Below are 57,671 nucleotides of genomic sequence, written 5' to 3' on the forward strand. Positions count from 1 at the left end.
TAATACGTATTCCTTTTTTGCGCTCTATGCGAATATAGACGCCTTTGCATTTAATGAGAAATCTGTTCCGGTTGCGGAACGAACAGAGATCGATCGGTGGGTTTTGTCAGAATTGAATTCATTAATACAGGAAGTAGATGACGCGTATGCAGATTACGAGCCAACAAAAGCTACTAGAGCAATTTCTAATTTTGTTCAAGAAAACCTGAGTAACTGGTATGTGCGGTTGTGCAGAAGACGTTTCTGGAAAGGCGAATACGAGCAGGATAAGATAGCGGCCTACCAAACACTATATACCTGTTTGGTCACCGTGGCAAAATTATCTGCGCCGGTGGCACCTTTTTTTATGGATCAATTGTATCGTGATTTGATAGCTGCCACTAAAGCGGAATCTTTTGAGAGCGTACATTTGGCAGATTTTCCTGTTGCAGATACTAGCTTGATAGATAAAGGTTTGGAGGCTAAGATGTACAAAGCTCAGATTGTTTCCTCTTTGGTGCTTTCCATAAGGCAAAAGGAGAAAATAAAGGTAAGACAACCTTTACAGAAAATAATGATACCGGTGCTGGATGAACAGGACAGAATGGATATTCTAGCAGTTTCCGACCTTATTAAGTCGGAGGTAAACGTTAAGGAAATTCAATTGTTGGACGATGCATCCGGTGTGCTGGTGAAGCGGATCAAACCAAATTTTAAGACCTTAGGGCCTAAATACGGAAAGGACATGAAGTTGGTAGCGGCTGCGGTAAACCAGTTTACACAGGAGGATATCCAAAAAATTGAACGGGAGGGCGAAATATCCATCCAAATAGAAAATAAAAATAGTATTTTACAGTTACAGGATGTAGAAATCACTTCTCAGGATATAGAGGGTTGGTTGGTTGCAAGTTCAGGAAAAATTACGGTAGCATTGGATGTTACGATTAATGAAGAACTAAGGAAAGAGGGAATAGCAAGGGAATTGGTAAACCGCATACAGAACCTAAGAAAAGAGTCAGGTTTTGAGGTTACTGATAAAATTGTTATTAAGTTACAGAAAGATGGCTTTGTAGAACAAGCTGTTGAAAGTAATTTAGCATATATAAAGACAGAAACACTTACTGCGGATCTTCAGTTAAAAGACGATGTAGAAAATGGTACGGAAGTTGTTTTTGACGAAGTGAACACTAAATTGTTTATTATAAAACATTAAAAAAATGGGACAAGATTTAAATATAAGATTTCCCGATAAGGATTTGGCCGAATTCAAAAAGCTTATCGAAGAAAAAATAGTAAAAGCAAACGGTCATCTAGAGTTACTTAAAAGTTCCTATATGAACGACGGTAATAATGGCACTGATGATACCTCGCCTACATTTAAGGCATTTGAAGAAGGATCGCAAACAATGAGTAAGGAGGCAAATACGCAATTGGCGATCCGTCAAGAAAAATTCATTAGAGATCTTAAAAATGCGTTGTTGCGTATAGAGAACAAAACCTATGGTGTTTGCAGGGTAACTGGAAAGCTCATCAATAAAGAGCGGTTAAAACTGGTGCCACATGCAACCTTAAGTATAGAAGCAAAAAATATGCAGTCATAACCAAAACGCCTTTCGGGGCGTTTTTTATTTTTAGGTGGTGAGAAGATTGTTATTTGTTATGATATGTTTTGTTGGGGTATCCTGCTTGGCCCAGAAACAATTAGAAAGAAAGATTAATGCATCTGCTATTTCATTGTTGCAGATAGATGCCGCTAATATTTTTGAGGTACGGTTACAAACGGGCAATACGGATGAAATAGTGGTTACGGCACAATTAGAGGGTGAATACACGAAAGACCTTGCGCTAGGGGTTTATGAAAACGGCGGCACTTTGGCTGTAAATGCTGGTTTCAGGGAGACATTTATAACACCAAACGATAAGCTTAGCGCACATAAAGTAGTCTCCATAGCCTTACATGTGTTTTTGCCAAGTTGGAAGAAGGTTCAAGTATATGGTACTAATGCCAGAGTAATAGCACAGGGCGAATATACCGATTTGAACATTGTATTGGCAGATGGGAACTGCGAGTTGATGGAAGTTTCTCAAAATATATCGGTCAGAACACAGAGTGGCAATATCATGGTTAAGGCAAAAGAAGGACGCATAGTTGCTTCTAGCAAATACGGGCGCGTCGGAAAATTTATTCTTCCTACTGGTTCGAATCATTATGATTTATCTACGGTGACAGGTGATATTGAGCTAAGGAAACCCGAATAATATTTCTATTTTTGTTCCTTATTAAAATTGTATGAGTTTAAAAAAGTCGGCCTTGTTTATTATATTGATTCTTATAATAGATCAATGGAGTAAAATTTATATCAAGACTAATTTTGTGTTGGGTGAGTCCGTAGAGGTCTTTAATTGGTTCAAAATTCTCTTTATAGAAAACGAGGGTGCTGCTTGGGGCGCAAAACTCAGCGACCTTTTACCTATTTCTGATAAAATCGGGAAGTTGGTACTCACCGTTTTTAGGTTGTTTGCCATTTGTGGTATTGGTTATTGGTTGTATGATGTAATTCGTAAAAATACATCTAAGACATTAATAGTGGCCGTCTCGTTAATTTTCGCTGGAGCTTTAGGTAATATTATAGACTCCGTTTTTTATGGTATGATTTTTAACGAAAGTTATAATGAGATTGCGACTTTGTTTTCAGACGAACCCTATGGTGGCGTTTTTTACGGAAAAGTTGTGGATATGCTGTATTTTCCAATGATAGATACTACGTGGCCTGAATGGTTACCCTATTTGGGCGGTAGAAATTTTAGGTTTTTTGAACCTGTCTTCAATATTGCAGATACAGCTATAAGTACTGGTGTTGGTATTCTGCTGGTGTTCAACAAGAGTGCTTTTAAGGAAAAGGTAGAAAAAGATGATGTGATTTCGGAAGAACAAGCTATTCAAGAAGCATCAAAAGAATAAACATGGTCAGGGGTAACGCAATAGCTTAATTTTATATCTGCTTTGTGCACATCTGTTATTTTGTTTTCGGCCTCAAAAAAAGAGATACCAACTTTTATAACGTCTTTGCGGCACTCGGATAAAAACTTGTCATAGAAGCCCTTTCCATATCCAACCCGGTTACCATAACGATCAAATGCCAAAAGGGGAACAAAAACTACATCTAGTTTTTGTGGGGAAACAGGGATACCGTCCAAAGGTTCTGGAACACCCCATGTGCTAAGCTTAAATTTGGTGCTATCCGTTAAAAGAAAGTGATTTAAATGATCGGAGTCAATGACTTTTGGTACTATTACATGTTTGTCCTTGCCTTGCAAAATAGAGAGGATAGAAGAAGTGTCTATTTCTTTTTTGTTTGTTATCGGTAAGAATAAATGATAATAATCGAAATGCCAGATAGGCAATTCTAAAAGTCGGTTAGCGATTGAAATACTGTCTGAACTAAGTTTTGCTGTTGTAAGGGAGTTGCGTTTTGTGAGGTATGTCGAACGTAGTATTTTCTTCAACATAGTTGGAGAACTGATTCTGATAGTTTCAAAGAGTGACGTTACTCTTTTCCTGCCACTGCAAAAAATACTTTAAAGAAAAGCATTAAAATGAGATAAGTACCTAATGTGATAATATAACTTTCCATAGTCGAGGGTTTATGAACATGCTAAAAGTAAGTAAAATAATTCTTAATAATCCTTAAAGTGTTCTTTTTTATCGATTAAATGCACAATTTTGACAAAAGATTAACAAATGAGCTATACGAAGCTTTATGTTTAAGTACATAACATATTGATAATCAGCATGCTGAATTTTTTTTTGAATTCGTTATTAATTTCGAGGTTTTATTTCAATATGGTTGGTTTATGAATTTAATAATAGTAAGTATCGTTTTTTACGATGTAGATGATTAGGTGGTGTTAAAAATTAGGAGTTTGCAATGTGGGAATTAGTGGAATTACAGATAGTTGTTATTTGAGCTTAGGCTTGTCGCGTATGACCTTATCGAAAATTTGGATTTGTTGCGTTAAAATCTATAAAATCAGCCCAAATTTTACAAAAAGAAGGTAATTTCAACTATATTCTCAATTCAACATAGACCAGTTTGTATCATGTCTCAAATTCCAATTGAAGTTCAATTACGTTCGTTGCCAACTGGGCCTGGAGTATATCAATTTTATGACACAAACGATGTTATTCTGTACGTAGGTAAGGCAAAGAATTTAAAAAAACGGGTTTCGTCTTATTTTACAAAAAATCACGAGTATGGGAAGACTCGGGTAATGGTAAAAAAAATTGATATCATCAAACATATTGTTGTACCTACAGAGTCAGATGCACTTCTGTTAGAGAACAATTTGATAAAGGAATATCGCCCACGTTACAATGTTTTGCTTAAAGATGATAAGTCGTATCCTTGGCTTTGTTTGAAAAACGAACGCTTTCCAAGACTTTTCCCTACACGAAGAGTGATTAAGGACGGTTCTGAATATTACGGACCATACACCAGCATGAAAACAGTTAGAACTTTATTGGACCTGGTAAAAAGTGTCTATCCCCTACGCACATGTAATTATGACCTTTCAAGCGAAAAAATACAAAATGGAAAATATAAGGTTTGTTTGGAGTATCATTTGGGAAACTGTAAAGGACCTTGTGAAGATTTACAATCTAAGGAAGAGTATGATCGCCAGATAGCGGATATTAGGGAGATCATAAAAGGAAACTTTAAATCTTCTTTACATTATTTTAAGGGACAAATGAAACAATTGGCCGACGAGATGCGGTATGAAGAAGCACAACAAATAAAGGATAAGATAGATGTTTTGGAAAACTACCAAGTTAAATCAACCGTAGTGAACCCTAAAATTAGTAATGTAGATGTGTTTTCGATCATATCGGATGAAGCTTTTGCTTATGTGAATTTTCTTCAGTTGTCACATGGTTCCATAGTAAGGTCCCATACGATGGAAATCAAAAAGAAATTAGCTGAAAAAGATAGCGAACTGTTACAATTAGCGATTGTAGAAATTCGGAGCCGCTTTAATTCTCAATCCAAGGAATTATACGTTCCGTTTAGGGTGGCCGTGCCAGAAGGTCTCTTGGTTTCCATTCCTAAATTAGGAGATAAAAAAAGGATATTGGAAATGTCTGAACGTAATGCGAAGTTTTTCAGACAAGAGCGTTTTAATCAAATTAGGATTATTGACCCCGATAGGCATACCAAGAGGATAATGGGCCAAATGCAAAAAGATTTAAGACTTACTTCCGAACCAAGGCATATAGAGTGTTTTGACAACAGTAACATCCAGGGAACACATCCTGTGGCCGCATGTGTGGTTTTTAGGGATGGTAAACCTTCTAAAAAAGAGTACAGGCACTACAATATTAAAACCGTTGAGGGTCCTGATGATTTTGCCTCTATGGAAGAGGTGGTTTTTAGAAGGTACAAACGCTTGTTAGAGGAAGAAACCCCGCTACCACAACTAATTGTAATAGATGGCGGTAAAGGCCAATTGTCTTCTGCATTAAAAAGTCTGGATATGTTAGGGCTAAGGGGTAAAATAGCTATTATTGGTATCGCTAAAAGGTTGGAGGAAATCTATTTTCCGGAGGACCCTATTCCTTTGTATCTGGATAAGAAATCTGAAAGTTTAAAGATTATACAGCAATTGAGAAATGAGGCGCACCGTTTTGGAATCACCTTTCATAGAAACAAAAGAAGTAAGACGGCCATAAGTTCGGAATTAGAAGCTATAAACGGGGTAGGAGAAAAAACGGCAAAGGAGCTTTTAAAACGTTTTAAATCGGTAAAAAGAATAAAGGAAGCTACCTTAGAAAATCTTGAGAAGGTAGTTGGGCACTCAAAAGCGATGAAAATACATGAGTCGTTTAACAAAACAAAAGAATAGTATGAGGCACTTAGTTGTGAAGGGTTTACTTGTTTTGGCGTTATGCTTTGTTCGGTCGGCGCGGTCACAGGACACGAGCCTTTCAACCAACAAAAAAATTGGACTTGTATTGAGTGGTGGCGGCGCAAAGGGCTTGGCGCATATCGGTGCATTAAAGGTTATAGAAGAAGCAGGAGTTAAAATAGACTATATAGGAGGTACTAGTATGGGGGCAATTATTGGCGCATTATACGCCTCTGGTTATACCGCAGACCAATTAGATTCCATATTCCGGGTTACCAATTTCAGTAAACTTATACAAGATAACCTTCCAAGAAGTGCAAAAACGTTTTATGAAAAAGAAGATTCGGAAAGGTATGCATTAACGCTTCCTTTCGATGGCTTTAAAGTATCTGTGCCTCCTGCTTACTCTGGAGGGCAAAATATCTATAACGAGATGGTACGTATGTTGTACCATGTACGGAATGTTAATGATTTTTCTAAATTACCCATCCCCTTTGTTTGCATTGCTACCGATATCGAAACTGGAAAAGAAGTGGTTTTCAACTCGGGATATTTACCCGAAGTTATTATGGCAAGCGGCACATTTCCATCACTTTTTGAGCCTGTAACCATAGACGGTAAAGTATTGATAGATGGTGGTGTGGTCAATAATTATCCCATAGAAAAAGTACGGGCAATGGGTGCAGATATTATCATAGGTGTTGATGTACAACACGGACTTGCCGATAGGGAATCCTTACTCTCCGCAACAGAAATTCTTTTGCAAATAAATAATTACCAGACCGTTGCAGATATGGTAGAAAAAGCAGCCGATACGGATATTTATATCAAACCAAAAATTGAGAAATATACGGTCATCGAATTTAACAAAGCCGATGAAATAGTAAAGACTGGTGAACTGGCAGCTATTGCCAAGTATAACGAGCTACAACAAATATCATCTGTGGTTCAAAGAAAAACACCGATTGTAGTGCCGTTCAGGGAAACGGATTCCTTGACCATTAATAGACTTCTGATCAGTGGCGATTCGATTCATACTAGGGGTTATGTTAAAGGGAAGCTCAGGTTTAAACTGGGAACGCCCATTACGTTTAACAAACTTAAACAAGGAATGAGTAACCTAAGTGCCACAGGTAACTTTAAAACAAACCATTATAAATTAATGTCCAATGGTATTGGAGAAGATTTGAATTTACGGTTAGATGAATCTAAAAACACTGCTTTTTTTAGAGTAGGAGCCCACTATGATGATTTATACAAGAGTGCCGCTATTTTAAATTTTACAAAGAAAAATTTGTTGATAAGGGATGACAGGGCTTCAATAGATTTTATTTTGGGAGATAATCCACGATATAATTTTGAGTATTATATAGATAAGGGTAGCTATTGGAGTTTTGGGATAAACTCTAGATATAACGATTTTGAACAAGAGATAGCATTTGGAATAATTGAAGATAATTTTGAAGTACCATCCGGAATAAGCCTTAACAACATAAACTTAGACTTGACGGATATTACAAATCAGGTTTATATACAGACCGTTTTAAGGGAAGAGTTTGCTTTTACCATAGGTGCGGAGCATAAGTTTTTGAAGTTTAGCACAAGAACATTAGGTGATTTAACACAGCCGAACGCCATAGAAACTCCATCCATAGTGCCAACAAATGATTCGAAAGGTAGAACCTTTTTTGAGAAAAGTAATTTTTACAGCGTTTATGGAGGATTAAAGTTGGATACCTACGATGACAAATATTTTCCTACCAGTGGATTATTTTTCGACGGAGATTTTCATTATTACCTACTATCTTCCGATTTTAACGAAAATTTTAAAGATTTTTCTGTTTCAAAGGCAAGAATGGGCGCTGCCTTTGCGGTGACTAAAAACCTTTCGCTAAACTTGGAAACCGAGGGAGGATTTAAACTGGGAACGTCCAATGTTACTTCTTTTGACTTTGTACTTGGCGGGTTTGGAACCAATTTAATAAATAATCTAGTTCCTTTTTATGGCTATGATTTTTTAAGTTTACCCGGTAACAGTTATGTGAAGGCCTATGGCAGATTAGATTACGAACTTGCTCCAAAACACCACTTTTTAGGTGCAGCAAATTTTGCAAACGTCGCTGATGATATCTTTAGAACGGGAGAATGGTTTACAGCGCCAAATTTTTCTGGGTATGCTCTGGGTTATGGTTGGGAATCGTTTTTAGGCCCCGTACAATTCATGTACTCTTGGTCACCAGAAATAGATCGCTCCAATGTATTTTTTAGTGTTGGGTATTGGTTTTAAATATTCACATCCCAATGAAACAAATCACTTAGTTGTTTATAGCGTACTTTTAGCGATGTCGTTTCAGATTATCATCAGTTTTTTCTTAAGGAATTCACAATTAATTTAAAGAAGTATAAATTAGTGTTAAGGTAAGCGTAAAAGTAAGTTAAAGCCTATTACCATTAGTTATATATGATGTAATTTTACTTCAGTAAGGGGTGGTTCCCTTACAACTTTAAGTATTGGTTTTTCATAATTTAAAGTTTGGTTGGTTATTTAGGAAAAGCCCGGTTTATTAACCGGGCTTTTTTTGTGCTGTTGCTTCATCAAAACCCAGAAATTTTAATCATATTATTTTTATTTGCTATTAAAAATTATAAAATATGGTCCTAGTTACGGTTTAAAATTTTAACGACGGCTAAGGAGAAAATAAGGAGACCAAATCTCGGGATATCATTAGACAGCGGTGAATACAATACTTTGGAATAAAATTTGTTTACATTAATGTTAAAGGTATATGAGATAGCACACATATTTCTAACTTTAATTTAAAATGCTGGTCATGAATAGAGTTTTGATACTTGTTTTTATAATAATTTGTACTACTGTCTCGGCACAGGAGACAACGCAGGCTTTTGAACCGGGAGAATGGCTTAAATTTCGATTGCACTATGGTTTTTTAAATGCTAGTTATGCAACTCTCCATGTAAAAAATGCCAAAATTATGGATAAGGATGTCTATCACGTAGTTGGTCATGGAGAAACAACGGGCTTTGCTAGTTTATTTTTTAAGGTTGATGACAATTATGAAAGTTATTTTGATAAACTAAGCGGTAAGCCTTATAGATTTATAAGGAAAATTAATGAAGGAGGATACACAAAGGATATCGAAATAAATTTTGATCATCAACAAGACAATGCTGTGCTAAATGACAAGAAAAACAAGAAAAAGCTTAATTTTGAAATTGAAGACGAGGTGCAAGATTTAATTTCAGCATTTTATTTTTTACGAAATAATTATGATGCCAAAGACTTAGTGAAAGGTGAAAGTATAGGGATGAAACTGCTATACGACGATGATGGCGTTTTTGATTTTAAATTGAAATACTTAGGAAAAGAGGTGTTAAAAACTAAATTTGGCAAGGTAGAGTGCCACAAGTTTAGACCTTTGGTGCAATCGGGTAGAGTCTTTAAGGAAGAGGAAAGCCTATCGTTATGGGTTTCCAACGACGATAATAAGATTCCAATACGCATTAAGGCAGATTTGGCCGTAGGAGCTATAAAAGCAGATTTGGACGGCTATAATGGTCTAAGGCATCAGTTTAAAATAATAATGGACTAAATTACAATGGAGGAAAAAGAGCGGATTGGAGCCCAAATAGAAAAGCTTGCCGATAAATACAAGGATTCCGGTCAAGATTTAAGCTCTTATTTAGATGGTCTTTTATATCAACGATATCTCACGTATTGGGATTACATCCATTTAGACACCTTATTAAGTCTACAAGTACCCAGAACTCATTTTCCGGATGAGGAAATATTTATCATGTATCACCAGATTACCGAACTGTACTTTAAACTCATTCTTCACGAACAGAAGCAACTGGTAGATGACAAAACTCAAAAACTCGATTTTTTTATCGAAAAGGTCAGGCGTATAAACAGTTACTTAACAGCGTTGATTTCTTCCTTTGGTATTATGATCAAAGGAATGGAACGTAAACAATTTCTTCAATATCGAATGGCTTTGTTGCCTGCAAGTGGCTTTCAGTCCGTACAATATAGAATGATAGAAATTTATGCTACGGCAATGCAAAATTTGGTTCATCATACCAAACGAGATTCTTTTTCATCAGAAAATACGTTAGAAGAACTTTATGAAAATATATATTGGAAAAAAGGCGCAACAGACATTGTTACGGGAGAGAAAACCTTAACCTTAAAGCAGTTTGAATACAGGTACACGCCTAGATTAATACGTATTGCAAGACAAACAAAAGATGCTAATGTTTATGCCAAATACTTGGCGCTACCAAAAGCGCTAAAGGAAAGCCCAGAGCTTATCTCGGCCCTAAAAGCAATGGACATGAATGCTAATGTAAATTGGCCTTTGATGCATATGGGCTCTGCACATCGGTATCTTGCTAAAGAAGGAGCTACTATTGAAGCTACGGGAGGAACCAATTGGAAGGAATATTTACCTCCAAGTTTTCAGAAAGTAATATTTTTTCCATCATTGTATACAAATAAGGAGTTAAATGAGTGGGGTAAACAGTGGGTAGACCATATCTTTAACCCTGAAAAAAGTAAATAGAGGGAATGCAGAAATATTGGGGCGCATTATTGGCACTTGTAGTGCTTTTTTCGTGTAAAACGGAACAAAAGCAAAATACTGAGGAGATAGCACAGATACCGATTATAGAAAAACCTGTTCTAAAATCGTATGGGTTTAATTTAGAGGATTATAAAGTTATCCGCGATACCATTCGGAGAGGGGACAGTTTTGGTGAGTTAATGATAGACCATGCGGTTGATTATCCTAAAATAATAAAAATAGCAGAGGAGTTCAAGGACACTTTTGATGTAAAGCGTGTTAAAGTTGGAAAACCCTATGTTATTTTAAAAACAAAGGATACTGCAGAGACAACGCAATTCTTTATATATGAAAATGATCGAATCAATTATACGGTAGTAGATTTAAGAGATTCGGTAAATGCTTACAAGAGTAGAAAAAAAATTAAATACGTACAACGGGAAATTGCAGGTGTAATTAAGAACAACCTTTCCGAATCATTGGATACGCTGGGGGTAGATTACGCAGTAACGATATCCTTGTCAGAAATTTACGCATGGACTATCGATTTTTTTAGTCTTGAAAAAGGAGATAAGTTTAAAATACTTTATAAAGAACGATATATAAACGACAGTATCTATGCAGGATTTGAGCCTATAGAAGCCGCCTATTTCGAACACAAGGGCAAACCAATCTATGCTTTTGCTTATGAGACCGATTCCTTAAAACAGATTACGGATTACTTTGATCAAGATGCGAATAATCTACGGAGTACCTTTTTAAAGGCACCCATTAAATTTGGTTACAGGGTGTCATCAAGATATAATTTAAAAAGGCGAATTGCCTATTATGGTTATAAGGTGCGGCCCCATAAAGGGACCGACTATGCTGCGGCTATCGGAACGCCTATTATTGCTACCGCAGATGGGACCGTTACGGAATCTACCAGAAGGGGAGGTAACGGTAGGTATGTGAAAATAAAGCATAATGGAACGTATAGCACCCAATATTTGCACATGAAAAAGCAGAAAGTCAAAAAAGGGGAATACGTACGCCAGGGCGATGTTATCGGTTGGGTAGGTATGACAGGAAATACCGGAGGCCCACATGTGTGTTATCGTTTTTGGAAAAACGGGAGGCAGGTGGATCCCTTGCGTGAAAAATTACCGGCTGCGGAACCAATCGCAGATTCCCTCCGAGCCACATATTTGGCTCATGTTACGCCCTTGAAGGAACAACTGGATTGCATTGAATACACTGTTTTCGAGAATGAAGAAGAAGATTTAATAACCCTTAACGAATAATATGTCCCTACCTAAAATTGACCCTACAATGACAAAAGCTTGGGGGAAATTAAAAGCACATTATACGAGCACACATTCGGACGAAGTCAAACATCAATTTCGTAAAGACGCTGGGAGAGCGGCAAAATTTACAGTAAAGTGGAACGATTTTATATTCGATTATTCCAAAAACCGTATTTCAGAAGAAACCCTATCCTTGTTGTTGGATTTGGCGAATGAAGTGAAGTTAAAGGATGCTATTTCTGCCAGTTTTAATGGCAATATTATAAATAAAACCGAAGGTAGGGCAGTTTTACATACTGCGTTAAGAGCGCAAAAGGATGAGATAATAAAAGTTGACGGTGAGAACGTTGTTTCTGAAGTGTATGAAGTAAAGCAACGGATAAAAAATTTTACAGATGCAATAATAGATGGCCAAAGAAAAGGCTTCACAGGTAAGGCATTCACAGATGTTGTCAATATTGGAATAGGAGGTTCCGACCTTGGCCCTGCCATGGTAACTGAAGCTTTGGCCTTTTATAAGAATCATCTAAAAGTTCATTTTGTAAGCAATGTAGATGGTGATCATGTAGCCGAGGTGTTGAAAGAACTAAATCCGGAAACAACACTGTTCGTTGTAGTATCCAAAACATTTACGACACAAGAAACGCTAAGTAATGCCACCACCATTAAAAAATGGTTTTTATCCTCGAATTTTGGAACCAAACAGGAAGATATTGCAACGCATTTCGCTGCGGTATCTACGAATACCAAGAAGATAAGTGAATTTGGAATATCTTCAGATAATGTATTTCCTATGTGGGATTGGGTCGGAGGTCGTTTTTCCTTGTGGAGCGCTGTAGGTCTTTCTATTGCATTAGCGGTGGGTTACGATAATTTCAATCATCTTTTAAAAGGAGCCAATCAAACGGACAGGCATTTTAGGGAAGCCGATTTTTCTGAAAACATACCGGTAATCATGGCACTGTTAAGTATTTGGTATAATAATTTTTATGGTGCAGAGACAGAGGCTATCATACCTTATACGCAGTATTTAGGTAGATTTTCGGCCTACTTGCAGCAAGGGATTATGGAGAGTAACGGAAAAAGTGTTGATAGGAACGGAAAAAGAACAAGCTACGAAACTGGAACTATAATTTGGGGAGAGCCAGGTACTAATGCCCAACATGCCTTTTTTCAATTAATACATCAGGGGACAAAATTAATTCCCGTGGATTTTATCGGTTTTAAAGATTCGCTGCACGGAAATACTAATCATCATAATAAGCTCATGGCTAATTTCTTCGCCCAGACCGAAGCATTGATGAACGGAAAGTCGAAAGAAGAGGTGGTATCAGAACTAAAGGCCAAAGTCAATACAACGGAAGAAATTGAAGCACTTGCGCCTTACAAGGTTTTTGAGGGAAATAAACCTACCAGCACCTTTTTGATAGCGAAGCTTACGCCTACTTCTCTAGGTTCATTAATTGCCCTTTACGAGCATAAAATTTTTATTCAAGGCGTCATTTGGAACATATTTAGTTATGACCAATGGGGTGTAGAGCTTGGAAAACAATTGGCAGGAACTATTTTAAAGGATATAGAGGGTTCTGATATTGCTAAACATGACGGGTCTACATTGCAGCTTCTTCAATATTTTAAGAGTTAACACAGCTTGTTTGTAGTTTTTTTGGTTTTCTTGATAACTTCTTCATTTTCAGGATGTATTTTTTATTTTTTAACTTAATTTTAGGGATGCTGATTTAACGTTCTCTTAACGTTGGGATTTTAAAAATAGAGGACTTTTGCAGCAAGTTAAAAACTAACAAAACACTTAAAAAATGAAAAAGATTTATTTTGCATTTGTTGCTCTTTTAATGGCTGCAAGTGCTTTCTCGCAAGGGGTAACTACCTCGAGTATGCAAGGAACAATTGCCGATGAATCGGGAGAATCCCTTTTTGGTGCCAACATTGTTGCCACGCATACGCCTTCAGGATCTGTTTACGGAGCCATTTCTAATGAAGATGGCAGGTTTTATTTACCCAATATTAGAGTAGGGGGTCCTTATTCGGTTAAGGTAACGTATGTAGGTTTTCAGGACAGAACTTTTGAAGGAATTGTTTTAGGGTTGGGACAAAGTTATAACCTTAAAGTAGTCTTGAGTGAAGGAATGGAACTGGAAGAGGTTGTTGTTACATCAACTAGGGGTAACGTTATAGATCCAGATAGGACTGGTGCATCTGTTAACCTTTCAAGGGATAAAATAGATGCGTTGCCAACAGTAAACAGAAGTATCGAAGATTTCACGAGACTTACACCGCAAAGTAACGGAAGTTCATTTGCAGGTACATCAAGCAGATTTAACAACTACACCATTGATGGGAATATCTACAATAACAACTTTGGTCTGGGTTCTGGACAGTTCGCAGGTGGAAACCCAATTTCTTTGGATGCTATTGAAGAAGTTCAGGTGAATTTAGCACCAATGGATGTTAGATTGGCCGGTTTTACTGGTGCATCGGTTAATGCCATTACCAAATCTGGAACGAATGAGTTTAAAGGTTCTGTTTATTATTTGTTTAGAAACGAACAAATGGTTGGAGATAGGCTTCGTAATTTGGAGTTGAATCGTGGGGACTCGCAAAATGATATTAAAGGAATTACTATAGGCGGACCTGTAATTAAAGATAAACTTTTCTTCTTTGTAAGTTATGAAGAGGAGCTAACTGCAGTTCCTGGTTTTCAACGTGAAGCGGCTAGGCCAGGTCTTACTCCAGATGGTTTAACTATTTCAAGAGTACCTGCTTCGGACTTGGATTTTATTCAGGAAAGCATGCGTAATTTGTATGGGTATGAAACAGGACCTTACGAGAATTATCCGTTTGCCTCCGAACAAACGCGTTTTAATGCCCGTTTGGATTATAATTTAAACCAGAACAACAAGTTCTCTCTACGTTACAATAGATACAATCAGTCTCAAGACATTAGAATTAATGGAAACTCAAATAGGTTTTTGCCTACGCGTTATAGAAATACCAGCAGACAAGGTATAGAGGCTGTAACTTTTGCCAATGCGAATTATACCAATGATCGTTTGGTAGAGTCAATTGTTGGGGAATGGAACTCCAAAGTATCGGATAACATGTCTAACCAATTAAATATTGGCTATACGGCTATACAAGATCCAAAGAGAGGTATTCCTGGAGGTCAAGCCTTCCCGTTCATCGAAGTATTGGAGCCAGATGCTTCTGGAAATTTATTGTACTATACTGCGCTAGGTAACGAACTGTTTACCGTAGGGAATTTGTTAGAAAACAATGTATTTAATATTACTAACAACTTCTCGATCTACTCTGGTAAACATACCTATACAATTGGTGCCAATTTAGAATTGATGACTTTTAAGAACGCGTTTAACCCTGTATTTAATGGTTTTTATCGTTTTACGAGTCGTGATAGTTTTGTGGAAACAGTTATCAATCAGACGCCAGGAGCATATCCTGATGCCTTTGCCAAAAGTTTTGCTTTGGATGGATCAACAACACCGCCTGTAGATGAAACTAATTTTGGTCAGTTCGGTATTTATTTCCAAGATGAGTACCAAGTAAATGATAATTTTAAATTAACAGCGGGACTAAGAATTGATTTACCATTCTATACTACCGATATTCCAAGAAACACCTTGTTGGACGATTTGAACAAAACTTTTGTTGACGGTAACGGTGATAGCTTTACACCGGATGTGAGTCAGTTCCCTAAGGTTAGACCCTTATGGTCTCCAAGAATTGGTTTCAACTGGGACGTAAACGGTGAAGGTAAGACCCAAGTGAGGGGTGGTACCGGTATATTTTCTGGTCGTATTCCTTTTGTATGGATGAGTAACCAAGTAAACGGTTCAGGTGTTGTTCGTGGTGGTCTTGGTTTCGAAGGTGCTGAAGTTGAGGCTGAATTCGGCCCAAACTATGTATTTAATCCTGATATTGCCTTTGGTGCTCCGGCAGACCCAGGTCAAACGCTATCTAATGAGCTGAACTTATCAGATCGTGATTTTAAATTACCACAAACGTGGAGAACCAATATTGGCGTAGACCATGAATTACCTTGGGGTATTACAGGTACTGTAGATTTTATTTACTCAAGAGAAACAACTGCCGTTAACGTGTATAATCCTGTTCTTAGAGAAGCAGATGGTGTTCTTGCGGGACCTGATGCCAGACCTTATTGGGATGGTGGTTATTCTAACGATCCGGACTTTAGGAATGTGTTCTTGTTAACGAATTCAGACAGAACCCCGTATTCGTACTCGTTGGCAACTACGCTATCAAAGCAATTTAATAATGGGTTCTTTGGTTCTATTTCTTACGTGACTTCAAGAGCTTTTGACTTAGGAGCTACCGGTGGATCTCAGGCAGGATCTTTATGGTCCGCTGTCGTACAGGAAGATAGGAACGACCCAGAACTTGGTTTTTCTGGTCAGAATCAACCAAACCGTTTTATTGCCAACCTTAATTACCAGAAAAACGGTACCACAATCGGTGTGTTTTGGCAAGGCGGGGAGAATGGAAGATATAGCTATACCTATTCTGGTAATTTTGGAGACAATGCAGACCGTTTATTTTACGTGCCCAACGATGCCGCTGAACTTAATTTCGAAGAGTTCACCTTGGACGGTAATTTGATTACAGAGCAGGCTCAGATTAATTTTCTTAACAATTATATTGAGCAGGACGAATATTTAAGTGAAATTAGAGGAGAAGTCTCTGAACGTAATGGTGCAGTCTTACCATGGGTAAATACCTACGATCTTAGAATAACTCAGGATATTGAATTGACTAAAGACGAGAAGAATACAATTCAATTATCAATGGACTTCTTGAATGTGGGTAATATGTTAAATTCGGACTGGGGCGTACCACAATTCGCATTTCAGGAAAATATATTGAATTACAGGGGAAGAAATGCTGCGAATGAGCCAATATATAGGCTGAACACGAGAAGCGGAACATCTGATTTGCCCAGGGAATCTTTCATACAGGGCACTAGTTTAAATAATACATGGAGGTTACAAGTAGGTATTCGATATATGTTTAACTAGGTAGTTATATAATTATTTTAAAACGGCTCTGTAATTTTACAGGGCCTTTTTTTATGCCTAAAATTCCCTATTTTTAAAAGCTAAAATAAAAACCATGTACGAAACCATTCAAATGCTACATTCCTACTTAGCCTATGTAGCCCTCGCTGTGCTGTTTTTGGCCGTTGCCAATGCCATTACCGGCTTAGTCTCAAAGCGTATGTTCACCATGACCAAAGACCTAAGAATAAGTCTTTTTGCTTTAATTATGTGCCATATTCAATTATTGATAGGGCTTATACTCTATTTTGTTTCTCCAAGCGGACTCAGTGCCATACAAGAATTTGGTATGGGAGGATTAACAGCTGCAGCTAGACTATTGGCCGTAGAACATCCTTTTATTAATATCGTTGCCATCGTATTGATAACGGTTGGCTGGTCCCGTCATAAAAAGTTTGTAGAGGGAGAAAAAAAGTTTAAGAGTATAGCTATTTTTTATGGTCTTGGGCTACTACTTATTTTAAGTAGGATTCCATGGGGCCAGTGGTTTAGTTGATCAGTTTTAGTTCCAATCCCGCCTTGGTTTAAATTCTGTCTGGCAAAGACATATATAATTATATTAAGCTAAGAATTATCATTTAAAGGTGATGCATCCTACGCATAATTCATAAACTAAAATCAATGAAAAAAATACTAGTACAGCTACTTATACTTTTTACCCTAACTATTTCAGCACAAAAAAAATCATTGTTTAATGGTGAAAATTTGGAAGGATGGACCATCTATGGAACGGAAAAATGGTATGTTGAAGACGGACTCCTAGTGTGTGAAAGTGGCCCTGATAAGGGTTATGGATACCTTGGAACCAATGATTACTATAAGAATTTTGTTTTGGAACTAGAATTTAAACAAGAAGCAGATGGCAATAGTGGGGTATTTATACGCTCTACTGTAGACGGAACTACCGTGAGTGGTTGGCAAGTAGAAATAGCCCCACCAGGAAAGCATACCGGTGGTGTATATGAATCTTATGGCAGAAATTGGCTCATACAACCTGATCCTGAAAAAGATACCGCCTTAAAAATGGGCGAATGGAACAAAATGAAAATTAAGGTAAATGGGGATAGGCTCACCTCTTGGCTTAATGGCACAGAGATGGTTTCGTTGGATGATACCATAATAGGCGCTGGTGATGGTGCCGTTTTGTTACAGATTCATGATGGTGGTGGTATAAAGGTAAAATGGAGAGAGATTACGATAAAGACCTTGGATTAAGAAATCACGTTTTAGCGTAAGGCCTTAGAATTCTCCTCGCGAAACACCCAGACTAAATTACTAGTTACCGGTGCTAGCTTCTCGCACTAAATATATGTATACCGGAAAATGGTCACTATAGCCTCCAATATAGCTCCCACCAGCATAGGTGCGTAGTGGATAGCCCTTGTATTTTCCTTTTGGATCAATAACGTAGTTCGGCGTAAATATCCCAGCTTTCCAAAAGGTATACGTTGCTGTTTCGCTTTTAACAAGATTAGCGGTCATATACATCTGGTCAAAAAGGTTCCATTTATCTCTATAGGCCAAGGAGCCTTCTCCTTTTCTAAACAGTTTTTCCATAGGACCAAAAAGGCTCATAGAATCAAGTCGTTTCTTTTTTCCTTTTACGTCTAAAATTCTTTTGAAGCTGGGGTCTACAGGATCGTCGTTAAAATCGCCCATACTAATTATTTTTGCCAATGAATTGTTACGTTGTATAGAATCAATTATCCGTTTGTTCAATTTTGCTGCGGCTAGTCTAAAGGGTCTACTTCTTGCCTCACCACCACTTCTAGAGGGCCAATGATTTACAATAAAATAAATTTTTTCATTATCCAAGGCTCCTTCTATAACGAGCTGATCTCTTGTGTAGTCGCGAAATCCGTTATCCTTTGAGAGTAAGAGCCTTCTACTATCAAAAGAAATGGGTACAAATACCGATGTTCTGTATAAAAGGGCAACGTCGATGCCACGTTCATCCGGAGAATCAAAATGTACGATTCCGTAATCATATTTTCTAAGGTTGGGGTGGTTGACCAAATCCTCTAGAACCTGTTTGTTTTCTACTTCGCAAACGCCGATAACATCTGGCGGGGTGTTACTTACGTTCGAACCTATCTTGGAAATAACCTTGGAGAGTTGTACTAACTTGTGCTCGTAGCGTTCTTGCGTCCAATTATCCTTACCCTCCGGAGTTCTATCATCATCATATACTAAAGTGTCATTTTTAGTATCGAAAAGATTCTCCAAATTGTAAAAGGCAACAGTCCTTAGCTGGTATTCATTTTTATCTTGGCTATGAGCCCCAAAAACCAGTAGAAGTAAAAAAAATAACAGTTTTATCCTCATTTACAATTAATTACATCCTAAAATATACTGTATTAATCGGAAACTTCTTACCTGATTGCCCTTTTTTAGATATATTGTAGTACCATTAACCTAATACACTAACCATCAGGTATGTATAGAGATTTTCTATTTATACTACTTTTTTTATGCGTACACGTATTGTCTGCACAAACGGAAACGGTTGTCTCTGGCACTCTATTTAGCGCTATGGACCAATCTGTTGTTGTTGGGGCAACGGTATCTTTGGAAGGGGAACAGCTTTTTGGAGAAAGCAATACATCGGGAGAGTTTAAACTTAACGTTTCTTTAAACGGAGATTACATTTTAAGAATTGAATTTCAAGACTTGGTAACCAAAAGAATTCCGGTTTCCCTTGACGGCACTCCTTTGGCCTTGGGCAATATTTTACTGGATAAAGATTTGACGCTTGACAAACAGGACAATCTCATTACGTTGACTGACGCCGAGTTGTTGGATGATGAAACCAACGGAAGTTCTTTGGGCTTATTACAGGCTACACGGGATATTTTCTTGAACAGGGCTGCTTTTGATTTTGGACAGGCCTTTTTCAGGGTAAGGGGTTATGATTCCCAAAACGGAGAAGTACTATTAAACGGTATTCCCATGAACAAGTTATTTGATGGTAGGCCGCAATGGAACAATTGGGGCGGTCTCAATGATGTCATCAGAAATCAAGAATTTACGAACGGTCTAGGGGCAACAAACTACACGTTCGGCGGTATTTTGGGCAATACCAATATAGATTTGAGGCCTTCTGGTCTACGGTCCGGATTTCGTTTATCTACGTCCGCATCTAATAGAACCTATACGGGTCGCCTTATGGCAACTTATAATTCGGGAGTGCAGAAAAACGGACTCGCCTATACGGTGTCCGGCTCTAGAAGGTGGGCAAAAGAAGGGTTTATAGATGGTACACTTTACGATGCTTATTCCTTTTACGGTGCTTTGGAATATCAATTCGATTCCCAAAATAGTATAGCTGTAACTGCTTTTTCTGCTACAAACAGAAGAGGAAGGTCTTCTGCCATTACAGAAGAAGTTTATGAACTAGTAGGGAATCGTTATAATCCTTATTGGGGAATCCAAAACGGAAAAATTAGAAATTCTAGAGAACGCCGTATATCCGAACCTATGGTGCTTTTGAACTATTTTCACGATTCCAAAAAGTGGAATCTTAACGCCGGATTGGCTTTCCAAACAGGAAGCCATGCAAGGAGTAGGGTAGGGTACTACAACGCCCCTAATCCAGACCCGAGTTTCTATAGGTATCTACCAAGCTTTTATGTGAATAGTCCAATAGGAGCTAATTTCATAAGTGCAGAAAGGGCCCGCACGAGTTTTGTCAATGATCCGCAATGGAATTGGCAAAATCTTTATACAGCGAACAGGAGCCCATCGAACAATGGAAAAGCAGCTTATGTATTTTATGATGATGTTATAGATGATACGCAGCTTACGGCACGGATAAATGGTAACTACACGATAAACGAAAGGTTACGATTGGATTTTGGGTTGACAAATAAAAACCTGAATTCAAAGAATTACGCCCGAATAGCCGATTTATTGGGCGCTGAATATCATGAAGACATAGATCCGTTTTCAGATACAAGAAATAATATTGATGGAGACGCAAACCGTTTACAAGACCAAAAATTTAATTATAACTATGAATTTTTGGCCAACCACACAGATGGTTTTATCCAATTGAATATGGATTATACTAAATGGAAAGGTTTTGTAGCAGGGCAGTATTCCAACGTTTCCTATCAGCGTAAAGGGTTTTTTCAAAATGAACGTTTTCTAGAAAACTCATTGGGAGAAAGTGAAAAAATCACTTTCTCCAACCTTGGTGTCAAGGGCGGACTATCGTACAAAATTACGGGTCGGCATTGGGTTACGGGGAATGCTGCAAAATTACAAAGAGCTCCCGTCTTACAGAATATTTTTGTGAACCCTAGAGAGTCAAATACCGTGGTGCCAAACCTGCAAAAGGAATCTGTTAGCGCTATAGACTTAAATTATTATATTCGAATGCCAAAATTAACAGGGAGGTTGAGTGGTTTTTATACTCGTTTCCAGAATACAACGGATGTCAATTTTTTCTTTGTGAATAGTGGCTTGGGCTCAGATTTTGTACAAGAGGTACTTTCAGACTTAGATCGTTTGCATAAGGGGCTGGAGCTGGGTTTGGAATATGAGTTGTCGGCATTTGTAAAAGTATCCGCAGTGGCGGCAATCGGCGAGTATACCTTTGCAAGTGATCCATTGGTAAACATCAATTTTGATACGGCTGCGGCAGACGAAGAGTTAATTGATGTAAGTGGTTCTAAAGATTTGGGTATTGCGAATATAAAAGGACTACGACTTGCTCAGGGTCCGCAAACAGCAATAGCCTTAGGTATGGAATATCGTGACCCAAAATATTGGTGGGTGGGCATGACCGCCAACTATTTGGCAAATAATTACGCGAATATTTCTACGATAACGAGAACAAATAGTTTTTATCTAGACCCTGAAACCGGACAAGAATTCCCTGAGGCGACCTTAGAGAATGTAGATAGGCTGTTGGCTCAAAAGCCTTTAGATAATTTTTATCTGTTAAATCTGGTCGGCGGCAAATCATGGTTAAAAAACGGCAAGTATATCGGTGTCTTCGCGAGTGTGAACAACCTATTCGATACCCGATTTAGAACGGGTGGTTATGAGCAAAGCAGGAATGGTAATTTTGGACAGTTACAACGAGATAACCTTAGTGGATCGCCCACTTTTGCACCAAAATATTGGTATGGCTTTGGCCGTACTTATTTTCTGAATTTAGCCATAAGCTTTTAGGATATGCGGCAAATAAAAGAACATATAATTGGAATTAAGGGCTATTTGGGCATGTTGCTACTCTTTTTGCAAGTATTAAATAGTTGTGTTGACAACAGGGATTTTGAGCCCTTGGACACTGCATGTAACGATGGTTTAGTAGCGAATATTAGTTATTTAGATGTACAGAATTTTTATGACGGGGAAACGATACAAATACAAGAAGATTGGATAATTGAGGGATATGTTGTTTCTTCCGATGTTGCAGGTAATTTTTTTGGAGTACTCCATTTTCAGGATTCACCGTCCAATCCTACGCAGGGATTTCAAATTGAAATAGATTTGCGGGATTCTCATTTGTTTTTTGCAATCGGAGATAAAATACGGATTAAGCTCAAAGGACTCTATTTGGGCAAATCCAAAGAAGTATATAAACTAGGCGGTGTATTTCTTTCTTTTGGGAATACATCCGTAGGAAGATTACCCTCCAATGCCGTGTTCGAACATGTGTTCGTTTCTTGTGAAGATAAACAGATGATTTTACCCACTCTGGTCAATCTATCTGAGTTGTCTGAAAATCTTGCCGGTACACTTGTACAGATTGATGATATTGAATTCTCCAAAGATGATTTAGGAGAATCCTTTGCGGAAGAAAGGGAGGAGACTTCACGCCTGTTGATCGATTGTGACGATAATGAAGTAGAAATAAGAAACAGTGGGTTTTCTGATTTTCAGTCGGAAATATTGCCCTCAGGTAGCGGTGCTATCACAGGCTTATTGATCAAGGAAAACAACGATTTCTATTTTCAGATTCGTGATTTGGATGATATCGATTTTATCAACGAGAGATGCCAAGATGTAATTGATGAATTTACATCCCAAGAAGTTTTCTTTTCTGAGCTGGCAGACCCGGATAATAATGCCAAGGCCAGATTCATAGAAATTTATAACGCATCCGATGCTACTTTGTCCTTAAACGGATGGCAAATAGCCAGATATACCAACGCATCTGTTGAAATAAGTTCTAGTTTGGATTTGTCAGCTTTTAGTATAGATGGTAAAGCTACTTTGGTAATTGCCGCAGATGCCGAAGAATTTTTAAATAGTTATGGTTTTTCTCCCGATGTTGTTGCGGGCAGCAATTCTCCGGCCGATTCCAACGGAGATGATAATTTAGAACTTATAGATCCCTTTGGAACAGTAATCGATGTCTTTGGCATAATAGGGGAAGACGGCTCTGGAACTAACCATGAATTCGAAGATGGCAGGGCATTTAGAAAACTTGAGGTGAATAGCGGGAATAATTCCTATACGTTTGCAGAATGGCAAATATATAACGATACGGGTAGTGCCGGAACTACTAATGAGCCGAAAATAGCTCCTCAGGATTTTACGCCTAACTTTAGGGATTAGTTACTAGGGATTCTGCTGGAAGGCCCAAATTTTCTGTAAAGACACTTCGGTTAATGGTTTTACTATATAATCTTGTATGAGATTATAACTTTTTGATTTTTCAATGAGTTCGGGACTTACAAAAGAGCTTGCAATAAAAAGACGAACATGTTCTCTTTGTTTAATAGGTAGTGCAGCGAACTCGTTAAGAAATTCCCAACCATTTTTATTGGGCATATTTAAATCTAACAGAATAATTTGTGGAAGATTAATATTCTCTATCATTAAGCCAATAAGTCCATCTATGGCACGCTGACCGTCTGAATACCAAAGCACATTATCTGCAAAATTAGATTCGATCATAAGTCTCTTTGCATTGAAGGCAAAAAATTCGTCATCATCAATTATGCAACAGGTATGGTATGAATCCATATTTACTGGCTAATTTAAGCTTATACTCTTATTAATAACTTAAGATAGCAAAATTAGAGAAAACGGTTACGAAGTTAAAGTGGAATACTGATTTTGTTGAATTTTAGTTCAAATATTCAGTTTTTTACCCTTTAAAAGTTAAACAGTATGTAGTTGGTTCTTTTTTTATTAGCTGTAAAAGACTGCAAATTTAAACAAGCTGTGACTTCAGAATTGTTTCAAAATCGTTAGGAGTTATAGGTTTTAGAATATAATTGCTTATCTGTTCATACTTTACAACTTTATCAATATCCTTGGGGTCAACAGAAGAGCTAACCACATAGATTAATGTATTGTTTAAAGAATTATTTGGTAGTTGCATAAATTCATCCAAAAATTCCCAACCATTCATTATAGGCATATTTAAGTCTAAAAAGATCACTTGAGGAAGTTCTCGCGTTACTTCATACATTTCTTTTAATCCAGCCAATGCATCTTCACCATTGTTAAAAACTGTGATGTTATCACAAAAGTCCGTTTCTTTCATCATACGTTTAGTCCCATATATAAAAATAGGGTCGTCATCTATAATGCAGCAACTTCTTATTTTACTCATATGTATCTATTTATCCTTGTTCTAAAGTTATTGTAAATGTGGTACCAACATTTACAGTGCTATCCACAGAAATTGTACCATTCATGGCCTCTATTTGATTTTTTGTTATGAATAGTCCTATACCTTTTGCTTCTTTATGTTTATGGAAGGTTTTATACATCCCAAAAAGCTTGTGTCCGTGCCGTTTCAAATCTATTCCTAGCCCATTATCACGGAATTTGATTATAATTTTATCTCCTTTTTTGGATGAGGATACGTGCAGTATGGGATCCCTTGTAGGAAATCTATATTTTAATGAATTCGTATATAGATTTAGAAGGATACTATCTAGATACGCCGGAACAACCCTAACATTATGTGTTTTTGAAACCTTAATATTTGTTATCACGTTTTCTTTGGTCAAAATACCTTGAATACTATTTTCTATATGGTTAAGGCCATCTAAAAGGTTCATGGATCTCATGTTTTGCGAAGCGTCTGTTTTTACCTGCACTACGTCATTTAGGTGTTGTATTGTTTCAGATAGGCTTTTTGTTGCACCTATAAGCATGGTTTGTAAATTTTGACGTTCTTGTTCGTCATTTTCTTGGAATAGAAATTTTGTCAACATAGACATGTTGCTAGAATGTGATCTAAGATTATGGGAGACAATATGTGCAAAATTAAGTAGGCTTTCATTTTGAACCTCGGTTACTTCCAATAAGGATTTCAGCTGTTTTTCAGCCTCTTTTTGTGGGGTAACATCCATAACTTGAGCTACTAAATGGGACAGTTTTCCATAGATATCTTTTACGACCGTAACATTTACTATGGCGTAAACTATACTCCCATTTTTATGGCAATATCTTTTTTCTAATTGATAACTGTCTCTCTTTCCAGCTAAGCTCTCATGGAATAGTTTAAGCCCTATTTCTAAATCTTCTTTATAGGTGATGTCGGTAAATGTGGTGCTAGAAAGTTCTTCTTTGGTATACCCAAAACTCTGGCAGATGGTTTTGTTTACCCTAAGCCATGTGCCATCTAATCCTATAAGGGCCATTCCTATTGCTGAGTTTTTAAACGTGTCTAGAAAGGATTCCTTGTTTCGTTCGAGCTTTAGTTGTGTGCTTTTTAGTTCTGTAATATCCCAATTGGCACCAATAATTTTTACTATTTTACCGAAAGAATTTCTTTGGGCCGCTCCAAATGCTACTAAATGGATAATTTCACCATTTGGGCGTACCCCTCTAAATTGAGTATTAAATGGATAGCCCTCAGCAATGGTGGCTCCCAAATCTTCTTGCACCCGCTCTTGGTCTTCGGGATGAATTCTTTTTATCCATTCCTCCAATACATCAGAAGCGTCCCTAGGGATGCCGTATATGTCATACATATTATCGTTACAAACGACTAGCTTTTCATTGATTTCTAAATCCCAAATTCCAATATTGGCTGTTGTTGTAGCTACGTATAAGCGTTCGGCACTTTCCCTAAGTCTTTGTTCTGCCTCTTTTGAATCGGTAATATCCCAATTGGCACCAATCATCTTAATAGCATTGCCATTCGAATCTCTTTGCGTCTCTGCAATTGCTCTAATGTATTTAACGGCTCCATTAGGCCAAAGAACCCTAAATTCTGTATCAAATTCTTTTTCTCCAGAGATGGCTTGCGCAATTTCAATACGTCCATTTTCCTTATCATCAGGATGAACACCTGCCTCCCATGCATTATAGACTCCAGAAAACGTTTCTTTTTTTATGCCATAAAGATTGTACATATTATCGTCCCAGATAAGTTTGTTTTCAGAAATTTCATATTCCCAAATACCAATATTGGCTTTATTTGTGGCAACTTTTAAGCGTTCGGTCGTTTCTTTATACTTAAGCTCAATTTTCTTTTTTTCATCTATATCCTGGAAGGTCCCAGAAATTCGAATACATATACCATTATGAAATTCTGCTTCTCCTTTTGCCCTAACCCAAACCTCCCTTCCTTTAGTAGTAATGATGATAAGCTCTGTATCCCAAGGTGTACCGTCTACCATGGCATTGTTTACTAATTCTGATATAAGGTCTCTGTAAAACCCTTCTTTATAAAAGTTTATACCTGTTTCAATAGTTGGGGAGTAATTTGAAGGAACTTCGTGGATAACTTTGGTCATTGGACTCCAGTATACTTTATTTTGTAATAAGTCTACTTCCCAACTACCAGTTCTGGATACCAGTTCTGCGCGCAGTAGCAATTCGTTTTCCTTTTTATGGTTGGTAATATCTTCCAATACCACCATTAATCCCGTTGGTTTACCTCTGTCCTCAGACAAACACTGTATTTTCCACTTTAACCATAGAACGTTTCCATTGGAAAGCACAAATCTTTCGCCTGAGTTTACCTGAGCGGTGCCTTTTAGGCTTATCTCTAAAGCATGCTGAAAACTAGTTGGCAGATTATCGAAAACCTTAAGAAGTTTTTTCCCTTTTACGTCTTTATTTGTTGTTGTGAATTTTTTTAAAAATACATCAGAACAGGTTACGAGCCTAAGCTCAGTATCTAAAATAAGTAAGGCGTCAAGGGAATCTTCTACTAGAAGACTGATGGGAATGGTTTCCAAATAATAGATTTAAATTCGCTTATATTAAATGTAGGAAAATATATACAAATATATATAAATTGAATTACTAATCTTAGTTTAAGAAGAGTGCAATGCAAGACTGCCATTAGTATTATAGATTATATAGAGAAGCTAAGTTGGATATTGTTATGGTTTATAGGATGTTTTTAGATTTCTAAGAGGTATTAAGGAATAATCATGCAAAAATGATAAGGGCCGTTAACAGAACTTAAATTGGTTACTAGCCCGCATTTATTGTTAATTAGGAAATTGATTCCTTTGCAATTATAATCTGTACGATTGGACTTGTAAGAAGAAAATACTTCGGAAATTCGTGATAGTTTTATATCTTGATTCCATGAAAAATACAATACAGTTTTTTGAAGAAATTAGAAAAGGAAACCTTCAAGGAATTAAATCGCTAATTGATGTTGAACCTAAATTGTTAAATACACGGGATTCTCGCGGTAGTACCCCTTTGATATTAGCTAGTTACTACGATTTTTCGGAGATAACGGATTTTTTTATTGAAAGAGGCGCTCCCCTAGATGAGAAGGATGGTACCGGTAATACCGCTTTAATGGGTGTTTGTTTCAAGGGGTTTATTACAATTGCTAAGATGCTAATTGACCATGGGGCTAACGTGAATGCGCGAAATACCATGGGTGCAACTCCGCTAATTTATGCGGTAACCTTCAATAAACCGGAAATTGTAAAAATGCTTTTGCAAAAAGGAGCAGATAAAACCGTTAAAGATGCAAGGGGGAATACTGCCCTGGACCATGCAAAGCTTCAAGGTTCCGCTTCGTTGATTGATTTATTGGAAGCTAATGCATAATTGATGTTGCTAAGGCTCTTAATAAAACCGAATACGGTTCCTTTTGTAGCAGACAGTAATTCAATACTAAATCTATCACTTATATTGTAAATGCAAGAAATTATAAAAATAGCAATAATACAAGCACCTCTCGTCTGGGAAAATCCATCGAAAAACAGAGCCCTGTTTGCTGAAAAAATTCAAGCAACGGCAGTAGATGTGGATGTCATCATACTTCCCGAGATGTTTACCACGGGTTTTACTATGACTCCCGATAACATTGCTTTATCCGAGGATACAGTTACCCTAAAATGGATGCGGCAAATGTCTAAAGAATCAAACGCCGCTATTGTTGGAAGCGTTGTATATAGAGAACAAGAACAGAATTATAATAGGTTGTTTTTCGTTAAACCAGATGGTAGTACTTCCAGTTATGATAAACGACATACGTTTACCTTGGCAGGAGAGGATAAGGAGTATACCGCAGGAACCAAGCAGTTATTGGTAACGTATAAAGGATTTAAATTTTCTCCCTTCATCTGTTACGACCTTCGTTTTCCAATTTGGAGCAGAAATACTATGGATTATGATATACTGCTTTATGTGGCCAACTGGCCTGAAACTAGGGTAGAGGCGTGGGATACTTTGCTAAAGGCCAGAGCTATTGAAAACATGGCCTACTGCATAGGTGTTAATAGGATTGGAAATGATGCCAACGGGCTTTCCTACTCAGGTCATTCGGCAGTGTATGATACTTTGGGAAAACAATTAACATTTTCTAAAAGTGAGGAGGTTTTAGAAGTAAGCCTATCCAAGAAGCACGTCACCGAAACCCGACAAAAACTAGGTTTCCTTAACGATAGGGATGCTTTTAGTTTTTTAAAATAAAGGTTTCAATTTTTTCCCAGTTAGCGCGCATTTCAATAACGCTCGGATAGTAGCTTATTTTTTCAGGTTGTGTTCTTTTTAAGTAGTTTCCCGTGTCCCATTGCCTATTTTTATTCTCATCGAAGATTACCCGGACCAAATAATTTTTTGGATCAAGATTATTAAATTCAAATAGTTGTGACTCTTCTGCATATATTTCCCGTTGTATTTCCTCTTTTTCATTTAGTAGCTGCACAATAATGGGATAAGAAATAGAATCTCCTGCTACGTTCAATTGTAAATTACCGTAGTCACCAGGACTTTTAGTGCCAAACGTATATATGAGTGTGTCGTTCGTATTCCCAAAAAAATCTAAGACCGTACCCGGTAGAAGTCGCATTTTATAGCTTTCGTTGGTCTCTAAGTCAAACAGTACATCTAACTTATTTTCTGTACTATCCAGCACAAGTGTATAGGGAACGTCTATAGAATCTTTGTTTATAAAATCTATTTTAGAGCTATCGGATTTCACTAAAGGAGTATTGGCGAGAATACTTAAGGTTTTATCAAATTCTAGACTTCCTCTTTGGTTCAGATTTAATAATAGCGAATCCAAGCCTACTTTTCTGGCTTTAACAACAAATGTATCTTTTACTTTTAGTTTTTCGTTGGTTAAGCTAAAAATGATAGAATCCATTTCAAACGGCGTAAACCAAAAGTTTAAGGTGTCCTTATCCCGTTCTTTTAAAACAATGGATGTTACGGTGTCCGGTAATTTGGTCAATGTTTGTATAGTGATGTCCTCCCCGTTTCCAAAATATCCGAAACTAATTCTGTTTTTCGCCACCATGGAAGGAACAATTACGCCATAATCTGGTTCTTCTTTAAATAAATTAAGTAAATAAATAGAATCTGTAGGTAGGGTTATCGTGTCCTTTATAAAACCAATTTTATCTACTTTTTGGTTAAAGATATTGTCTTTCGCAGCGTCTTTTATACCAATAAGGGCATACGTCGCTTCCTTAAGATTTCGTAGTTTAAAAACAACCGCGCTATCCAAGGTATTTGTGATATAGTTTGGAGGTTTTTGGTACACCGTAGAATCGGTATAGGTAGAATCTATCTTGTACAACATTACGCTTACAAAATCATCTGCTGCCTTGTTAAAAGCATCCTTTACAGCACCCGTTAGCTCCAATGAATCTATATAGCTTCCCGTAGAAAAGACATAGGTTAGGAAACTATTGGGATTACCTTCGTTATTGTCCGTAATACTCTGTCCAAAGTTAAGAGTATAGGTGGTATTTTCTAAAAGCGTATCCTTGATTGTAACATCAATAAACTTGCTTGCCCCTCCTTGTGGTGTTAGTAGGGGTTGGTATTTTAAAGGAGGTGAGACAATAAGCTGTTCCTGGACATCTTTTAGTTTAACAAGCTCATCAAAATACAATCTTATTTTCTGTGTATTAAAATTGATGGTCATGTTTTCGGGCTCCGCTTTTATCAAAACAGGGGGTGTAACATCCTTTGGGCCACCAGTAGGGGTTCCTTTTCTAGCACATTGATTAAAGGCCAATGCTATAAAAGAAACAAAAATTAAAGCTAATACTCGTCTTAACATCTGCATAAATCTCTCACAAAGAAACAACATATTTAATAGATACTGAACCAAGCTAGTCCTAAAAAAACATAGGTCTTTACGCTATATGAAGTTTAGTTTTGCCAAGCAAGATATAATTAAACTACTACAGCCATACTGGCTAGATATACCGTTGTTCCAGGTATTTTTTTAAGTTCTGTTGCACAAAGTTCCATGGTGGCACCGGTAGTAATTACATCGTCTACCAACAATATTTTAGCATTTTTTAGTAATGCAGTATTTGTGATTTCGTAAAGAGACCTATTATCGTACCAACGGCTTAATCGGGTTTTCTTTGTTTGCGTTCTTGTATTGGCCGTTTTTATGAGTAGTTGGTCGTTATAGGTGCTATTAAGGTGAAATGCCAACTGTTTGGCAAAAAGGGCACTTTGATTATAACCTCTTTTTTTAAGCTTTTTTCTATGTAAAGGCACAGGAATAATATAATCTATGCTAGGTAGATTATCGTTTTCTTTAAGAATTTGGCCAAACCAATCCCCTAAAAACATGCCAATTTCCTCTTGACCCTTATATTTTAGGTGATGTATTAAGTTCTTTACAATGCCATGGTCCGTGAAAAACAGAAAGGAATTAGCCTTTTTTATGTTAATTCGTCCATAAAAAATACGGTCTATTGGGTTTTGAACGTTAAAGGTGTAATCGGTGAGTGGCAGCTGGTGTCGACAAACGGTACACAGATGTTGCTCTCCTCTGTATAATTGCGCATTACATCCAAAACACACCAATGGTAGTAGGAGGTTGTTTATATCGTTTATTATATTTGTTAGCTTGTTGCGGGTCAAATCCTGTAATATTTGTTAACCTACTTAACGGCCAAATTTTTAATGGATAGTCAAGATAACAAATTCAATTATAACATCATCCTCGCTGCTTTGGTTGCCGTTGTAATAGGTATTCTTATTGCTTTTTACTATAGTCATGCGCAGTCTGCTTCACAAATAGATTTTCTGGAAAAAGAAAAGAAAATATTGATAAGCGACCTTACCCTTATGAAAGCAGATGTAGATCGTTTGTCTACGCAGAACGAAGTAAACGACATTGAACTGCAGGATGCGAAATATCAGGTTCAGCAGCTCTTAGATTCTGTGGGGAGATTAACGTTTACTATTGATAAGTTACGAGAGTTTAAGACCGAATTAAGAAGGTTGGAGGCCAAGAATGATAGTCTAAAGTTGAAAAACAATTTCTTGCGATATAACAATATGTTATTGACCGAAAAGTACGAAGAAACCAGGAGCCAAGTAGAAATTTTACGTTCTAACAGTAGTTCACTTGCAGAAGCGGAAGCGTTACAACGTAGAAAAATATTAGAATTGAACCAAAAACTAAAGACCAAAAGCTATTTGAAGATGGACTTCTCCGAAGGTCGTGGTTTCAGGATGCGAAGTTCTAGGCCTGTTGGAACTAACAAGGCTTCTACGATAGAGAAGCTAAGAGGTTGTGTCACCATTCTCAAGGATCCAACCGAGGTTGAATCCGAAAAAGTTATTTACTTTCAATTTTTAAATCCTGACAAACAAATTATAGAGGATAATGCCAATACAATTACCGTAAACGGCAATGTGTACAGTAAGCGCGTAGAGTTTGTGTTTTTGGGTAGCGAAACCTCTGTTTGTGAGGCAATAACAGTTCCTGAAGGTTCACTCAAAGAAGGTACGTATACACTTAATGTTTTTGAGGATGAACGTTTGATTACCTCTTCTGAATTTCAATTAAAATAATACTACTTCGTTCTAGCTAAAAATTCTATTTTTGCCACATGGCAAATCAAGAAGACAGTTTTAAAAAGGTTATATCCCACGCAAAAGAGTACGGATACGTATTCCAATCTAGTGAAATTTACGACGGGCTAAGTGCCGTTTATGACTACGGTCAGAACGGGGTGGAGCTAAAGAAAAATATACGGGAGTATTGGTGGAAAGCCATGGTCCAGCTCAATGATAATATTGTTGGGTTGGATTCGGCGATTTTTATGCACCCTACTATTTGGAAGGCCTCAGGCCACGTTGATGCTTTCAACGATCCATTGATAGACAATAAGGATTCCAAAAAAAGATACCGAGCAGATGTTTTAATCGAAGATTATGTAGGTAAACTGGATTCTAAAATAGAGAAGGAAGTAAAAAAAGCTGCCAAGCGCTTTGGAGATAAATTTGATAAAGAACAATTTTTGGCAACGAATCCTCGCGTGGTAGAGTATACCGAGCAAGGTGCCGCTATTTTGAAACGAATGGGGCAATCCTTGGAGAAAGAGGATTTAGCAGATGTAAAGGCATTGATTGAAGAATTGGATATTGCCTGTCCTATGTCCGGATCCAAAAACTGGACAGATGTAAAGCAGTTTAACTTAATGTTCGGCACAAAATTAGGTGCCAATGCAGAAAGTGCTATGGATTTATACCTTAGACCGGAAACTGCCCAAGGTATCTTTGTGAACTTTTTGAATGTACAAAAAAGCGGACGTATGAAGATTCCGTTCGGCATCGCTCAGACAGGAAAAGCCTTTAGAAATGAAATTGTGGCGCGACAATTTATCTTTAGAATGCGCGAGTTTGAACAAATGGAGTTGCAATTTTTCATTCAGCCCGGCACACAGAAGGAGTGGTACGATACCTGGAAGAAAAAACGGATGCAGTGGCACCTTTCTTTAGGTTTGGGCCAGGATAATTACCGTTTTCATGACCATGAAAAGTTAGCACATTATGCCGATGCGGCCTCAGATATAGAGTTTCGTTTTCCATTCGGATTTAAAGAGCTGGAAGGCATTCACTCTAGAACTGATTTTGATTTGGGAAGCCATGAGGAATTTTCTAGCAAAAAGCTTCAGTATTTTGATCATGAGACCAATAAGAACTTTATACCTTATGTTTTAGAAACATCAATAGGATTGGATCGGATGTTTTTGGCCGTGTTTGCAAATTCATTACAGGAAGAAGAATTGGAAAATGGGACCACCAGAATTGTTTTAAAACTGCCAGCTGTGTTGGCACCCACCAAAGCCGCTATTTTACCGTTGGTCAAAAAAGATGGCCTTCCTGATGTAGCCCATGCCATTGTAGATGATTTAAAGTGGGATTTTAATATTAGTTATGATGAGAAAGATGCTGTAGGCCGAAGGTACCGAAGGCAAGATGCCAATGGTACACCATTTTGTATAACGGTTGACCATCAAACTTTAGAAGACCAAACGGTTACCATTCGTCATCGCGATTCTATGGAACAAGAACGCGTTGCTATTAACGATTTAAAAGAGATTATTCACGAAGCGGTAGATATGAAATCCTGGTTGAAGAAGATGGGATAGGTTAGAGCGTATACCCCAACCTTACACTCCCATAATAATTACGAGCATCGCCAGGGTAAAAATAGCGCGGTTCGGCACTGCCAAAAGCTTGGGTGTTTATTAATACGGATTGGGCATAAACTGTATCAAAAATATTATTGATACCAAAATCGATGCCCAGTGTGAATTTATCGTTTAGTTTTTTATGATAGCCCATCCGTGTTGTAAAGACATTAAAGGAATCGCTATCCAAATCACCGGCATCGGTAAGGGGTATACTGCTAACATACTGGTGGGTGGTATTCCAATAAAAATATTGGAATAAACGTAATTGAACTCCGGCTACCCCAGTTATTTTAGGTACTCCGGTAAGGGCATTACCAGAATAATCTACCCCTTCATCATCAAAGTCTATAAAACTATGTTCGTTAAAGGTATAGTTTATAAAAGGCGCAATTTGTAGGCTTTTCGATACGTTCCAAGTGTAGTTTAAACCCAGTTCCAGACCATTATGTCTAGTTTTTCCTGCGTTTCTACCTACAAATCTATCTTCTTGTATGCGTTCGCCGACCAACAGATTTTTTATTCTCATTTGGTATAACGAGAGGTCTATCTTTAATCTGCGGTCATCAAATAATAGTTGTGTGCCCAGTTCATAATTCATTCCCGTTTCCTGGGCAATATCTGGATTAATGACACCATCCGGTGTCAAGGTTTCCTCCACACTTGGGTTGGAAAATCCGCGGCTAATATTCGCATAGATTTTGTGGTTATCCGAAAGCGTGTAATCTAGAAGTATGTTGGGTAAGACAATAGCCTTGAAATTTCTATCTGCACTCTTGTTGTCTGCACCGGTATTGAATAAATCTCGATAATCGTATTGTGTTTTGTTGATATTAAGCCCTAATTGAGTTGAAAATTTATCGGATAATGGGAGTAAAAGCGTTCCAAAAGCATTCCATTGACTTCTAAATTCTTTATTTCGTGCAAATTGATCACCCTTTAAACTTCCGTTGCCGTTATTTTCTTGATAAAGGTTTCTAAATTCGTCCCAATCATATTCATCTTTAAAGAGTTCCCCTCCAAAGTCATAGCTGGCAGACTGCTCATTAAATCCAAAACTTCCTGTAAAGCGGGTCCTAAGACCATAACCTTTGGTTATTTCCTCTAAAATCCCAAAAGGTCGCGCTTCCTCTTTATCCAAGTAGGAGTAGAAAATACTAGTAGAATTTTTAAAATTCGAATTGAATTTATGCTCAAGATTAAGTCCAACTAGGGTATAGTTATTGGCCTCAAAACCTTGTGATGCGCGCCAAGTAAACGTAGCCTGTTGTGGGTCTTCTGCAAACGCTGTCTCACCGAGTGAACTAGGAATCTGTGCGGTAAAATCAATGTGGTTTACAAGTAAGGAGATGTTGTTTTTTTTATTGATTTGATAGGAGGTGTTCAACAATAGGCCATCACGTTCAAAATTACTGTTTTCGCGATAGCCATTTGTTTCCAAGTGGCCATATTGCATCCCCAAACGTAATTTTCCATCGTAATGATTAAAGGAGAGATTATTCTTAAAAAGGCCAAAAGAGCCGAATGTGCTGTTGTTGGAAAAATTAGTAGAAATACCTAAGGCTTCCTTAGCTTCTAATAATATTGCCCCGCCTAGATTAGCCCCGTAGGAAGTGCCCTTTGGGCCTTTAACTACTTCGATTTGACTCAGGTTTTCCAAGTCAAATGCTTCGATAGAGGAGAAACCGGACCCATCGGTTATGGGAATATCGGTGTAGTACATACGTAGTTTATCCGTTCCAAAAAGTGTTCTTGAACCAATACCTCGAATGGTAATTCTATTGGTGTTCAATGCGCCAGAAAAAACAAAAACACCGGGAATTTGATTCATGGCAGGCACCATTGAAACCGGACTGTAGTTCTGAAACGTACGTGCCGATATAATTTCGGACGGAGTTACGCCCGCCGTATTTTTTTTCGTAGGGCATCCAATAGGATAACCTCGTCCAATTGTGTTACACTATCCTTACCAACAGGCTCTTGTCCCCAGGCTGGAAATCCTAAAATAATTAGTAAAAATACTATAAATTTCATGCCTTAAAACTAAGGTCACAAAAATAAGAATTAAAAGCGAAAGCCCAGTGAAATACCACCACGACCAACAAAATCTACCGTATTGTTGGAATTCAAAAGATTACGTCCGATACCTCCATAAACTTCGGCTATAAAACCTCTTTTGGAAATGAATTTTCCTCCCAAGGAAATACCAAGGGCAAGATCGGTGTACTTGTCTTGTGTGCTTGCGTCGTCAAAGTCAAAAAAAAGGATGTCGGATGTTTGGTTGAGCATACCAAAACCTTCCACAAAAAAACCTTTTGCATAGCCCTTAGAGAAATATCTCCGGTAATATGGGGTTATAGAAAATTCTCTAAGTAAATCGAAGGTGTCACTTGAATCCCCTAAATTTACGAGAGCGCCAACACCAAAGGAAGATTCCTCGTCTATAACGCGTTCATAGGAACCATCTAAATATTCAAAGACTAAGAGGTTAAATACATTTAGTTTTATTTCATCTCTGTCAACATTTGTGTCTGTAACATCTTGCGCATATACAAAAGTGCAAAAAAGGTACAGGAAAGTAAGTAATGGGTATATCTTTTTCATTTTCTGAAGAATTCAATTTTTAGTGAAAGGTAATGACAATTTTTATACTAAAATGATAAGTTTATAGATTTGAGGATGAATATTATTTAGAAAATTTATACTGTGAAATACATTTAGTTAATGGATTAAATTGAATTTAACCGTCGTAGAAGAAAGGAACAATGTCTATTTTAGTGAAAAATTAGAAAAGTGAAAATAGTTTCATACAATGTAAACGGTATTAGAGCTGCATTGAAAAAGGGATTTTTAGATTGGTTAAAAGCTGTTGATCCAGATGTAGTATGCTTACAGGAGATAAAAGCGCAGGAGAACCAATTGGACCTCACTGTTTTTGAAGATTCGGGATACAAGTACACCTATTGGTATAGTGCTCAGAAAAAAGGATATAGCGGGGTTGCTATCCTATCAAAAAAGGAACCAGATCACGTTCAGTTCGGTACCGGAATCGAAACAATGGATTTTGAAGGACGCAACTTACGAGCAGATTTTGGTGATTTATCGGTAATGAGCATGTACCTCCCTTCGGGAACCAATATGGAACGTTTGGAATTTAAGCTTAATTACATGGATGAGATTCGGGATTATGTTGATGTGCTCAAAAAGGATAGGCCTAATTTAATCGTTCTAGGCGACTATAACATCTGTCATGAAGCCATAGATATACACAATCCAGTGGGACTAAAAAATGTTTCCGGTTTTTTACCCGTAGAACGCGAGTGGATAGGTGATTTTATGCAGAGTGGTTTTATTGATAGTTTCAGGCATTTTAATAAAGAACCTGAAAATTATACCTGGTGGAGTTATAGGGCAAATGCCAGGAACAATAACAAAGGATGGCGTTTGGATTATGCCATGGTAGCCAAACCCTTAAAAGATAGATTAAAGCGATCTATTATTTTATCCGAAGCCAAACATAGCGATCATTGCCCAATTTTGGTGGAGATCGAATAATCTTTGGTTATGACAAAGAAATTTCTTTTGCTTTTTGGACTTCCCATATTTATTGTTGGGCTACTATCCTATAAATACAATTTTTATAAGGAGTATACTGCTGTGGCTCCAGTTATTGGAAATCAAGGTAAAGGAAAGAAGTTAGCTACTGTTTATTGTGCTACCTGTCATAAATTACCCGACCCAAAATCGCTAGATCGGCGTACATGGAAAAATAGTGTTCTTCCTAACATGGGTCTGAGACTTGGTCTTAGTATAAACGGCAAACGTTGGGATGAGGATATGGACGCTACCGAAGCAGATCTGGTACGCCAATTAAAAGTTTACCCGGAGTTTCCATTACTATCAGAAGCAGATTGGGAACTGGTACAAGAGTATTACTTGGACAATGCTCCCGACAATCTACCAGATGTAGTAAGAGCTGTTGAGGCTTCCAAAACGGCTTTCCCATTTAATGCACAGACTATTCGTATTGGTGATTCTAAACTACCACAGGTAAGTCTATTACGTTACGATAGTATTTCTTCTAGTTTGTACGTGGGTGATTTTAAAAGTCTTTTTGTATTGGACAATAAGGGTGGTATTAGGAATACCTATACGATGGACAGTCCCGCTTCGCATTTAGATTTTAATGCTAACGGAAATCCATTGTTGTTGACCTTGGGTAAACTTTCACCATCTGATCAATCATTAGGCAACCTGTATAATTTAGGCGATGATTCTAAAAAAGGTACCGAGTTGATTTTTTCTGATATAAAACGTCCAGTTAATTTTGAAGTCGAGGACCTTAATCTTGATGGAAAATCAGATTTGATTTTATGCAGTTTTGGACACTATGGTGGTAAACTTTCGTGGTTTGATGATTTTGACCCTGCTAAAGAACATGTCCTAAATACGTTGCCGGGAACTAGAAAGGTAGAAATAAGAGATATGAATAAAGACGGTAAACCAGATATTATCGGCTTAATGACTCAAGCTAGGGAACAAATAACTATTTATTATAATCGTGGCAATAATTTATTTAAGGAAAAAACGGTACTGGATTTTGATGCGGTAAACGGAACTAGTTATTTTGAACTGGCCGACTTTAATTCAGACGGATTTCTAGATATTATGGTCACAAACGGGGATAATAGAGATTATTCTGCAATTGATAAACCGTATCATGGCATTCGCGTGTTTTTGAACGATGGCAAGGATACGTTTGATGAAGCTTTTTTTTATCCCATGTACGATTGTGGTAAGGCTATGGTTCGCGATTTTGACAATGATGGGGATTTGGATATTATAGGCGCCTCCCTTTATTCTGAGTATACAAAGAACCGAACTGCGGTAGAGAGTATTGTTTATTTGCGGAACAATGGAAATATGAATTTTACGCCATCATATATGGAAGTGCCTATTCATGGAAATTGGCTAACGATGGAGGTGGCAGATTTCAACGGAGATAAGAAGTTGGATGTCCTCTTGGGAACGTTTATCTATAACATACAGGAAATGATGTCTATATCTACCAATACTGGTGTTACCAGCTTTCCACAGGTTTTATTATTGACTAATAGTATGCCATAGGTGCTTAGTATGGCAGTAATCTATTTTGGCATGTTCTAAGCGTATTTTATTTGTTAATTTTGCAACTTCAAAAATCGATAATTTTTATAGCCTATGAAATATACCCAACTTCCCCATACTACCATCGAAGTTAGTAAGATATGCCTTGGGACTATGACTTGGGGCAGGCAAAATACCGAGCAAGAGGGACAAGAACAAATGGACTATGCCTTTGACCAAGGTGTCAACTTTTTTGATGCGGCAGAGTTGTATCCAGTTCCTGCCAAAGCAGAGCTTTACGGCCATACGGAGCAAATTATAGGTAACTGGTTCAAGAAAACTGGGAATCGTGATAAAGTGGTATTGGCATCTAAAATTGCGGGTAACGGAGATTATACCAAATTTATACGTACTACTGGTTTTTCTAGGGAATCCATTATTAGTGCGGTTGAAGGCAGCTTGGAACGTTTACAAACCGATTATATAGATTTATATCAATTACATTGGCCGGAACGAAGCACTAATTATTTTGGTAAGCGAGGTTATGAGCACGATATTTCCGATCATTGGGAGGATAATTTTCATCAGGTTTTAGAAACTTTGCGCGATTTGATTCGCGAGGGGAAATTACGACACGTCGGAATTTCTAATGAAACGCCTTGGGGAACTATGCGTTATTTGGAGGAGAGCAAAGTACATGCAACTTTACCTAGAACAATTACCATTCAAAATCCGTATAATTTATTGAATCGGTTATTTGAAGTGGGCCTTTCTGAAATTGCAATAAGAGAAAAAATAGGACTATTGGCCTATTCGCCTTTGGGTTTTGGCGCGCTAAGCGGAAAATATCTAGGCGGTAGAATGCCAGAAGGGTCTAGAGTAGCCTTATTTCCCAACTATAATCGGTACAATGGAGAAATAGCAACCCAAGCCACACAAAAGTACTATGAATTGGCTCAGGCAAATAACCTTTCTTTAGCACAAATGTCACTTGCTTTTGTAAATACCAGGCCTTTTGTTACCAGTAATATCGTAGGTGCAACCTCGGTAAAACAACTAAGGGAAAATATCGCTAGTATTGACGTAGACCTGTCAGAGGAGGTTCTAAAAGGTATCGAGGCCATTCATAATCAAATTCCAAATCCGGCACCTTAAAATGACTCAGCTTGTTTTTTTAAAGGTAGGGTTCGGTCAAATCGTATTGATTATAGCCGTTATTCTTATCATTTTGGTAATGGCCAGGATTATGAGAGATAAACGTTAACCAAATAAGTTTTGGACCATATCTTCAATTTTGGATGCTAACAATACTTTTATTTTAGTCTTTTTGAGTCCTATCTTATTGCTTTTGGATACAATAATGGTGTGATAGCCTAATTTTTCGGCTTCTAGAATACGCTGGTCTACCCGCTGTACCGGTCTAACCTCCCCCGCAAGGCCTACTTCTGCCGCAAAGCATATACCTTTCTCTATAGGAATATCTTCGTTGCTGGACAGTATTGCAGCAATTACGGCTAAATCAATTGCTGGGTCATCTACCGAAATACCGCCTGTAATATTAAGGAATACATCTTTTGCACCTAATTTAAAACCTGCGCGTTTTTCCAGTACGGCCAATAACATATTTAAACGCTTGGCGTTGTAGCCAGTAGTAGAGCGTTGAGGTGTTCCATAAACAGCGGTACTTACCAAGGCTTGTATTTCTATCAGTAAGGGTCGCATACCTTCTACGGTGGAGGCGATTGCCGTGCCGCTTAGGCCTTCGTCATTCTTGGAAATTAGGACTTCAGAGGGGTTGTTTACTTCTCGCAAACCGCTTCCCTGCATTTCGTAAATACCAAGTTCAGCGGTAGAACCAAAACGATTCTTTAAGGATCTAAGGATTCGATATACATAGTTTCTATCCCCTTCGAACTGCAAAACGGTGTCTACCATATGTTCCAAGATCTTGGGGCCTGCTATGGAGCCATCTTTGGTGATGTGACCTATCAAAATAACGGGGGTATTGGTCTCCTTTGCATATTTGATGAGCTCAGCGGTACATTCGCGTATTTGGGATATACTTCCCGCGGCCGATTCTATATAATCGGAGTGCAACGTTTGTATAGAATCAATAACCACGATATCCGGTTGGGTCGCTGCTATTTGTTTGAAGATATTTTGGGTTTTGGTTTCCGTCAGGATAAAACAGGACTCGCTATTGGGATGAATCCTATCCGCACGCATTTTAATCTGTTTTTGGCTTTCCTCACCAGATACGTACAAAGTTCTATATGGTAATTTTAGGGCAATTTGTAAAAGCAAGGTGCTTTTTCCTACGCCGGGCTCACCACCTATAAGTACTAAAGCGCCTGGTACTAATCCACCACCGAGAACCCGGTTGAATTCTAAGTTGTACGTGTTTAAACGAAGTTCTTTTTCGGTGCTTATCTGATTGACCAACAACGGTGTAGAAACCCTTTTCGCGGTGTTTGTTGGTGTTTTCCAAGCTACTTTATCCTCTTTTTGGACAACTTCCTCTACTACGGTGTTCCACTCCTTACATGCCGCACACTGTCCTACCCATTTTGCATATTGCGTACCACAGTTTTGGCAAAAAAATGCTGTTTTTGTCTTGGCCATCTTTAGTATTTCCCGATGGGCTAAAGGTAGCAAGAAGTTTGAATATGGCAGTTATATGTTACTTACAAAGACATCCTATTTCTTACTCTTGTGTAGTTCACTAAAGGCTATAAAAAACGAGGCCCATGCCATAAGAAGGGACAAGCCGTTGTAAACTAGCACAAATTCTCCTTTAAGTCCAAAATAGGTAAAAAGGATGCCCGAGACAATGAAGTACTTGGAGTCGATTTTTATCATAAGCGGTAGGTATTAAGATTTGGGATGCAGTCATCGGTGTAGGCTTAGTAGCCGAAATCGGCTTTAAGAGCGTCTATTTTTTCGAGAGCAAGATCTTTGGTCAGAAAATCTATCTCATCCATTAAAAAGGCTTTTTCAAAGGTTTTTAGGGCTTTTTTGGGTTCGCCCATTTGTTCGTAATATTCTGCTTCAAAATAAAAGCCCAACATGGTTTTTGGATATTGTTTCTTGCATAGGTCCGAGAGTGGTTTCAAGGATTCAAAATCCTCTTTCTTTCTACTGCCGGCATAAATAGCCATAATATCGTTCAGGGCTACAGGTTTGCTAAAACCAAAAAGGTCTTCTATATCTTGGTATTTGGATTCTAAGTAATTAAATACAGGTTCTTCTGATGTCAGAATCTGAGTCCTGTATTCATCTGGACTAATGGGTTTGAACATGCCAAAGATATTGTCAAAGGCCTTTCCCATACCATAGGTCGCAACAGATATATGGTCTGCATCTTCATAGTGATCAAAGAAGTAATGCAAATTTTCTTTCTTAATGGCTTTTATGCCTTTATCCATTGCTAATATGGCTTCCGTACTTTTGGTTTTTTCTCCTGATGTAATGAGCTGATAAAAGATTTGCTTATCAAAAACACCCAAACGACTAGGTACACGACTTTCCATTTCTGGCGCTAGGGTTGGAGAGATATTTATGTAGGCGTTAAACAGGGAGTTGTCCTTGAACAACCAATAATTTTGAAAGTTGGCGCTTATATCATACCCTACAATAATCTTAAAAGGTGCCGTACTGTAGTTGAGGTCTAAGTATGGGATTATCTCCATTCCTAAGAATTCAAAAAACTTTTTTGCTTTTTCTTTTGGCAGACCTGTTTCCGTATCAAATGCGCAATCCTCGAAACGGATATCATTTTTGCTTTGATCGATACCAACAACAATACTTTCTGGAGCACCATGAAATTTACTGTAAAACTTAGATGTGGCTACTACCTGTTCAAAAAGATATTCTGCATCTAATACTAGAATGAGGGGATATTTTTTAGTGTCATCAAGATTTTCAGGAAAATAGTAATGTACATCGCGTCGTTCCTGCAGTTTAAAGGATTCAAATATTTCTTGCGTGGTTTGGGCGCTGGAAAGGAAACCCAAGAAAAGGGTAGTAATTAATAAAATATGACGCATTTTGCAGTTTTCCAACAGTAGAATTACTGTTTGTTTCTGTTCAATAACGGTAATATCAGAAAAGATATTGCACCAAAAACAATGTTCATGAGCGTTTGTGCTATCCACATAATCCAACCAAATGCATCACCGTGCACTTCTTGTATACCAAACAGGGCTAATGCTTTGCTTACCAGTATGGGAAAAAGCCCAACACCACCATTGGTAGTAGCCATAGCAAATGCCCCAAAAACAAAGGCTACCAGAATTTCGCTTAATGTCAGTTCGGCCGTTGCCGGAACAGTGAATTTTATAACCCACATCATTCCAATATAGCAACTCCAAATAAATAGGGTATGAAATGCAAATGACCATTTACGTTTCATTTTAAAAATACTTAAAACCCCATCGAATAAACCCAAAACAAAGTTTTTGATTTTCAGCGCTATGCCGGATCTTGATTTTCTAATGAATAATATAAAAACTAAAAAGCCAATCAATCCAAGGCCCAATAGGATGAAAATGCCGTTGAGGTTAAGGCCGCGATCCATAAAAAAGCTGATGATTATATCGGTTTGAAGCAAAAGTGTAATCAATACCACGATAAGCAACATAAAAAGGTCAATTACCCGTTCCGTAACAATGGTGCCAAACCCTTTTTCGAACGGCACTCCTTCATAGGTTGCAAGTGCCGTTGCCCTCAAAATTTCACCCGTTCTAGGAACGCCTAAATTGGCCAAATAGGCCATGAAAATCATTAAAATATTATTGGCCAATTTTGGTTTATACCCTAAAGGTTCTAGAAGATAATTCCAACGTATGGCCCTTGATATATGACCTAAAAGACCAAGAAGGAGCGATAAGCTTACCCAAAAAATATCAGCTTCCTTAATATAAAATAAAATTTGCTCGCGATTGGACGGCGCAGTTTTGTAGTACCAATATAAAACCAAAAAAACACCGATAGCAATCGGAACAACTGTTTTAAGTGTCTTTTTTAAAGTGGTTGTCAAAATTTAGTTTAACAAGTTGTTTGCTTCGTTGGGAAACACCAGAGATGGATTAAAGGTCTTTGCTTTTTCCATGTCCATGGTACCATAGCATATGAGGATAAGTACATCGCCAACGGCAACTTTTCTAGAGGCGGCACCATTTAAAGTAATTTCACCACTTTTTCTTGGCCCAGGTATAGCGTATGTTTCTAATCGTTCGCCGTTATTGTTGTTGACAATCTGTACTTTTTCACCTCTAATAATATTTGCAGCGTCCATAAGGTCTTCGTCAATGGTAATACTGCCAATATAATTCAAATCGGCCCCAGTAACCTTTACACGGTGTATTTTGGATTTTACAACTTCAATTTGCATAGTTCAAAGGTATTTAATTAAGCGCTATATTATCTATTAGCCTCACGTCATCTGCAAAAACGGCTATGAACGCTCTATATTTTGTGTTTTTTATTTTTTGTTGAATAGGTGTTAACGTGGCAACATCGGTTATTTCAAAATACTCTAATTTAAAATTCGGATGTTTTCTATATTCCTCTGCCACCCATTCCCTTATTTTTATTGCATTTTCTATGCCAAATTTTTGTTTGGCAGTTTTAAGTGTTTCGAAAATAAAAGAGGCCTTTTTTCGTACTACGGGATTTAGTCTTTCGTTTCTGGAACTCATCGCCAAACCATGGGGTTCACGAACTATGGGGCACCCTATTATGTTAATAGGTAGTTTTTGTAGTTCAGTCAATTTCTCAATGATACGTAATTGTTGAAAATCCTTTTCTCCGAAATAAGCGTTTTCCGGTTCAATTAGGATAAAAAAAGCTTCCACTATGGTTCCTACTCCGTTAAAATGACCTCCTCTAAAGGCGCCCTCCATTACTTTTTCCAAGCCGTTAAATGCGTAGGTTTTTGATTCTGTGGCAGTATTGTAAATCTCGGCTACAGAAGGAGCAAAGACAATGATTTCTGGCGAAATATTTTTGATTAATGCAATATCCTCCGTTAATGTCTTAGGATATTTTATAAGGTCTTCCGGATTATTGAATTGAGTGGGGTTAACAAAGATACTCACCACTACGTATTCGTTTTCCGCAACAGCTTTTTCTATTAGTGATGCATGGCCTAAATGCAATGCGCCCATTGTGGGAACAAGACCTAAACTACCAGTTTTTTTTAAGCTTCTTAATTTGTTGTGAAGCGCTTTTTTTGTTTTTATAGGTACCATGTAAAAGTGTCATTGGCGAGCAAACTTACTATAAATACTGGTAATCTCTATATTTTTTGTAATTTTGCATTCGCCTTTGCGCAAAAAATTAAAAACAACTTTTATGAATGGTAAAAAGATATTGTTTGTATCTTCTGAATTAGTACCCTATCTACCAGAAAACGAAGTTTCACTAATGTCTTACGAAACGCCGAGAATGGTCAATAGCAATGGGGGTCAGATTAGGATTTTTATGCCAAGATATGGCAATATCAATGAAAGGCGGCACCAACTACATGAAGTAATTCGCTTGTCAGGGATGAATCTGGTCATCAATGACATGGACATGCCTTTGATTATTAAAGTGGCATCTATTCCAAAAGAACGAATACAAGTATATTTTATTGATAACGACGAGTACTTCAAAAGAAAGGCAACATTTACCGACAAAGAAGGGAACCTCTTTCCAGACAACGACCAACGTGCTATCTTTTTTGCAAAAGGCGTCATGGAAACGGTTAAAAAATTAAATTGGTCTCCAGATATTATCCACGTGCATGGTTGGATGGCAAGCTTGTTGCCTCTATATCTAAAAAAGTACTATGCGGACGAACCACTTTTCGCAGACAGTAAAATAGTTTTGTCCGTATACGGTAAAACCTTTGAAGGGGAGCTTGATAAGGACATGTTAAAGAAGATAACTTTTGATGGAATTCCTGAAGACGAGATTAAATCTTTGGGTACCCCTACCTATAATAATTTGTTAAAAGTAGCTGTTGATTTTTCAGATGCAGTTATTTTAGCCTCGGAAGATATTCCCGAAGAATTAAATTCTCATATTGCCAACCTTCAAAAACCAGTATTGTCCTATGTTCCTGTGCAAGAGTTCGAGGAAGCGTATGCCAATTTTTATAACACTGAAGTTTTAAAATAATCTGAATGAATTTTTTTAAGAAATGCACTTTTCCCATCGTTTTGGGTCTTGCGCTAACTGTGGGGTTTTTTAGCTCCTGTGAAGAAGATTTAACCACAATCGGTGCCGGTGTTGTTGGAGCCGAGGCTTTTACTACCGGCAAAGAGGTTTATGATGTTTTTACCTACAACAAGAACATAAAAGCTATAAGGACCAATAAGCTTCCGTTATACCAATTAGGTAGATATGACCATGGCGTATACGGCAGTACAACGGGGAGTATAACTTCACAACTTCAGTTATCCACACCCAATCCTATTTTTGGCACGTTTACACAAAGCACCGAGGATACCGCTGATTCAGATGAATCAATTAGCACTATTGAAGAGAATGAGACTGTTAAGGAAGTATATTTGTATATTCCTTATTTAACAGTTGCTTCACGTGATACTGACAGTGATGGCGTAGACGATGCGTTTGATTCATTACCTGAAGATCCGGAAAATGACAGTGATGGAGATGGGGTTTCTAATCGACTGGAGCGTGCAGCAAACACGGATCCACTGGATAGTCAGAGTATTGACGCAGATGGCAATGGTTTAAACGATACGGACGACAAGCCTATTGTAGCTAATAATTTTGCTAAACGTTTGGAGCTAGATAGTATCTATGGGGCCATTGATGCTGCGTTTAAACTAAAAGTAGAGCGCAGCACTTTTTTTCTTAGGGATTTAGACCCGAACACAAACTTTCAAGAAGCTCAAGCTTACTTTTCTTCCCAAGAATTTTCACCAAACTTTGTTTCGGATGTTTTGTACGATTCCGAGATTTCTGGAGAGTTATTTATTGATGATAAGGAAATCCTAATAGCGCGCGAGGATAACGAAACGACCGAAGATGTAGATGAATCATTATCGTTTCGTAAACTTAACCCGGGAATAAGGATTCCCTTGAATAAGGAATTTTTTCAAGACAATTTATTGGATATGGAAGGGAGTACGGAACTCTTTAGTCAGTCTAATTTTAGCGCCTTTTTAAGAGGTATTCACTTATCGTTAGATAGTACAGTTCCAGAAGGTTTAATGCTATTGTTGAATTTAAGAGCGGCTAACATCGAGGTTACCTACACGCATGATTCTTATAATACTAATGGAACAGTTGCAGATATTTCGGACGATACTATTGATGTATTGGAAAAGAGCTACCTCCTCAACTTGATAACCCAAAATCCTCAAACAGGAGCAATACTTGGTAACGCCATCAACACATTTATAAATGATGAGTATCCTTCGAGTATAACAGAAAGACTGGATACCAATGAACCTACGTCTAGGATATATCTAAAGGGTGGTGCTGGAACATTTGCTGAAATAGATCTTTTTGAAATAGGAAACGGTAGAGATGCCATCAATCAAATAAAAGCGGAAAATTGGATCATAAATGAAGCTAATTTGGTTTTTTATGTGGATAGAGATCAGCTGAATATGGTTGGAGGTATTATTGAGCCGCCTAGATTATATCTTTATAATTCTGAGACTAATGCCCCTCTCTTTAACCCATTCACAGATCCTGGGCCTGCACAAACAGACCCTTTTCCATTATTGACTGCTTACCCTAATTACGACGGGGTATTGGAAAAATCTGGAGACGAAGGAGTTAAATATTCGGTTAAGATTACTGATTACATTAATAATTTGGTATTGAGGGATTCAACCAACGTAACGCTGGGCTTAACCCTAACCACCGATGTCAGAACTACTGGAGCTAATAATGCTATGCTTGCAAATGGCGAGGAACGATTAATTCCTGTAACTTCAAATTTAACTCCTTTGGGGACTGTACTGTTTGGAAGTAATATCCCTGTCACAGATCCAGATTTCGACAAACGAATACGGTTAGAAATATCGTATACTAAAGTAGACTAGTATTTCTTTTTCGGACTTTTTAGCCATCGTGTATACCACTTTATAGAATAAACACGTTTTATATCTGCAAATGGGTATGAAATGTTAGGCAATCACCTAGTTTTGCGTAAGAATTTACAACACAAACCATAAAATAGTTTAAGAATATGTGCGGAATCGTAGGTTATATAGGTCATAGGGAAGCTTTTCCTATTATTATTAAGGGATTACAGCGCCTAGAATATAGAGGTTATGACAGTGCAGGCATCGCCTTGTTCGATGGCAACGATATCAACCTTGCCAAAACCAAAGGAAAAGTTGAAGATTTAAATAATAAGACGAAGGAAATTTCTCAAAAGGGAAGTTTGGGAATTGGCCATACCCGTTGGGCTACCCATGGTGTGCCCAATGATGTAAATTCCCATCCACATTATTCCAATTCCGGCGACTTGGTTATTATCCACAACGGAATTATTGAAAACTACGAATCTATTAAGAAGGAACTCTCCAAAAGAGGATATGTTTTTCATTCGGATACCGACACAGAAGTTTTGGTAAATCTCATAGAAGAAGTCAAAAAAACCGAGGACGTAATGCTTGGCAAGGCGGTTCAGATTGCATTGAACCAAGTAGTTGGCGCCTATGCCATAGCTGTTTTCGATAAAAGAAAACCTGATGAGATTGTGGTTGCCAAGTTGGGAAGCCCCTTAGCTATTGGAATTGGCGAGGATGAATTTTTTATTGCGTCGGATGCTTCCCCTTTTATTGAGTTTACAAACAATGCAGTGTACTTGGAAGATGAGGAAATGGCGATCATACGACTTGGTAAAGAGATTAAGCTAAGAAAGATTAAGGATGATGCCGTAGCCTATCCAAGGATTCTGGAATTGCAGATGAATTTGGAGGAAATAGAAAAAGGGGGTTACGAGCATTTCATGTTAAAAGAGATATACGAGCAACCCAGGGCGATAAAAGATACCTATAGAGGAAGACTGCTCGCTGATCAGGGATTGATTAGAATGGCCGGAATTGATCAGAATTTGGAGAAATTTACGAACGCTAATCGCATAATCATAGTTGCCTGTGGCACCTCTTGGCATGCCGGTCTAGTAGCGGAATATATTTTTGAAGACCTTGCCAGAATACCGGTCGAAGTCGAATATGCATCAGAGTTTAGATACAGAAATCCTGTAATTACGGATAAAGATGTTTTAATCGCCATATCACAATCAGGTGAAACGGCAGACACCTTGGCCGCCATTAAGCTAGCCAAGGAAAGAGGGGCTTTTGTATTTGGTGTTTGCAATGTGGTAGGTTCTTCTATAGCAAGGGAATCGGATGCAGGAGCATACACTCATGCAGGTCCGGAAATCGGTGTTGCTTCTACCAAAGCCTTTACTACGCAGATTACTGTTTTAACTTTGATTGCGTTAAAATTGGCGAAAGCAAAAGGAATATTTTCTGAAAGCAAATTTCATGAGTATTTATCTGAATTAGAGACTATCCCGGCTAAGGTTGAAAAAGCACTAGAATCTAATCCGTTGATAGAGATTATATCCGATGTATATAAGGACTCTACCAATTGTTTGTATTTAGGGAGGGGGTATAACTTTCCTGTAGCATTGGAAGGTGCTTTAAAGTTAAAGGAAATCAGCTACATTCATGCGGAAGGGTATCCCGCCGCAGAAATGAAGCACGGCCCTATTGCTTTGATCGATGAACATATGCCTGTTTTTGTAATAGCCACCAAAAAAGGACATTATGAAAAAGTCGTTAGTAATATTCAGGAAATAAAATCTAGGAAGGGTAAAATAATAGCCATTGTAACAGAAGGCGATGAGCAAGTTAGAGATCTTGCCGATCATGTAATCGAAGTGCCTGAAACTTTGGAAAGTCTTACGCCGCTTTTGACGACAATTCCTTTGCAATTGTTATCGTACCATATCGCGGTAATGAGAGGGTGTAACGTAGATCAGCCTCGAAATTTAGCAAAGTCGGTTACAGTAGAATAAAAATTTAAAAAAAATAGTGTTAAAAAGAGGTCCTTACTGTTAGGGACCTCTTTCTTCTTTTATGAAATTCATAAAAGAAGTAGTCTTATTTTGCCATAGTAATACTATGCATGCATAATTTTTTTTGTTTTGTTATTATGCGTTTAAAATAATCTGTATCTTCATCCCAACTAATTTAAACTCAAATAAAAGAATGAAAACGATACAGTTTTTAGCATTGATGTTGTTTGGAGTATTTGGATTCTCTCAAACGACTATTAGTGGAACCGTTGTTGATGAAAACAACCAGCCTATTCCAGCGGCCAATATTGTAATTGCTGGGACCACAATAGGTACCACCGCAGATTTTGACGGTAATTTTGTTTTAGAAACCTCAGAAGCTCCCCCCTTTACAATTGTTATTTCCAGTTTAGGGTATTCAGAAGTACGTGAAAACATAACTACTCCAAATCAAACGGTAAATGTAGTGCTACAGGAGGCGCAGACATTCTTGGACGAGGTAGTGTTGTCTGCTTCCAGAACGCCTGAACGTATTTTCGAATCCCCTGTAACGGTGGAGCGTATTGGCCTTGAAGCTATCAAGAATACTGCTTCTGCAGACTTCTATGGTAGTTTAGAAAATTTGAAAGGTGTTGATGTAAACACTAACAGTTTAACCTTTAAATCTGTAAACACCAGAGGTTTTGCCACCTTTGCCAACACGCGTTTTATGCAATTGGTAGACGGTATGGACAATTCTACGCCGGCCTTGAACTTCCCCATTGGGAACTTGGCAGGTTTGATAGAGCCAGACGTGTTGAGTGTGGAATTATTGCCGGGTGCAGCTTCTGCGCTGTATGGTGCAAATGCTTTTAACGGAATTCTTTTTATGCGTAGTAAAAGTCCTTTTGATTACCAAGGGATAAGTGCTTCTGTAAAGCAGGGAGTTACTTCGCAAGAGGCAGCAGGAACCAACTCCTATACCGACGTTGGTATTAGGGCCGCGCACAAGTTTAGCGATAAATTTGCCGTAAAATGGAACTTTGGATATTTGGATGGTACCGATTGGGCCGCTACTAGTGAAGTAGATCGATTCAATCCTGGACAAACCAGGGCAGATTTGGACTATGATGGCACAAACGTGTATGGCGATTTGGTTTCTACCAATATTAAAGGAGTAGCTGTCACCCTAGAGGGTTTGGGGGTTTTGCCAGCGGGCGCCAATGCTTTAGTCCCTTCGGTAAATGTAAGTAGAACTGGGTATAATGAACGTGATTTGACAGATTATACAGCCAGAAGTATCAAATCGGATTGGGGCCTTTATTACCGTCCCATTGAAGGGAATAGTCTAGAATTGTCCTATGTAGGAAAAGTGGGAACGGGTAATACCATTTACCAAGGTACTAACCGATATAACATCCGGAACTTTTTTCAGGAGCAGCATAAGATTGAGATTAAGAACGATAACTTCTTTGTTAGGGGATATATGGTAGGAGACAAGGCAGGTGATTCGTATGACATGGTCTTTACTGCGGTAAACATTAATCGTTCATGGAAGGGTGACCAACAGTGGTTTGGAGAATATACAGGGGCATTCGTTCAGGCCACGTTAGGGGGTGCCACAGAAGCGCAGGCACATGCCGCAGCTAGAGCACAAGCCGAGACGGGACGCTTATTACCTGGAACCCCCGAATTTCAGGCCGCATTTGACCGCGTAACACAAGATCCTGATTTGACTACAGGTTCCAGATTTGCAGATGCATCAAAATACTACCACGCGGATGCAAATTATAACTTTGGGCATTTGTGGGATTGGGCCGAAGTACAGGTGGGAGGTTCCTTTCGCGAATTTCAGCTAAATTCCTTTGGCACTATTTATACCGATGTAGATGGACCTATTGAATATAATGAGTTTGGATTGTATACGCAGATTCAAAAAAACATTGAATTGGCAGGAGAACAAAGCTTAAAGCTTACCGGATCGGTGCGTTACGATAAAAATGAATTTTTTGATGGATTCTTTTCACCTAGGATATCCGCAGGATATACCATTAATAGAAACCATAATGTTAGAGCCTCTGTACAAACAGGTTTTAGAAACCCAACCACACAGGATTTGTTCATTGGCCTTAATGCAGGTAGAGCTATTTTGGTGGGTGCCGCACCCGATAACTTGGACCGCTATACCGATTCCTACGATGTGAGTGGTGGAGGGCAGTTGTTAGGACAACCGGCCACCATTACACAGACCGGTAGGGCGGCCTATGAAAATTCTTTTTCAGCAGCTTCGTTACAACGCTTTGCTGCAAGTGGAAACCCTGCAGATATTGAAGTGGGTAATCCTAGCGTAGTTCAGCCAGAACAGGTCACCTCTTATGAGATAGGCTACCGTGGAAAAGTAGATAAATTGGTTATAGATTTTAGTACCTATTTCAATCAATATCAAGATTTTCTTTCTCCCGAGAACGTTGTTGCGCCGTTGTATGGTACAGTTGGCGACAACTCACTTTCTTTGGCTGCTTTAGCCAACGACGATACAGTAGTATACCAAGCCTATACGAATTCTGATGCCGATATAGCTTCTTACGGGGCTTCCTTAGGATTAAGCGCCAAGGTATTCGGTGATTTTGATTTAAGTGGTAGTTATACCTTCACAAAACTGGATTTTGACCGTGCGGCAAATCCTGATTTTCAGGTACAGTTCAATACGCCGGAACATCAGTTTAAGGCATCCTTTGGAAATGACGAGTTGTTCAATAACTTTGGCTTTAATGTAAACTATCGTTTCAGTGATGATTACTACTGGGAGGCAACCTTTGGTAACGGAATCATACCTGAATTTCATGTAGTGGACGCGCAAATAAACTACCGTGTTCCTAGTATCAAATCTACCTTTAAGGTAGGTGGTAATAACTTATTGGGTGATGAATACTTTACGGCATTCGGAACTGGCTTCATAGGTTCTATTTACTATGTGTCTTGGATTATCAACAACTAAAAAATCAAATCATATTTGACATGAAAAATTTTAAATATATATTTTTTGCTTCCTCACTGATTTTCTTGACGAATTGCAACGACCCTGAGGATGTAGACTTAGATCCGATTATAGAAGAAGTCTTGCCAGATTTAACTGCTGGTTCTGCTGATTTTTCTAATTATGTTGCGTTAGGTAACTCGCTTACTGCTGGCTTTACGGACGGGGCGCTTTTTATAGCTTCTCAAGAGAATTCCTTGCCAAATATTTTGTCACAGAAATTTGCCTTGGCCGGTGGAGGTGCTTTTACCCAGCCTTTGACAAACGATAATTTTGGTGGTCTTGCTGCAGGTGGAGCACGTATACAGAGTCCTAGACTTGTTTTTGGTGGTGCTGGTCCAGTTCCATTGGAGAGTATTATCGGTAATGTAACGGTTACTACGGATATCGTTTTAAATAATCCAACAGGGCCTTTCAATAATATGGGTGTACCTGGTGCCAAAAGTTTTCATTTACTTTTTGATGGGTATGGTAATCCTGCAAATTTAGCCTTGCCCGTACCACTGGCCAATCCATTCTTTGTGCGAATGGCTTCTAGTCCTACGGCAACAATGCTGAATGATGCTCTTGTTCAAGCGCCAACCTTCTTTTCGTTATGGATTGGAAACAATGATGTTTTAGGCTATGCTACCACTGGTGGTGATGGTACGAATCCTATAACGCCGGTGGATGGTCCTCCAGGAGTTGGCTTTACAAATACGTATAATGCCTTGATTGGTGCATTAAGTGCCAATGGTACAGGTGGCGTGGTCGCCAATATACCTAATGTAACCGATGTGCCTCATTTTACAACGGTACCTCATAACCCTTTAGAGCTTACTAACGAAGACTTTGCAGCTCAAATACCCACGTTAAATGGGATTTTTGGTCAATTGAATCAAGTTTATGCATTTTTAGGAGTTCCGGAACGTTCTATTGTTTTTTCTACGACCGCGGATAGCGAAGTGGTAATTAAAGATGAAACCTTACCCGATTTGTCCGCCCAGATTGCAGGGGTACTATTGCAAAGTCCAACATTCCCTGCCTTTGTGCAATCTTTTGGTTTGCCAGCGCAAGCGGCACCTTTAGTTGCCGGATTATTGGGAAGTACCTATGGACAAACGAGAGAAGCTACCCCCGAAGATTTATTTGTTTTGCCTTCTGCTTCGGTAATTGGCACAGTGAATTTGGAAGTAGCAGGTGCGTTAGCAGCACAAGGATTGCCAGCAGGGTTAGCTGGGCAGTTTGCTGTAGAAGGTATCTCATTGCCATTGGAAGACAAATGGGTGTTGCTGCCTAGTGAACAAGAAGAAATTGCAGTAGCAACTGCTGCTTTTAATAATGTCATTGAGGCGGCTGCCAGTGCGGCAGGTTTGGCTTTTGTTGATGCGAACGCTCTTTTAAACCAACTCGCGGATAGTGGCATTACCAGTGGGCAGTATACCATAGCCTCTAATTTGGTTACGGGGAGCGCTTTTTCTTTAGATGGTATACACCCAACAGCTAGAGGATACGCATTTATAGCGAACGAATTTATGAAGTCGATAGATGCTACCTATGGCAGTAATTTTGAAGCATCAGGTAATTTTGTGAATATTGGTAATTATCCAACGAATTATTCTCCTGCACTGCAATAGAAGCTATTGAATCAAAACATATTTTTAAGGCGCCCATAGGGCGCCTTTCTTGTTTTTAAAAAAGCCAAAAAAACAGTTTTGGTTTAAATTGAAAACACATATCTTTGCAGCCTGAAAATGACAGCATTTTCAAGCTTAGTTTAAACGAATATATAAACAGAATAGTAATGTCAAAAGTTACAGGTAAAGTTTCGCAAATCATTGGCCCCGTGGTTGATGTAGAGTTTCAATCAGGAGCAGACCTTCCAAAAATATATGATTCTTTGGAAATCGTCAATAAGGACAAGTCCATATTGGTATTGGAGGTACAGTCTCATGTTGGGGAGAATACAGTACGGACCATATCTATGGATTCTACTGATGGTCTAAGCAGAGGGACTGAAGTTGTTGCCACTGGAGCTGCGATACAAATGCCCGTAGGGGACGATGTATATGGTCGTTTATTTAACGTAATCGGAGATGCTATCGATGGTTTGGGTGATTTACCTAAAGCTGGCAAGGATGGACTACCAATTCACCGTGAAGCACCAAAATTTGAGGATTTAACAACTTCTACAGAAGTCTTGTTCACGGGTATCAAGGTAATTGATTTAATTGAGCCCTATGCAAAAGGAGGTAAGATTGGATTGTTCGGTGGTGCAGGTGTTGGTAAAACGGTACTAATTCAAGAGCTGATTAATAACATTGCTAAAGGTCACGGTGGTCTTTCTGTATTCGCAGGAGTAGGGGAACGGACTCGTGAAGGAAACGATTTACTTCGTGAGATGTTAGAGTCGGGTATTATAAAATATGGAGACGATTTCATGCATTCTATGGAAGAAGGCGGATGGGATTTATCTAAAGTAGATAAAGAAGCGATGAAAGGCTCTAAAGCTACCTTCGTTTTTGGACAAATGAACGAACCACCAGGAGCACGTGCACGTGTTGCCCTTTCTGGATTGACTATTGCAGAGTTTTTCCGTGATGGTGCTGGTGAAGGTCAAGGAAAAGATGTATTATTCTTTGTAGATAACATATTCCGTTTTACACAAGCAGGATCAGAGGTATCGGCACTTTTAGGTCGTATGCCATCAGCGGTAGGATATCAACCAACTCTGGCAACGGAGATGGGCGCCATGCAAGAGCGTATCACATCAACAAAGAGAGGTTCTATTACATCTGTACAGGCGGTTTACGTACCTGCGGATGATTTAACGGATCCGGCACCGGCAACTACGTTTGCTCACTTGGATGCCACAACGGTTTTATCCCGTAAGATTGCTGAGCTAGGTATTTATCCAGCGGTAGATCCTTTGGATTCTACATCGAGAATTTTAACAGCAGAGATTTTAGGTAAAGATCACTACGCATGTGCTCAAAGAGTGAAAGAGTTGTTACAACGATATAAAGAGTTACAGGATATCATTGCCATCCTTGGTATGGAAGAATTATCCGAAGAAGATAAGTTAGCTGTAGGTAGAGCAAGACGTGTACAACGTTTCTTGTCTCAACCTTTCCACGTAGCGGAGCAGTTTACAGGTCTTAAAGGTGTTCTTGTTGATATCAAGGAAACTATCAAAGGCTTTAATATGATTATGGATGGTGAGCTTGATCATTTACCAGAATCAGCTTTTAATCTTAAAGGAACTATCGAGGAAGCTATTGAAGCGGGTGAGAAAATGTTGGCCGAAGCTTAAATTTTAGTAATAAGTGCAAAGTAATGAGTATGTAGTACTTTTTACTTTTTACTAGTTACTTAATACTATAAGAAAATGTATTTAGAAATCGTATCGCCAGAAGCAACCTTATTTGCAGGAGAAGTCAAATCGGTAACCGTTCCAGGAATTAATGGGGAGTTTCAAATGTTACAGGGCCATGCACCTATAGTTTCCTTGTTGCAAAAAGGGAAAGTAAAGGTTGAGGGTAATGTGATTATTGAAGAAGAGCACGAGGACAAGTTTACGAAAGATGCTAATGGTAAAACTATATTGGCAATTTCAAGCGGTACCATTGAATTAAAAGACAATAAAGTAATCGTGTTGGCTGATTAAATCTGCCTCATGTTCACAACAATCAAAAAAAGCCATACATTATGTATGGCTTTTTTTGATGAATTTTAGTGAGAGATAAAAACGTTATTTGAATGCGCTAACTTTTAATAATCTCTTTTTAACCATGCAGTTCTCTTTTGAAGGGTTTTTTTACTGGGTGTTTTCCCTTCTTTTTCCATTAGTGTTATTTTGTATTCAGGGTCTGTCTCCAATATGACCAGTGTACTCTTTTTGACACCATAACGCTCAAATGCGAGGTTCAGCGTATCCCCTATTTTTTGAGTTTTGATAAAAGCATCAAAAGACTGCTCGTTAGGAAAAGGGCTATTGTTAATGCTACTTAAGATGTCTCCCTTATCTAAACCGGCACTGTAGGCCGGACTTCCAATGTTGGGATTGCTAACAAGAACACCATTCAACTCATCATTTATTTTTACCGCAGCACCAAAGTAGGCCAGGTCTGTATTTTGTTTTAAGAGGACTCCATGTGAGGCAAGAAGTTCTTTGTAGTCGGGCATTCCACTACTGTGGATGTATGTGTTGAAAAAGTCATCTCCAAAATTATTTCCAGCGTAAGTATTTAAACTTCCTTGAAGGTCCGCTATAGTATACGGTGTTTCGCCCTTGCCATAAGTATTCCAGACTAACTTCATATAATCATCAAGATTTAACCCCTTTTCTCTTAGGGATAAGTCTAGCGCTAAGCCAAGGACACTGCCATAGGAGTAATACGAAATAAATGTATTTTCCCTATTTACAGGATCTACGGAAGTTGCTGCATCTACAAAGGGTGCCTGAAAGCTCATTTCAATAGGATTGAAGAATTGCCTTGCTGGGGAATTCCAAACATAGTTAAAGGTTCCTGACAAACCTTCTACATATTCCTCAGCAGAAATAAGTCCGGCTCTACAAAGAATAAGATTGGTGTAATAGCTGGTAAAACCTTCGGCAAACCAAAGCGCTCCGCTCATATTTGCGGCACCAAAATTGAAGGGTTCCAAAGATTTGGGACGAATACGTTCTACGTTCCAGGCATGAAAGAATTCGTGGGATACCGTACCTATATTTCGGTCCATACCACCTTCAGCTAAACTTCGAGTACTGGTTAGGATAGTAGAGTTTCTATGC

The 57,671-nt window shown here is 38.2% G+C and carries 46 protein-coding genes (2 of these 46 only partly in view); 29 read left to right on the plus strand and 17 right to left on the minus strand.

All coding sequences use genetic code 11. From position 1 onward, the window contains the following. The 4 genes in view from ileS to MS6x_RS11430 are tightly spaced (at most 58 nt apart) and all read left to right on the plus strand, a layout consistent with a single transcriptional unit that may run on beyond the window. Positions 1-1,192 carry the 3' portion of an isoleucine--tRNA ligase gene (gene ileS, locus MS6x_RS11415; protein WP_482602105.1) on the plus strand. Its footprint begins 2,207 nt before the window's first position, so 1,192 of the gene's 3,399 nt are visible here — the last part of the coding sequence; its start codon lies off the left edge, out of view; it ends in the stop codon at positions 1,190-1,192. Positions 1,193-1,196: 4 nt separating this feature from the next. Next, a complete protein-coding gene (locus MS6x_RS11420; protein ID WP_482602107.1) occupies positions 1,197-1,580 on the plus strand; it encodes a TraR/DksA family transcriptional regulator in 384 nt (127 codons plus the stop codon). Positions 1,581-1,638: 58 nt separating this feature from the next. Further along, complete coding sequence (locus tag MS6x_RS11425; RefSeq protein ID WP_482602109.1) at positions 1,639-2,238, plus strand: hypothetical protein; 600 nt, start codon at positions 1,639-1,641, stop codon at positions 2,236-2,238. A 31-nt stretch (positions 2,239-2,269) separates the two neighbouring features. Further along, the gene (locus MS6x_RS11430) at positions 2,270-2,941 is read left to right on the plus strand and encodes a lipoprotein signal peptidase (RefSeq protein ID WP_482602111.1); all 672 of its coding nucleotides are present in this window, start codon (positions 2,270-2,272) and stop codon (positions 2,939-2,941) included. Here MS6x_RS11430 and MS6x_RS11435 read toward each other — a convergent pair. Next, positions 2,920-3,489, minus strand: a complete 570-nt coding sequence (locus MS6x_RS11435) for a 5-formyltetrahydrofolate cyclo-ligase (protein WP_482602113.1) — start codon at positions 3,487-3,489, stop codon at positions 2,920-2,922. The genes MS6x_RS11430 and MS6x_RS11435 overlap by 22 nt on opposite strands. A 591-nt stretch (positions 3,490-4,080) precedes the next feature. Between MS6x_RS11435 and uvrC the strand changes: the two genes are divergently transcribed. From uvrC to MS6x_RS11480, 9 genes are all read left to right on the plus strand, one after another. Next, positions 4,081-5,880: an excinuclease ABC subunit UvrC gene (gene uvrC / locus MS6x_RS11440; protein WP_482602115.1), complete on the plus strand. Its 1,800-nt coding sequence runs from the start codon at positions 4,081-4,083 to the stop codon at positions 5,878-5,880. A gap of 1 nt (position 5,881) precedes the next feature. Next, positions 5,882-8,170, plus strand: coding sequence for a patatin-like phospholipase family protein (locus MS6x_RS11445; protein WP_482602117.1), 2,289 nt, complete (start codon positions 5,882-5,884; stop codon positions 8,168-8,170). A gap of 544 nt (positions 8,171-8,714) precedes the next feature. Continuing rightward, the gene (locus MS6x_RS11450; protein WP_482602119.1) at positions 8,715-9,494 is read left to right on the plus strand and encodes a DUF3108 domain-containing protein; all 780 of its coding nucleotides are present in this window, start codon (positions 8,715-8,717) and stop codon (positions 9,492-9,494) included. Positions 9,495-9,500: 6 nt separating this feature from the next. Beyond that, positions 9,501-10,466, plus strand: coding sequence for a tryptophan 2,3-dioxygenase family protein (locus tag MS6x_RS11455; RefSeq protein ID WP_482602121.1), 966 nt, complete (start codon positions 9,501-9,503; stop codon positions 10,464-10,466). A 5-nt stretch (positions 10,467-10,471) separates the two neighbouring features. After that, a complete protein-coding gene (locus tag MS6x_RS11460) occupies positions 10,472-11,749 on the plus strand; it encodes a peptidoglycan DD-metalloendopeptidase family protein (RefSeq protein ID WP_482602123.1) in 1,278 nt (425 codons plus the stop codon). Between the two features lies 1 nt (position 11,750). Then, positions 11,751-13,397, plus strand: coding sequence for a glucose-6-phosphate isomerase (gene pgi / locus MS6x_RS11465; protein ID WP_482602125.1), 1,647 nt, complete (start codon positions 11,751-11,753; stop codon positions 13,395-13,397). A 172-nt stretch (positions 13,398-13,569) separates the two neighbouring features. Beyond that, the gene (locus MS6x_RS11470; protein ID WP_482602127.1) at positions 13,570-16,824 is read left to right on the plus strand and encodes a TonB-dependent receptor; all 3,255 of its coding nucleotides are present in this window, start codon (positions 13,570-13,572) and stop codon (positions 16,822-16,824) included. Between the two features lie 94 nt (positions 16,825-16,918). After that, positions 16,919-17,359, plus strand: a complete 441-nt coding sequence (locus tag MS6x_RS11475) for a hypothetical protein (RefSeq protein WP_482602129.1) — start codon at positions 16,919-16,921, stop codon at positions 17,357-17,359. Between the two features lie 125 nt (positions 17,360-17,484). Then, positions 17,485-18,078 (plus strand): 3-keto-disaccharide hydrolase, encoded by a 594-nt coding sequence (locus MS6x_RS11480; protein WP_482602131.1) that lies wholly within the window; start codon positions 17,485-17,487, stop codon positions 18,076-18,078. Between the two features lie 60 nt (positions 18,079-18,138). On the opposite strand, the gene MS6x_RS11485 is transcribed toward MS6x_RS11480, so the two are convergent. After that, entirely contained in the window at positions 18,139-19,188 is a 1,050-nt protein-coding gene (locus MS6x_RS11485; RefSeq protein ID WP_482602133.1) for an endonuclease/exonuclease/phosphatase family protein, read from the minus strand. A gap of 111 nt (positions 19,189-19,299) precedes the next feature. Between MS6x_RS11485 and MS6x_RS11490 the strand changes: the two genes are divergently transcribed. Both MS6x_RS11490 and MS6x_RS11495 read left to right on the plus strand, forming a co-directional pair. Next, entirely contained in the window at positions 19,300-22,041 is a 2,742-nt protein-coding gene (locus tag MS6x_RS11490; RefSeq protein ID WP_482602135.1) for a TonB-dependent receptor, read from the plus strand. A 3-nt stretch (positions 22,042-22,044) separates the two neighbouring features. Continuing rightward, the gene (locus MS6x_RS11495) at positions 22,045-23,433 is read left to right on the plus strand and encodes a DUF5689 domain-containing protein (protein WP_482602137.1); all 1,389 of its coding nucleotides are present in this window, start codon (positions 22,045-22,047) and stop codon (positions 23,431-23,433) included. Positions 23,434-23,436: 3 nt separating this feature from the next. Here the strand turns inward: MS6x_RS11495 and MS6x_RS11500 are convergent, their stop codons facing one another. From MS6x_RS11500 to MS6x_RS11510, 3 genes are all read right to left on the minus strand, one after another. Then, on the minus strand, positions 23,437-23,844 hold the full coding sequence (locus MS6x_RS11500; RefSeq protein ID WP_482602139.1) for a response regulator: 408 nt from the start codon (positions 23,842-23,844) through the stop codon (positions 23,437-23,439). A 190-nt stretch (positions 23,845-24,034) separates the two neighbouring features. Next, complete coding sequence (locus tag MS6x_RS11505) at positions 24,035-24,439, minus strand: response regulator (protein ID WP_482602141.1); 405 nt, start codon at positions 24,437-24,439, stop codon at positions 24,035-24,037. 10 nt (positions 24,440-24,449) lie between these two features. Next, entirely contained in the window at positions 24,450-27,026 is a 2,577-nt protein-coding gene (locus MS6x_RS11510; protein WP_482602143.1) for a PAS domain-containing sensor histidine kinase, read from the minus strand. 358 nt (positions 27,027-27,384) lie between these two features. Between MS6x_RS11510 and MS6x_RS11515 the strand changes: the two genes are divergently transcribed. Together MS6x_RS11515 and MS6x_RS11520 are read left to right on the plus strand one after the other, a co-directional pair. Next, positions 27,385-27,864: an ankyrin repeat domain-containing protein gene (locus tag MS6x_RS11515; RefSeq protein ID WP_482602145.1), complete on the plus strand. Its 480-nt coding sequence runs from the start codon at positions 27,385-27,387 to the stop codon at positions 27,862-27,864. A 90-nt stretch (positions 27,865-27,954) separates the two neighbouring features. Next, positions 27,955-28,731 (plus strand): amidohydrolase, encoded by a 777-nt coding sequence (locus MS6x_RS11520; RefSeq protein WP_482602146.1) that lies wholly within the window; start codon positions 27,955-27,957, stop codon positions 28,729-28,731. Here MS6x_RS11520 and MS6x_RS11525 read toward each other — a convergent pair. Both MS6x_RS11525 and MS6x_RS11530 read right to left on the minus strand, forming a co-directional pair. After that, a complete protein-coding gene (locus tag MS6x_RS11525; protein WP_482602148.1) occupies positions 28,715-30,331 on the minus strand; it encodes an Ig-like domain-containing domain in 1,617 nt (538 codons plus the stop codon). The two genes, MS6x_RS11520 and MS6x_RS11525, sit on opposite strands and share 17 nt — an antisense overlap. A gap of 116 nt (positions 30,332-30,447) precedes the next feature. Next, complete coding sequence (locus MS6x_RS11530) at positions 30,448-31,152, minus strand: ComF family protein (protein ID WP_482602150.1); 705 nt, start codon at positions 31,150-31,152, stop codon at positions 30,448-30,450. 42 nt (positions 31,153-31,194) lie between these two features. Here MS6x_RS11530 and MS6x_RS11535 point away from each other — a divergent pair, with 42 nt between their 5' ends. Together MS6x_RS11535 and MS6x_RS11540 are read left to right on the plus strand one after the other, a co-directional pair. After that, complete coding sequence (locus MS6x_RS11535; RefSeq protein ID WP_482602152.1) at positions 31,195-32,091, plus strand: hypothetical protein; 897 nt, start codon at positions 31,195-31,197, stop codon at positions 32,089-32,091. A 38-nt stretch (positions 32,092-32,129) separates the two neighbouring features. Next, the gene (locus MS6x_RS11540) at positions 32,130-33,674 is read left to right on the plus strand and encodes a glycine--tRNA ligase (protein ID WP_482602154.1); all 1,545 of its coding nucleotides are present in this window, start codon (positions 32,130-32,132) and stop codon (positions 33,672-33,674) included. A gap of 1 nt (position 33,675) precedes the next feature. Here MS6x_RS11540 and MS6x_RS11545 read toward each other — a convergent pair whose 3' ends face one another. The 3 genes from MS6x_RS11545 to MS6x_RS11555 all read right to left on the minus strand — a co-directional run bounded on the left by MS6x_RS11545 (position 33,676) and on the right by MS6x_RS11555 (position 36,320). Continuing rightward, entirely contained in the window at positions 33,676-35,547 is a 1,872-nt protein-coding gene (locus MS6x_RS11545) for a TonB-dependent receptor family protein (RefSeq protein ID WP_482602156.1), read from the minus strand. A 65-nt stretch (positions 35,548-35,612) separates the two neighbouring features. Beyond that, positions 35,613-35,750 carry a hypothetical protein gene (locus tag MS6x_RS11550; RefSeq protein ID WP_482602158.1) on the minus strand — a complete coding sequence of 46 codons (138 nt, stop codon included), beginning with the start codon at positions 35,748-35,750 and terminating at the stop codon, positions 35,613-35,615. Between the two features lie 30 nt (positions 35,751-35,780). After that, positions 35,781-36,320, minus strand: a complete 540-nt coding sequence (locus tag MS6x_RS11555) for a DUF3575 domain-containing protein (RefSeq protein WP_482602160.1) — start codon at positions 36,318-36,320, stop codon at positions 35,781-35,783. A 189-nt stretch (positions 36,321-36,509) separates the two neighbouring features. Here MS6x_RS11555 and MS6x_RS11560 point away from each other — a divergent pair, with 189 nt between their 5' ends. The 3 genes from MS6x_RS11560 to MS6x_RS11570 all read left to right on the plus strand — a co-directional run bounded on the left by MS6x_RS11560 (position 36,510) and on the right by MS6x_RS11570 (position 39,977). Beyond that, positions 36,510-37,271, plus strand: a complete 762-nt coding sequence (locus MS6x_RS11560; RefSeq protein WP_482602162.1) for an exodeoxyribonuclease III — start codon at positions 36,510-36,512, stop codon at positions 37,269-37,271. A gap of 9 nt (positions 37,272-37,280) precedes the next feature. Next, on the plus strand, positions 37,281-38,843 hold the full coding sequence (locus MS6x_RS11565; protein WP_482602164.1) for an FG-GAP repeat domain-containing protein: 1,563 nt from the start codon (positions 37,281-37,283) through the stop codon (positions 38,841-38,843). Between the two features lie 93 nt (positions 38,844-38,936). Then, entirely contained in the window at positions 38,937-39,977 is a 1,041-nt protein-coding gene (locus MS6x_RS11570) for an aldo/keto reductase (RefSeq protein ID WP_482602166.1), read from the plus strand. A gap of 105 nt (positions 39,978-40,082) precedes the next feature. Here the strand turns inward: MS6x_RS11570 and radA are convergent, their stop codons facing one another. The 6 genes from radA to panC all read right to left on the minus strand — a co-directional run bounded on the left by radA (position 40,083) and on the right by panC (position 45,073). Then, positions 40,083-41,444 carry a DNA repair protein RadA gene (gene radA, locus MS6x_RS11575; RefSeq protein WP_482602168.1) on the minus strand — a complete coding sequence of 454 codons (1,362 nt, stop codon included), beginning with the start codon at positions 41,442-41,444 and terminating at the stop codon, positions 40,083-40,085. 75 nt (positions 41,445-41,519) lie between these two features. Continuing rightward, complete coding sequence (locus MS6x_RS11580; protein WP_482602170.1) at positions 41,520-41,681, minus strand: hypothetical protein; 162 nt, start codon at positions 41,679-41,681, stop codon at positions 41,520-41,522. A gap of 44 nt (positions 41,682-41,725) precedes the next feature. Then, complete coding sequence (locus MS6x_RS11585; protein ID WP_482602172.1) at positions 41,726-42,868, minus strand: alpha/beta hydrolase; 1,143 nt, start codon at positions 42,866-42,868, stop codon at positions 41,726-41,728. Positions 42,869-42,891: 23 nt separating this feature from the next. Further along, complete coding sequence (locus MS6x_RS11590; protein WP_482602174.1) at positions 42,892-43,860, minus strand: lysylphosphatidylglycerol synthase transmembrane domain-containing protein; 969 nt, start codon at positions 43,858-43,860, stop codon at positions 42,892-42,894. A 3-nt stretch (positions 43,861-43,863) separates the two neighbouring features. Further along, entirely contained in the window at positions 43,864-44,214 is a 351-nt protein-coding gene (gene panD / locus MS6x_RS11595; RefSeq protein ID WP_482602176.1) for an aspartate 1-decarboxylase, read from the minus strand. Positions 44,215-44,227: 13 nt separating this feature from the next. Continuing rightward, positions 44,228-45,073: a pantoate--beta-alanine ligase gene (gene panC, locus MS6x_RS11600; RefSeq protein WP_482602178.1), complete on the minus strand. Its 846-nt coding sequence runs from the start codon at positions 45,071-45,073 to the stop codon at positions 44,228-44,230. Positions 45,074-45,176: 103 nt separating this feature from the next. On the opposite strand from panC, the gene MS6x_RS11605 reads away from it, so the two are divergent. The 7 genes from MS6x_RS11605 (at position 45,177) to MS6x_RS11635 (ending at position 56,543) form a co-directional block, all read left to right on the plus strand. Beyond that, the gene (locus MS6x_RS11605; RefSeq protein WP_482602180.1) at positions 45,177-45,986 is read left to right on the plus strand and encodes a glycogen/starch synthase; all 810 of its coding nucleotides are present in this window, start codon (positions 45,177-45,179) and stop codon (positions 45,984-45,986) included. Between the two features lie 5 nt (positions 45,987-45,991). Continuing rightward, on the plus strand, positions 45,992-47,890 hold the full coding sequence (locus tag MS6x_RS11610; RefSeq protein ID WP_482602182.1) for a DUF4270 family protein: 1,899 nt from the start codon (positions 45,992-45,994) through the stop codon (positions 47,888-47,890). 146 nt (positions 47,891-48,036) lie between these two features. After that, positions 48,037-49,881, plus strand: a complete 1,845-nt coding sequence (gene glmS, locus MS6x_RS11615; protein ID WP_482602184.1) for a glutamine--fructose-6-phosphate transaminase (isomerizing) — start codon at positions 48,037-48,039, stop codon at positions 49,879-49,881. Positions 49,882-50,074: 193 nt separating this feature from the next. Further along, entirely contained in the window at positions 50,075-52,858 is a 2,784-nt protein-coding gene (locus MS6x_RS11620) for a TonB-dependent receptor (protein WP_482602186.1), read from the plus strand. 20 nt (positions 52,859-52,878) lie between these two features. Further along, on the plus strand, positions 52,879-54,513 hold the full coding sequence (locus tag MS6x_RS11625) for a G-D-S-L family lipolytic protein (protein ID WP_482602188.1): 1,635 nt from the start codon (positions 52,879-52,881) through the stop codon (positions 54,511-54,513). A gap of 167 nt (positions 54,514-54,680) precedes the next feature. Continuing rightward, a complete protein-coding gene (atpD, locus tag MS6x_RS11630) occupies positions 54,681-56,189 on the plus strand; it encodes a F0F1 ATP synthase subunit beta (protein ID WP_482602190.1) in 1,509 nt (502 codons plus the stop codon). 75 nt (positions 56,190-56,264) lie between these two features. Continuing rightward, on the plus strand, positions 56,265-56,543 hold the full coding sequence (locus tag MS6x_RS11635) for a F0F1 ATP synthase subunit delta/epsilon (RefSeq protein ID WP_482602192.1): 279 nt from the start codon (positions 56,265-56,267) through the stop codon (positions 56,541-56,543). 104 nt (positions 56,544-56,647) lie between these two features. Here MS6x_RS11635 and MS6x_RS11640 read toward each other — a convergent pair whose 3' ends face one another. Further along, a protein-coding gene (locus MS6x_RS11640; protein WP_482602194.1) for a M61 family metallopeptidase crosses the window boundary here: on the minus strand, positions 56,648-57,671 show its 3' portion. It continues 776 nt past the right edge of the window; only the last 1,024 of its 1,800 coding nucleotides appear in the window; its start codon lies beyond the right edge, outside the window; it ends in the stop codon at positions 56,648-56,650.

It is taken from the genome of Maribacter sp. MS6 (genome assembly GCF_056839185.1).

What these genes read in the sequence shown, in the direction of transcription:
- MS6x_RS11515 (WP_482602145.1), top strand. Translation starts at nt 27,385, where the DNA reads ATGAAAAATACAATACAGTTTTTTGAAGAAATTAGAAAAGGAAACCTT.
- MS6x_RS11435 (WP_482602113.1), bottom strand. Translation starts at nt 3,489, where the DNA reads ATGTTGAAGAAAATACTACGTTCGACATACCTCACAAAACGCAACTCC.
- MS6x_RS11545 (WP_482602156.1), bottom strand. Translation starts at nt 35,547, where the DNA reads ATGAATCAAATTCCCGGTGTTTTTGTTTTTTCTGGCGCATTGAACACC.
- MS6x_RS11550 (WP_482602158.1), bottom strand. Translation starts at nt 35,750, where the DNA reads ATGAAATTTATAGTATTTTTACTAATTATTTTAGGATTTCCAGCCTGG.
- MS6x_RS11585 (WP_482602172.1), bottom strand. Translation starts at nt 42,868, where the DNA reads ATGCGTCATATTTTATTAATTACTACCCTTTTCTTGGGTTTCCTTTCC.
- MS6x_RS11455 (WP_482602121.1), top strand. Translation starts at nt 9,501, where the DNA reads ATGGAGGAAAAAGAGCGGATTGGAGCCCAAATAGAAAAGCTTGCCGAT.
- panC (WP_482602178.1), bottom strand. Translation starts at nt 45,073, where the DNA reads ATGGTACCTATAAAAACAAAAAAAGCGCTTCACAACAAATTAAGAAGC.
- pgi (WP_482602125.1), top strand. Translation starts at nt 11,751, where the DNA reads ATGTCCCTACCTAAAATTGACCCTACAATGACAAAAGCTTGGGGGAAA.
- MS6x_RS11540 (WP_482602154.1), top strand. Translation starts at nt 32,130, where the DNA reads ATGGCAAATCAAGAAGACAGTTTTAAAAAGGTTATATCCCACGCAAAA.
- MS6x_RS11445 (WP_482602117.1), top strand. Translation starts at nt 5,882, where the DNA reads ATGAGGCACTTAGTTGTGAAGGGTTTACTTGTTTTGGCGTTATGCTTT.
- atpD (WP_482602190.1), top strand. Translation starts at nt 54,681, where the DNA reads ATGTCAAAAGTTACAGGTAAAGTTTCGCAAATCATTGGCCCCGTGGTT.
- MS6x_RS11525 (WP_482602148.1), bottom strand. Translation starts at nt 30,331, where the DNA reads ATGTTAAGACGAGTATTAGCTTTAATTTTTGTTTCTTTTATAGCATTG.
- MS6x_RS11605 (WP_482602180.1), top strand. Translation starts at nt 45,177, where the DNA reads ATGAATGGTAAAAAGATATTGTTTGTATCTTCTGAATTAGTACCCTAT.
- MS6x_RS11485 (WP_482602133.1), bottom strand. Translation starts at nt 19,188, where the DNA reads ATGAGGATAAAACTGTTATTTTTTTTACTTCTACTGGTTTTTGGGGCT.
- MS6x_RS11470 (WP_482602127.1), top strand. Translation starts at nt 13,570, where the DNA reads ATGAAAAAGATTTATTTTGCATTTGTTGCTCTTTTAATGGCTGCAAGT.
- MS6x_RS11480 (WP_482602131.1), top strand. Translation starts at nt 17,485, where the DNA reads ATGAAAAAAATACTAGTACAGCTACTTATACTTTTTACCCTAACTATT.
- MS6x_RS11505 (WP_482602141.1), bottom strand. Translation starts at nt 24,439, where the DNA reads ATGAGTAAAATAAGAAGTTGCTGCATTATAGATGACGACCCTATTTTT.
- MS6x_RS11555 (WP_482602160.1), bottom strand. Translation starts at nt 36,320, where the DNA reads ATGAAAAAGATATACCCATTACTTACTTTCCTGTACCTTTTTTGCACT.
- radA (WP_482602168.1), bottom strand. Translation starts at nt 41,444, where the DNA reads ATGGCCAAGACAAAAACAGCATTTTTTTGCCAAAACTGTGGTACGCAA.
- MS6x_RS11520 (WP_482602146.1), top strand. Translation starts at nt 27,955, where the DNA reads ATGCAAGAAATTATAAAAATAGCAATAATACAAGCACCTCTCGTCTGG.
- MS6x_RS11570 (WP_482602166.1), top strand. Translation starts at nt 38,937, where the DNA reads ATGAAATATACCCAACTTCCCCATACTACCATCGAAGTTAGTAAGATA.
- MS6x_RS11635 (WP_482602192.1), top strand. Translation starts at nt 56,265, where the DNA reads ATGTATTTAGAAATCGTATCGCCAGAAGCAACCTTATTTGCAGGAGAA.
- glmS (WP_482602184.1), top strand. Translation starts at nt 48,037, where the DNA reads ATGTGCGGAATCGTAGGTTATATAGGTCATAGGGAAGCTTTTCCTATT.
- MS6x_RS11420 (WP_482602107.1), top strand. Translation starts at nt 1,197, where the DNA reads ATGGGACAAGATTTAAATATAAGATTTCCCGATAAGGATTTGGCCGAA.
- panD (WP_482602176.1), bottom strand. Translation starts at nt 44,214, where the DNA reads ATGCAAATTGAAGTTGTAAAATCCAAAATACACCGTGTAAAGGTTACT.
- MS6x_RS11620 (WP_482602186.1), top strand. Translation starts at nt 50,075, where the DNA reads ATGAAAACGATACAGTTTTTAGCATTGATGTTGTTTGGAGTATTTGGA.
- MS6x_RS11495 (WP_482602137.1), top strand. Translation starts at nt 22,045, where the DNA reads ATGCGGCAAATAAAAGAACATATAATTGGAATTAAGGGCTATTTGGGC.
- MS6x_RS11475 (WP_482602129.1), top strand. Translation starts at nt 16,919, where the DNA reads ATGTACGAAACCATTCAAATGCTACATTCCTACTTAGCCTATGTAGCC.
- MS6x_RS11565 (WP_482602164.1), top strand. Translation starts at nt 37,281, where the DNA reads ATGACAAAGAAATTTCTTTTGCTTTTTGGACTTCCCATATTTATTGTT.
- MS6x_RS11490 (WP_482602135.1), top strand. Translation starts at nt 19,300, where the DNA reads ATGTATAGAGATTTTCTATTTATACTACTTTTTTTATGCGTACACGTA.
- MS6x_RS11430 (WP_482602111.1), top strand. Translation starts at nt 2,270, where the DNA reads ATGAGTTTAAAAAAGTCGGCCTTGTTTATTATATTGATTCTTATAATA.
- MS6x_RS11610 (WP_482602182.1), top strand. Translation starts at nt 45,992, where the DNA reads ATGAATTTTTTTAAGAAATGCACTTTTCCCATCGTTTTGGGTCTTGCG.
- MS6x_RS11425 (WP_482602109.1), top strand. Translation starts at nt 1,639, where the DNA reads ATGATATGTTTTGTTGGGGTATCCTGCTTGGCCCAGAAACAATTAGAA.
- MS6x_RS11460 (WP_482602123.1), top strand. Translation starts at nt 10,472, where the DNA reads ATGCAGAAATATTGGGGCGCATTATTGGCACTTGTAGTGCTTTTTTCG.
- MS6x_RS11535 (WP_482602152.1), top strand. Translation starts at nt 31,195, where the DNA reads ATGGATAGTCAAGATAACAAATTCAATTATAACATCATCCTCGCTGCT.
- MS6x_RS11450 (WP_482602119.1), top strand. Translation starts at nt 8,715, where the DNA reads ATGAATAGAGTTTTGATACTTGTTTTTATAATAATTTGTACTACTGTC.
- MS6x_RS11500 (WP_482602139.1), bottom strand. Translation starts at nt 23,844, where the DNA reads ATGGATTCATACCATACCTGTTGCATAATTGATGATGACGAATTTTTT.
- MS6x_RS11625 (WP_482602188.1), top strand. Translation starts at nt 52,879, where the DNA reads ATGAAAAATTTTAAATATATATTTTTTGCTTCCTCACTGATTTTCTTG.
- uvrC (WP_482602115.1), top strand. Translation starts at nt 4,081, where the DNA reads ATGTCTCAAATTCCAATTGAAGTTCAATTACGTTCGTTGCCAACTGGG.
- MS6x_RS11580 (WP_482602170.1), bottom strand. Translation starts at nt 41,681, where the DNA reads ATGATAAAAATCGACTCCAAGTACTTCATTGTCTCGGGCATCCTTTTT.